The sequence below is a fragment of the Clavibacter sp. VKM Ac-2873 genome (assembly GCF_015351075.1).
Classification (GTDB): domain Bacteria; phylum Actinomycetota; class Actinomycetes; order Actinomycetales; family Microbacteriaceae; genus Clavibacter.
In genome coordinates, this window is sequence record NZ_JADKRS010000001.1 from 1,474,635 (window position 1) to 1,528,875 (window position 54,241).

The following is a 54,241-nucleotide window of genomic DNA, read 5'->3' on the forward strand; positions in this document are numbered from 1 at the left end:
GGCGGCGACGGGCTCCCCGATCGTGCCCGCGTCGAGCACGGCGCGCGCGGTCTGGATCCCGGTGCCGAGCACGGTGTCCGGCGCGGATCCGACGCGGAGGCCCTTCTCCTCGGCGAGCCGCAGGATCGGCTCGGCCTCGGCAGGACTCAGCGCGAGCGGCTTCTCGCCGTAGACGTGCTTGCCTGCCTCGAGCACGCGGAGGTCGACCTCGGCGTGCGCGGCGGGGATCGTGAGGTTCAGCACGGTGTCGATCCGCGGGTCGGCGATGAGGTCGTCGACGCTCAGCGCGTCAACGCCCTGCGCCGCGGCGACCGTGCGCGCGCGGTCGAGGTCGAGGTCGGCGACCGCGACGAGCCGGACGCCCGGCAGGGTCTCGAAGGCGGCGAAGTACTGCTCGCTGATCTTCCCGACGCCGATGATCCCGAGGGTCATCGCGTCGTCGTCGTGGTTCAGCGTGCCGCCCACAGGAGGCCCCTCTCGATGATGGTGCGGACGTTCGGGTCCTCGACGACCTCGATGCGGTGGCCGGGGGCCGAGACGAAGATGCGGCCCTCGCCCCACTGGCGGGTCCAGATCGCGGGCGCGGTCACCGGCCGGTGCCACGGGTCCCACGGGCGCACGGTCTGCGTGGTGGTCGCGAGCACGTCGTTGTACTCGTCGCTCAGCACCCAGTACTGCTCGGTCACGAGGTCGAAGTCGGCGATCCCCTGCGTGATCTCGTGGGTGCGCCCGAGCTCGGTCATCTCGACCGTGTACGGGATGTAGTTGTCGGACTGCTCGCCCGTGCGCTCAGCCGGGTCCTTGCCCGCGTGGTGGGCGAACTGGCCGCCGATCATGTGGAGGTAGTCGGCCGTGTTCCGGTACGAGTCGGCGATGCCGCCGTGCCAGCCGGCCATGCCGGTGCCCGCGACGACGGCGGCGTACAGGCCGGCCATCTCCTCGGGCTCGATCGTGGTCATGGTGTTGGCCTGCACGATCAGGTCGGTCGCGGCCATGACGTCGGCGTCGGCGTAGACGGCCGAGCCCTCCTCGACGCGCACCTCGAAGCCGTTCTCCTCGAGGAACGGGATGAACAGGCCCGTGGTCTCCACGGGCATGTGGCCATCCCAGCCGCCGCGGACGACGAGCGCCTTCCTCGCGGCGGTCACGCGAGCTCCGTCCGGGTCGGGCGACCGCGGTGCGGACGGGCGGGCGTGCGGGGGATCTGCGACACGGGCGACTCCTTCGTCGGACGCGGCCGGGCGACTGCCGGGCGCCCCTCGAACGCTACGCACCGGCGGTCGGGCGGGGCAAGGAGGCCGCGGTCGATCCGAAACGTTTCACTCGGACGACGACAGCGCGTCCGCCCGAGCGGGCGCCGCCGTGCTCGCGCGCACCACGAGCGCGGTGGCGAGGTCGAGCCGCGTCGGCTCGTCGCTCCGCCCCTCGCGGATCCGGAGCACCATGCGCGCCGCGGCCTCCGCCATCTCCCGCACCGGCTGCCGCACCGTGCTGAGGGCGGGCGAGACGATGCGCGCGAACGGGAGGTCGTCGTAGCCGAGCACGGAGAGGTCGTGGGGGATGCGGATCCCGCGCTCGCGCGCCGCCTCGTAGAGCCCGAGCGCCTGCTCGTCGTTGCCCGCGAAGATCGCGGTCGGTCGCTCGGCACGGTCGAGCAGCTCGCCGCCCGCTCGGTGCCCGGCTGTCCGCCCGAAGTCGCCCTCGACCTCGACGAGCGACACCGCGGATCCGGCCGCCTCGAGCGCGCTGCGGAAGCCCGACATGCGCGCCCGGGAGTAGAGCCGGTGCGGCGGTCCGCTGATCGCGCCGATCCGCCGGTGCCCGAGCCCCAGCAGGTGCTCCCCCGCGGCGTGGCCGCCCTCCCAGTTGGTGGATCCGACGGCCGGCACGTCCGCGGCCGGCGACCCCGCGGGATCCACCACCACGAACGGGATGCCGCGGCTGCGCAGCTGCCGCTTCTGCGCGGGCGCGAGGTCGGAGAACACGAGCACGAGGCCCATCGGCCGCCGCTGCATGACGCCCGCCATCCAGTCGCCGTCGAGGGCTGTGTCGCGCCCGTGCTCGGTGACGATGACGCTCAGGCCGTTCTCGCGCGCGACCGCGGATACGCCCCGCAGCAGGTCGACCGAGAAGCCCGTGTCGACCACCTCCAGCACGATCTCGATCAGCGCGCCGTGCGGCCGCTCGGCCCCGCGGCGGCTGTAGCCGTGGCGCTCCATCAGCTCCTCGACGCGCGCGCGGGTCGCGGGCGAGATGCCCTTCCGCCCGTTGAGGACCTTGCTGACCGTGCCGATGGACACGTTCGCCTCGCGCGCGATGAGGCCGAGCGTGGTGCCGGCGCCGTGCTCGGGGTCCGACGACCGCGTCGGATCGGGAAACGTGTCGCTCATGGGGGTGATGCTAGGCCGGGAGCTCGCCGGCGACCGGATCCCGAAGGGCCGCGTTCTCGCTCGCCCTAGGCGGTGAGCCCCGGCACCGGCACGGCCGGATCGTCGGCCGACGGGCGCTTCGGCGGGACGTTCGCCGGATGCACCTCGACGTCAGCGACCTCGACCCCGACGACCCGCGGGGCGAAGCGCTCGCCGTCCACCACGATCCAGTTGCCGACGAGCAGGAACGCGTCGTCTCCCGCGGAGAGCGGACCCGTGACGTGGAAGGCGCCGTAGGCGGGCTCGTCGAACGTCACGCGGACCGGGGTGCCGTGGGCGAGGCCCGCCACCGACGCGGGCAGCTCCGGCTCGCCGGCGCCGTCGTCCTCGACCCTCGGGGAGAGAGCCTGGATCTCCCCCGCTGCGCCGAGCGCGGTGTCCGCCACGGAGAGCTGGCCGTTCGCGCCGGTGCGCACCGTGCCGTCGACGGCGTGGAGCCCATACCGGGGGGAGCGGATGACGACGCGGACGGGGTCTCCGGGGGACAGCTCGGAGAGCGCATCGCGGATGGCCTGGACGTCGCGCCGTGACCGGCCCGTCGTCAGCTGGTCGAGCATCTGGCGGTCCATCCGAGGAGCGTATCGGTTCCCGAGGCGCTCGAGAGCCGCGGCGTCGGGCCGCGTGAGGCGGACACGAGCGAGGCGGCGATGGCGGAGACGGTGGGATTTGAACCCACGGTACCCATGCGGGTACTCCACCTTAGCAGGGTGGTGCACTAGGCCGAACTATGCGACGTCTCCAGACGTACCCGTCCACTGTACCGGACGCGGCGGCCCGGTCACATCCCCGCCCACCGGGACGCGGGCCCGAACGGGGGGTGCGGTGCTGTTGTCCCCCATTCGACGGACACGTAGTGTCTGTGTCGACGCGTGTGCCGGACCCGACCGGCTCACCCCGCGCGTGTCGATGTGTCAGCCCAGAGATGTCCCGCTCGCCCACGTGGCCGCGGTCCCGGATCCCCCGAACCGGCACCGCTCACCCTCACGCACGCGACGACGTCGCGAGCCCCCCGTGGGCGAGAACACGAGATTCTCGTCCGGCGGAGGATTCGGGTCGAAAGCTGAACGAGATAGACGGGTCCTCGCTGCATAGGGTGTGCGGCGGGGTCCCGTCGCCCTCATCGCTCGCGGACCGCGCGCGTCACTTGAACGCCTTGGTGCACGTGACCGTGCCGGCGTCGGTGCCCGTGATCGCCTCGGGCAGGACCGTGGGCCCGGAGGTCGCCGGAGCCGACCCCGCAGCGGACGCGCTCGGGGACGGGGTCGGGCTGGATGCGGCAGGCTGCTCGTCGACCGCCCCGAGGCCCGTGTTGCCCGCCTTGACCTGGAACGGCGTGTCGGCCTTGAGGAGCTCCATGAGCTGGTCGCCGTCCGTCTTGAGCGGCTGGACCTTGCCCGCGTAGACGCCGGTGCCTGCGGTCGTGCCCGGGTACTGCACGAAGTGCACCTGGTCGAGCGGGATGTCCTTGAGCGCCAGCGCCATGGAGGCCATGGTCTGGTAGTCGAGCGACGTGGAGCGCTGCATGTTGTCCACCGCAGCCTTTGCGATGCCGTAGACGCGCGTGGGATCCGAGAGCGTGCTCGACTGCTTCATGGTGCGCACGAGCGACGAGAGGAAGGACTGCTGGTTGCTGATGCGGGCCAGATCGCTGCCGTCGCCGAGCACGTGGCGCGTGCGGAGGAACTGGAGCGCCTCCTTGCCCTGCAGGACGTTCTCCCCCGCCGGGAGGTCGAGGTCGGTGCGCTTGTCCTTGAGCGGGCTCGTGAGGCAGACGGGGACGCCGCCGACGGCGTTGGACATCCCGATGACGCCGTTGAACTCGATGAGCGCCGCGTAGGGGATGTCGAGGCCGGTGAACTGCGCGACGGTCTTCGCGACGCACGGCAGGCCGCCGTCGGAGAGCGCCGTGTTGAGCGGCGCGGCCGACTGGGCGGGCGCGGTGCCGGATCCGTCGCTGCGCGCGCAGGAGGGGATGGGCACGACCATGTCGCGCGGCAGGCTGACGACCGTCGCCTGGGTGTGGTCGGCGGAGACGTGCAGCACCATGTTCACGTCGTTGAGGGCGCCGTCGGTCTTGCCGTAGCCGTCGCCCTGGCCCTGCCGGGTGTCGGATCCCGCGACGAGCACGTTGAAGCCGCCGTCGAGCGCGCCCACGCCGACCGTGGTCTGCTCGGTGCCGTCGCTGATGTCGACGGTGTTCGCCTGGACGGACCTGTTCAGGTCCCAGGCCGCGATGGTGACGACGGAGAGCCCGCTGACGAGCAGGACCGCGACGCCCATGGCGATGCCCTTGACGATCGTGCGCGCCGCGCTCGGTCGGCCGAGCCGGCCGTGACGGGCGATGACGGGTGTCGTGGCGGTTCGCCGGGGGCGCAGGGGCGCGTCGCTCATGCGGATCCTCTCCGGGCGGAGGGCGTGGGATTCGAACCCACGAGACATCTCTGCCCACCAGTTTTCAAGACTGGCTCCATCGGCCGCTCGGACAGCCCTCCCGATGCGCGCCCTCCCGCGGGGCGGGCGAGGCGATCGTCAAGGATCCTACCGGTGGCCGGTCGGCCCGCGGTGGTGCGGCCGGGTGACCGCGCGGGATGGGCCACTCTCGCACGCCGAGGATCCGAGGCGGCTGAACTCTCCCCAGCTGGGGAATCGGCCGCCGCCGGGCGTCAGAGCCGGGCGAGGACCGTGGCGGCGCCGTTCTCCGTGATGGGACCGGTGACCTCGGTGGCGACGGCGATGACCTCGGCGGGCGCCTGGCCCATCGCGATCCCGCGGCCGTGCGCGCCGGCCCACTCCAGCATCTCGATGTCGTTGCGCCCGTCGCCCATGGCGATCACGTGCGTGCGGGCGATCCCGTGCAGCTCGCGCACGCGCTCCATGGCCGTGGCCTTGTTGACGCCGTCGGGCGCGATGTCGAGCCACGCGGTCCAGCCGATGGAGTAGCTCACCCGGTGCAGGCCCATGCGCTCGACGACGTCCTGGAAGTCCTCCAGGTCGTGGCCGGGCGAGATGACGACCACGCGCGTCGCGGGCACGTGCAGCAGCTCCTCGAACTCGACCTGTCGGCCGTTGGCCTCGAGGGCACCGTCCGGGAAGTCGCCGCCGGAGTAGAGGTAGACGCCCTCCTCGTCCTCGACGGCGTAGCGGCCGCTCGCGAGGTGCGGGCGGATCCGCTGCAGAACGTCGGCGGGGTCGAAGGTCTCGACGAAGCGGCGGCTGTAGCCCGTGGGGGCGTCGGCGTCGCGCTCGAGCACGATCGCGCCGTTCGAGCACACCATGTAGCGGGGGTGGATGCCCAGGCGGTCGACGATCGGCAGGGTGTCGGCGACGGATCGGCCGGTGGACGGCATGACAGCGTGGCCGACCTCCTCCATCCGCCGCACCTCGCGGATGACGGACTCGTCGAGCGAGCCGTCCTCGCCGAGGAGGGTCCCGTCGATGTCGAGGGCGATCAGGAGGCGGTCAGCGTCGGCCACCCGCGGGGTCATCGGGCCGCCTTCGCCGGGGCGGGCTCGAGCACCTCGAGGCCGCCGAGGTACGGGCGGAGCGCCTCGGGCACGCGCACGGATCCGTCGGCCTGCTGGTGGGTCTCGAGGATCGCGACGATCCAGCGCGTGGTCGCCAGCGTGCCGTTGAGCGTCGCGACGGGCGAGGTGCGGCCGTCCTCGCCGCGGAAGCGCGTGCCGAGGCGACGCGCCTGGAAGGTGGTGCAGTTCGAGGTGGAGGTGAGCTCACGGTAGGCGCCCTGGGTGGGGATCCACGCCTCGACGTCGTACTTGCGGGCGGCGCTGGATCCCAGGTCGCCCGCCGCCGTGTCGATGACGCGGTAGGAGAGGCCGAGGTCCTGCATCATGCGCTCCTGCATGGCGAGGAGGCGCTCGTGCTCCGCCTCGGCGTCGGCGGGATCGACGTAGGAGAACATCTCGAGCTTCTGGAACTGGTGCACGCGGATGATGCCGCGGGTGTCCTTGCCGTATGAGCCCGCCTCCTTTCGGTAGCAGGTCGACCAGCCGGCGTAGCGGATGGGGCCTGCGGCCAGGTCGAGGATCTCGTCGGCGTGGTACCCGGCGAGCGCCACCTCGCTCGTGCCCGTGAGGTAGAGGTCGTCGTCGTCGAGGTGGTAGACCTCGTCCGCGTGGGCGCCCAGGTAGCCGGTGCCGGCCATGATCTCGGGCTTCACGAGCGTGGGCGTGATGAGCGGCACGAGGCCGGCCTCGAGCGCTCGGGCGAGGCCGAAGTTCATCAGCGCGATCTCGAGACGCGCGCCGATCCCCTTCAGGAAGTGGAAGCGGGCGCCGGACACCTTGGCGCCGCGGCCCATGTCGATGGCGTCGAGGATCTCGCCGATCTCCAGGTGGTCGCGGGGCTCGAAGTCGAACGCCGGCTCCTCGCCGACCTCGCGGACGAGCGCCCAGTCGTCCTCGCCGCCGGCGGGGACGCCGTCGATGACGATGTTCGGGATCCGCCGCATGGCCTCGTCCAGCGCGGCCTCGGCCGCCTGCGCGCGCTCCTGCGCGGCGGTGACGCGGGCCTTCAGCTCCTGCACCTCGGCGATGAGGCGCGGCTTGTCGGCCTTGTCGGCCTTCGCGACGAGCTTGCCGTGCGCGTTCTGCTCGGCGCGCAGGCCCTCGAACTCGGTGACCGCCCGGCGGCGCTCGGAGTCGGCGGCGACCGCCTGGTCGACCACCTCCACGGAGGCTCCGCGCCGCTCCTGCGAGGCGATGACGAGGTCGGGATGGTCGCGGAGGGTCTGCGGATCGATCACCCCGTCACTCTAACGAAGCGGGTCGCGCGCGTCCGGGCGCGCGGCCCGCGTCGACGACGCGTCAGGCGCCGGCGCCCGGCTCGGCCGACACGATGCCGCGCAGCCAGTCGCGCGCCTCCAGGAAGACGTCGTCCTCGTAGCGGGCGCGGTAGGTGCTGGGCGTGCCGTCGGCGCGCGGGTAGGAGCCGAGGAAGGTGACGCGCGGGCTGAAGCGGCGGATCCCGAGCAGGGCGTCGGCCACGCGCTCGTCGTGCACGTGCCCCTCCGCGTCGATGACGAAGCGGTAGCGCCCGAGCTCGTCGCCGATGGGCCGCGACTGGATGAGCGCGAGGTTCACCCCGCGGGTCGCGAACTGCTCGAGGAGGTCGAGCAGGGATCCGGCGCGGTCGTCCGGGAGCTCGACGATGAGGCTCGTCTTGTCGGCGCCCGTGCGGGCGGGGAGGGTGGTGGCGCGCCCGACGAGCACGAAGCGCGTGACGGCGTTCGGGTTGTCGCCGATGCCGCGGGCGACCGCCTCGAGCGGCTGGCTCTCCGTGATCTGCGGGGGCGCGATGGCGGCGTCCGCGATCCCGTCGTCCAGCAGCGAGAGGGCGGCGGCCACGTTCGAGGACGCGGGCACGTGGCCGTGCGTCGGCAGCTCGCGCTCCAGGAAGCGGCGGCACTGGCCGTAGGCGACCGGGTGCGCGGCGACCGTGCGCACGTCGGCGAGCGCCGTGCCCGGCCGCACCACGAGGTCGAAGGCCACCGGCACGAGGTGCTCGCTGAGGATCCGCAGGCCCGGGATGTTCGCGAGCGCGTCCTGCGTGGCCGTCACGCCGCCCTCGACGGAGTTCTCGATGGCGATCATGGCGGCGACCGACGTGCCGGAGACGACGTCGGCGAGCGCCTCGGACGCGTTGTTGACCGCGCGCCAGGTGCGGCCACGGGCCGCATCCACCTGCTTCAGCGCGGCCTCGGTGAAGGTGCCCGACGGCCCGAGGTAGCTGTACGTCTCATCGGGTCGCGGGGTCTCGGCCATGCCTGCACCCTAGATGGGAATCGTCCGGGCCCGGTGCCAGGATGGATCCATGCATGACCGCGCAGGCACCGCCGCCCTCCCGTCCGACCTCATCGACATCGACGAGCTGATCCGGGCGTACCACGACCTCCACCCCGACGTGGAGGATCCCGAGCAGAAGGTGGCGTTCGGCACCAGCGGCCACCGCGGCAGCTCCCTGAATACGGCGTTCAACGAGGACCACATCCTCGCCATCACGCAGGCGATCGTGGAGTACCGGGCCGAGCAGGGCATCACGGGCCCCCTCTTCATCGGCCGCGACACCCACGGGCTCTCGAAGCCCGCAGAGGACACCGCGCTCGAGGTGCTCGTCGCCAACGGCGTCCGCGTGCTCGCCGACTCCCGCGACTCCTGGTGCCCCACCCCCGCGCTCTCGCACGCGATCCTCCGCTGGAACCGCGACGACGCCCACGGCGACGACGACGTGGCCGACGGCATCGTCGTGACCCCCAGCCACAACCCGCCGGCGGACGGCGGCTTCAAGTACAACCCGCCGCACGGCGGCCCCGCCGACTCCGACTCCACCGGCTGGATCGCCGCGCGGGCCAACGCGATCATCGCGGGCGGCCTCGTCGACGTGAAGCGCGTGGGCCTCGAGGAGGCGCGTGGGCGTGTCGAGGGCTACGACTTCCTCGGCCACTACGTGGACGACCTCGGCTCGATCATCGACATGGAGGCCATCCGGACGGCGGGTGTGCGCATCGGCGCGGACCCCCTCGGCGGCGCGTCGGTCGAGTACTGGGCCGCCATCGGCGAGCGCTACGGCCTCGACCTCGAGGTCGTGAACCCCGAGGTGGATCCCGCCTGGTCGTTCATGACGCTCGACTGGGACGGCAAGATCCGCATGGACCCGTCCTCGTCCTCCGCCATGGCGAGCGTGCTCGCGCGCAAGGACGACTTCGACATCCTCACGGGCAACGACGCGGACGCCGACCGCCACGGCATCGTCACGCCCGACGCCGGGCTCATGAACCCGAACCACTACCTCGCCGTCACCATCGACTACCTCTACGCGCACCGCCCCGCGTGGCGCTCGGACGCCGCGATCGGCAAGACGCTCGTCTCCTCCAGCGTGATCGACCGGGTCGCGGAGTCGCTCGGCCGGCGGCTCTGGGAGGTGCCGGTCGGCTTCAAGTGGTTCGTCCCCGGCCTCATCGACGGATCCGTGGGCTTCGGCGGCGAGGAGTCCGCCGGCGCGAGCTTCCTCCGCATGGACGGCACCGTCTGGACCACCGACAAGGACGGGATCCTGCTGGCGCTGCTCGCGTCGGAGATCCTCGCCGTCACGGGCAAGACGCCGAGCGTCCTCTACCGCGAGCTCACCGAGCGCTTCGGCGACCCGGTGTACGAGCGCGTGGACGCGGCCGCGACCAAGGCGCAGAAGGCCACGCTCGGCAAGCTCGACGGCGACGCCATCGCGGCCACCGAGGTCGCGGGCGACCCGATCACCGCCAAGCTCAGCACCGCGCCCGGCAACGGCGCGGCCGTCGGCGGCGTCAAGGTGGTCACCGCGAACGCGTGGTTCGCCGCGCGCCCGAGCGGCACCGAGGACGTCTACAAGATCTACGCGGAGTCCTTCGTGGGCCTCGACCACCTGCACGCCGTGCAGGCGGAGGCCAAGCGGATCGTCGACCAGGCGCTCGACGCGTAACCGGGGGTCGCGGAGGCGACGCCGCCCTGGGCGGGTTCGCATCCGAGGTGCTTACGCTGGGGGCATGCGCCATTCCGGGGATGTGGACGCGTTCGTCTGGGACGAGCCGTCGATGCACCCCGCCGACGGTCCCGCGGGCGCCGCGCCGGTCGTCGACCGGCAGGTGCGCCTCCCCGACGGCCTCGCCCGGCGCCGGATCGTGTCGCTCACCGCGCTGCTCGCCGTCGTCATCGCCGGCATGGTCGTCACGCACTCCGACGGCCGCGGCCTGTGGCCGGACGTGCTCTACGCCGCGGCCATCCACCTCGCGCTCATCGCGCTGATGCCGCGCGTCGACCCGGTGGTGCACGGGGCGGCCGTGCTCGTGTGGTGCACGGGGGTCGAGCTGCTGCAGATCACCGGCTGGCCCGCCATCTGGGCCCTGCACGTGCCGCTGTGCCGCCTGCTGATCGGCACCGGGTTCGATCCCGTCGACCTCGCGGCCTACGCGGTCGGCGTGCTGCTCGTGCTCCTCGCCGACCGGCTCCTCCGGGGCGGCCGGGGCGCCGGCGACGTGCGCTAGGCCACGCTCCAGAAGTGGACCTCGGCGCCCGGGTGCTCCGTCGTGATGGTCGCGTCGAGGTCGCGGTAGTCGTTGTCGAGGTTGTGGCCGACCATCTTCACGACGTTGCCGCCGTCCTTCGGCTCGATGGCCGAGACGATCTGCGTGTGGTCGGGAGAGGAGTTGCGGTTCCAGTCGAAGATGACGATGTCGCCGACCTTCAGCTGGTCGCGGTCGGCGAGCTCGAGGCGCTTCACGCCGAGCGTCGACGCGTTGGCGGCGAGCCACTTGTCGAACGTGGGCACGTGGATCCACGCGTAGGTCCAGTCGGAGCCGCCGCCGCGGTTGTGCCACGCGTCCGTCATCTGCCACCCGCGCTGGATGAGGGACTGGCTCACGAAGTTGACGCAGTCGCCGCCGGACGAGTTGAAGTTCCCGTACTCCTGGAGGTTGTAGGCGTCCCAGTGCGCGAGCGCGTACTGCAGCTGCTTGTCGACCGGGGTCTGGGCGGCGTACGCGGCGGTCGCGGCGGTGAGCGGGGCGTCGCCGGCCATGACCTGGATGTCGGCGGAGCGGTCCTCGTAGTCGGTCGAGCGGGGCGCCACGACCGTGACGGACCCATCGCCCGCGACCTTCAGGTCGGTGCCCGCGGTGCCCGCGAACATGACGGCGGTGGCGCCGGCGAGGCCGGCGCCCGTGAGCGTGACGGTCTCGCCGCCCGACACCGAGAGGGTCGCGGGCTCCACGGAGGAGACGGCGGGCGAGGATGCGGATGCCGCGGGCTGTCCGTCGGCTCCCGCGCCGAGGGTCGCGCGGGGCGCGGGCTCCTGGCGGGTGCATGCGGCGAGCGCGGCGGTCACGGGGAGCGCGAGCGCGGCGGCGAGGATGCTGCGGCGGCGGATGTCGGCGATCACGTGCTGCCTTCGGGTCGGGGGCGCGCCCGGGATGCCGGACCCCACCAGGGTAACCCCGGGCCCTGCGGATCGACTCCGCGCGACACCGCGCCTAGTGTGGCGGGATGAGCGTCGACGTGACCCACGACCCCGACGGCTCGCGCTACACGCTGTGGCTCGACGGCGAGCGCGCGGGCTTCGCGGACTACCTGATCCAGGGCGATCGCATCGTCTTCACCCACACGGAGGTCGACCCCGCGAAGCGGCGCGGCGGCCTCGGCGGCGAGCTGGTGCGGGCGGCGCTCGACGACGTGCGCGGCGGATCCCGCACGGTCGTGGCCGCGTGCCCGTTCGTCGCGGAGTGGATCGACGAGCACCCCGACTACCGGGAGCTGCTCGAGCGGGGCTGAGCGGGTTCGCTCGCGAGGCGCACGCATGCGCCTCGCGAGTCCGCTCCCCCCGACGGGTCTCCCCGTCGCCCGCGGTCGCGAGCGGAGCCTCCGGGGAGGTTCGATCGGACCGCAGCCGCCGCTCGGCCCCGCGGGGCCGGAAGGACGACGAGGTGACTCTAGGCGCGCGGATCCGGGTGGGAGCTGGGCCCGTCGCCGGGCGGACAGGTCCGACATGGAGCGGACAACCGGGCTTCGCCAGGCGGACAGTCCCCCGTTCAGGGGACGCGGGTGAGCCACTCCGGGGTCGAGAACTTGTCCTGCACCAGCTGGCGCGTCTTCGCCCATTCCTCCGGCGTCACGCGTCCCGGCTTCCCGCCGTAGAGGCCCGTGAACGTGTCCTTCATCCGGTCGATGATGTCGGCACGGCTCATGCCCGTCTGGCTGCGGAGCGGATCGACGCGCTTGGCGGCGCTCGTGATGCCCTTGTCGCTGATCTTCTCGCGGCCGATGCGGAGCACCTGCACCATCTTCTCGCCGTCCATGTCGTAGCTCATGGTGACGTGGTGCAGCACGGCTCCCGCACCCAGGCGCTTCTGCGCCGCCCCGCCGATCTTGCCGGTGGGGCTCGTGATGTCGTTGAGCGGCTGGTACGACGCGTCGATGCCGAGCGAGCGGAGCGCGGTGATGACCCACTCGTCGAGGTAGGCGTAGGAGTCCGCGAACGTCATGCCCTGCACGAGGTCGACGGGGGCGTAGATCGAGTACGTGATGACGGCGCCCGCCTCCATGTACATGGCGCCGCCGCCGGAGACGCGGCGCACGACGTCGAAGCCGTGGGCAGCGGCCTGCTCGGCGTCGACCTCGTTGCGCAGCGACTGGAAGCTGCCGATGACGACGGCCGGCTGCTCCCACTCCCAGATGCGGAGGGTGGGGTTCCGGCGACCGGCGCCGACCTCCTCGGCGAGCACCTGATCCAGGGCCATCTGCTCGACCGGGCGGTAGGCGCGGTCGTGGATGACCTCCCACTCGTAGTCGCCCCAGTTCGTGGCGCGGGCGAGCGAGCGGCGGATCGCGACGGCGACGGCCTCGGGCGAGAACCCGAGGAGCGTGGCCTCCGGGGGGAGCGCGCGGCGGATGGCGGCGGTGATCGCGGCGGCGTCGCTGTCCTCCGGGAGCCCGTTGACGGCGCCGTCGATGGCCTCGAGCGCGTCGTCCGGCTCGAGGAAGAAGTCACCCGCGAGGCGGAAGTCGGAGATGCGGCCGTCGGTCACGTCCAGGTCGACCACGACGAGCTTGCCGCCGGGGACCTTGTACTCACCATGCATCTGGCCAGCCTAGGCCGCGGCGCCGGCCGCGAGCGGTACCCGCATCGTCGCGGCGCCGCGGATGTGGGACGGTGGGTCGTGCGCATCACCTGGGCTGTCGTCCGCCTCCTCACCGCCCTGGCCGCGCTGGTCGCCGTCACGAGCCAGTACGTCGTGAGCTCCTCGTACTGGCGGAGCATCGGGGTGGAGGGCATCTGGGGCAAGACGGTCGACTTCCTCATGTACTTCACGATCGAGTCGAACCTGCTGGCGGCGGTGGTCATGGGCGCGGGGGCCGTGCGGCTGCTGCGTCGGGCGCCCGCCCCCGGCCGCGGCGGGACGACGCTCCGGCTGGCGGCCACCACGTACATGGTCACGACGGGGATCGTCTACAACGTCCTGCTGCGCGGCCTGCCGACGGCCCCCGGCGGCAACCTCCCGTGGGCGAACGAGGTGCTGCACGTGGCCGTGCCGCTGCTCGTGCTGCTCGACTGGCTGCTCGCGCCCGACCGTCGGGCGCTCGGGTACGGCGCGGTCGGCCGGGTCGTGGTCTTCCCCCTGATCTGGGTCGCGGTGACGCTCGCCCGCGGGCCGTTCACGGGCAACGAGATCACGGGAGCGGCGACCTACTACCCGTACCCCTTCCTGGATCCCGCGACGGGCGGCGGCGGGTACGGGACGGTGGCGATCTGGGTCGCCGTCATCGCCGCGCTGATCTGCGGGCTGACGCTGCTGCTGACGTGGGCCGGGCGCCGGGCGTCCCGCGATCGGGCGGTCTGACCGCCTCCTCCACCACCCGATGGCGTTCGAACATGCGTTCGAACATCCGGGCTATGCTCGCGCCATGAGCATCGCATTCCAGGCCTCCCTCTTCGACGACCTCCAGGCGGAGCCGGGCCTCGGCGCGCTCGGCGCGGAGGTCGAGCGGCTCGAGCTGGGGCAGGGTGCGTGGCTCGACATCCGGCCCGGCTGGGTCAGCGACTCGGACGCGCTGTTCGAGCGCCTCGTGGAGGACGTCGAGTGGACGGCCGACACGCGGCTGATGCACGGCCGCGTCGTCGAGGTGCCGCGCCTGCTCTCCTGGTTCGGGCCGCGCGCGACCCTGCCCGCACCCGTGCTCGTCGAGGCACGCGACGCGCTCAACGAGCACTACGGCCGCCCGACCGGGCAGGTGCTCGAGACCGCGGGGCTGTGCTTCTACCGCACCGGCGACGACAGCGTCGCGTGGCACGGCGACCGCGTGGGGCGCGCCATCGACCGCGACACCATGGTCGCCATCGTCTCGGTGGGCGCGGCGCGCACGCTCTCGCTGCGGCCGAAGGGCGGCGGCGAGGTGCGGCGGTTCCCGCTCGGCCACGGCGACCTCGTCGTCATGGGCGGCAGCGCGCAGCGCACGCACGAGCACGCCATCCTCAAGACCCAGAAGGCCGTGGGACCGCGCATCAGCATCCAGTTCCGTCCGGTCTGGCCCGCCTGAGGCGAGGGCCACCGCGGCGACCCACCCCCCGTTCAGGGGGTGTTCCGCGCGTGATCACCGGAGGTGACGCGGCGTTCCCCCTCGGCGCCCATACTCGCTGACGACAGCGACGTCTCGCTGACGACAGCGACGTCTCGTCGTCGACCGCGACGTCTCGTCGTCGACCGCGACGTCGAGCCGCTGTCGGCGTCGTCGACGACCCGGGCGCGATCCGCATCGGGCCGTGCTCTCGGCCCGCGTCCCCGCACCGCCCTCTCCGCAGCATCCCTCCCCGTCACCTGCCCGCGACGCGTCGCCCCCGACGCGTCGCGCGCACCGTGATCCCGTTCGCGCGCCCGCTGGCGCGCGCCCGCGCCTGGAAGAAGGACATCACCCCGTGAACACCTCCCCCCTCGACCCGCATCCCGACGACCGCACCGGCGACGCCGCCCCTCCCCTGGATCCCTCGCACCCCTACCGCGGCGGGATCCGTCCGGGCGTCAGCCGCCGCACCCTCCTGATGAGCGGAGCCGCCGCGATCATGGCCGGCGTCGCCGCCGGATCCGCGACGGGCACCGCGAGCGCCACCGCCGCGACCGCCTCCGCACGCCGGAACCTCACCCGCTCGATCAAGGACGTCGAGCACGTCGTGATCCTCATGCAGGAGAACCGCTCCTTCGACCACTACTACGGCACCTTCCCCGGCGTCCGCGGCTTCAGCGACAAGCAGGCCGTCGAGTACCCCGGCGGCGGCACGGTGTTCGCCCAGCCCGACGCCACCCGCACGGACGGCGGCCACCTGCTCCCGTTCCCCCTCGACTCCGCGAACCACAACGCGCAGGGCGCCGGCAGCCTCAACCACTCGTGGAAGGGCGGGCACGCGGCCTGGAACAAGGGCGCGTGGGACAACTGGGTGGTCGCGAAGACGCAGCAGACGATGGGGTACTTCACGAAGGACGACGTGCCCTTCCACCACGCCCTCGCGTCCGCTTTCACCATCGCCGACCACTACCACTGCTCCCTCATCGGCCCGACGACACCGAACCGGCTCTACCAGTGGACCGGCACGATCGACCCGGAGGGGAAGGCGGGAGGCCCGATCATCAGCAACCCGGAGCCGTACGAGCCGGTCTTCCGCTGGACCACCTACCAGGAGCGCCTCAGCCAGGCGGGCATCACCTGGAGGACCTACGCGAACGACGAGGTGGGCGACCCGGACGAGGCGCCCTACGTCGGCGACTACGGCTGCAACCCGCTCTGGCAGTTCCAGCAGTACCACGACGCGTTCGCCTCCTCGGATCCCGCGGTACGCCAGCTCGCCATCGACGGCGGCCTGCACGACGGGTGGAAGCCGGACTCGGGCCGGGGCCTCGACGTGTCGTACCTCCTGCAGCAGTTCGGCGCCGACGCGGCCGCGAACACGCTGCCCCAGGTCTCGTACGTGGTGTCGCCCTACGGCTGGAGCGAGCACCCCGAGGCGAGCCCCGACTACGGCGCGCACTACACGAACGCCGTGATCCAGGCGCTCATGAGCAACCCCGACACGTGGGCGAGCACCGTGCTGCTGCTGAACTACGACGAGAACGACGGCTACTTCGACCACCTGCTCCCGCCGCTCGCCGAGCCGGGGACGCGGGACGAGTACGTCGGCGGGCTCCCGATCGGCTACGGCACGCGCGTGCCGCTCACGGTCGTCTCGCCGTGGAGCCGCGGCGGCTGGGTCGACTCCGAGGTGTTCGACCACACCTCGATCATCCGGTTCCTCGAGACCTGGACGGGCGTGCACGAGCCGAACATCTCCGACTGGCGCCGCACGATCTCCGGCGACCTCACCTCGTGCTTCGACTTCGCGCACCCCGACTTCTCGATCCCCACGGCCGACCAGGTCCTGCCGCTCAGCGAGACCCGCATGCTCCTCGCGGCGGCGGACGCGGATCTCGCGAAGCCGCCCGTGCAGGAGCCGGCCGCCGGCGCGCAGGTGATGCCGTCCCAGGATCCGGGCACCATGCGCCGGCGCCCGCTGGCCTCCCGCCAGGACGCCGACGTGACGGTGGACCGCGGCACCGGGGCGATCACCCTGACGATGCGGAACGCCGGCCGGCAGGGCGTCTCGCACCAGGTGTTCCCGAACATCGCCCTGCCCTTCGCCAGCACCCCGTTCACGCTCGCGCCGGGCGGCTCGGCGACGTACGCGTGGGACAGCGCGGCGCACGCGGGCGCGTACGACTTCAGCGTCTACGGGCCCGATCGGTTCCTCCGCCGCTTCGCCGGCACCGTGATCCCGGCGGGAACCGACGACGTGCCCGTGCCCGTGGTCACGGCCGAGGCCCTTGCGGACGGGAAGCCGCACCTGCGGCTGACGCTCGGCAACGAGGGCTCGCCCTCGGTGGACTACACGATGACGTCGAACGACTTCATCGAGCGCGTGCGGCACGAGACCGTGAAGCCCGGCCGCAGCACGACCGTGAGGTGGCCGCTCGACCGGTGGGGCTACTACGACGTGATCGTCGAGGCGCCGGGCGGGTTCCGCCACCGCTTCGCCGGCCGCGTCGAGTAGCCGCGTCGCCCGCGCTCCGGGAGCGCGGGCGACGCCACCTGCCTGTTCAGGGATCGTTCCCACCCGCGTCACGCCAGGTGACGCGCTGTTCCGACGGCGGCCGCATACTCGCGCCTGGCACGGCGTCGTCCCCGCGCGATCCGCACCCGGACGTCATCCCCGGTCGTGCCGGCGCCCGGGCGGCACCCCGCCCCCGGCGCCCGGGATCCGCACCGCCCCGCTCCATCGCACCCGCATCCCCCGCCGCGCCCGGACCCTCCCGGAGCGCCGGGCCCCCGCCTGCGCGCGACGCCAGGCACGACAGGAAGAAGGACAGCCACCGTGAGCACCTCCAAGCCCGAAGAGCACGCCCCGGACGTCGACCTCGCGGCCGGCGTCGACGCCGCACCCCCGCTCGACCCCTCGCGCCAGTACCGCGGCGCCGTCCGTCCCGGCGTCAGCCGCCGCACGGTCCTGGTGGGCGGAGCCGCCGCGATCATGGCCGGCGTGGCCGCGGGATCCGTCGCCGGCACGGGCACCGCGAGCGCCACCGCCGCGACCGCCACCGCCGCGACCGCCGCCGCCCGCCGGAACCTCACCCGCTCGATCAAGGACGTCGAGCACGTCGTGATCCTCATGCAGGAGAACCGCTCCTTCGACCACTACTACGGCACCTTCCCCGGCGTCCGCGGCTTCAGCGACAAGCAGGCCGTCGAGTACCCCGGCGGCGGCACGGTGTTCGCCCAGCCCGACGCGAGCCGCCCCGACGGCGGCCGGATGCTCCCCTTCCCGCTGGACTCGTCCCGCTTCAACGCGCAGGGCGCCGGCGGCCTCGACCACTCCTGGAAGGGCGGGCACCAGGCCTGGAACAAGGGCGCCTGGGACAACTGGGTCGTCGCCAAGAGCGAGCAGACCATGGGCTACTTCACCCAGGACGACCTCCCGTTCCACCACGCGCTCGCCTCGGCTTTCACGATCGCGGACCACTACCACTGCTCCCTCATCGGCCCGACGACCCCGAACCGGCTCTTCCAGTGGACCGGCACGATCGACGCCCGCGGCAAGGCCGGCGGCCCCGCCATCGACAACCCCGACGACTACGCGCCCGTCTTCGCCTGGAAGACGTACCCCGAGCGCCTCCGGGAGGCCGGGGTCACGTGGAAGACCTACGCGAACGACGAGGTCGGCGACGACGGCACGCACCCCTACGTCGGCGACTACGGCGACAACCCGCTGTGGCTCTTCCACCAGTACCACGAGGCGCTCGCGTCCTCGGATCCCGCCACGCGTCAGCTCGCGCTCGACGGCGGCCTGCACGACGGCTGGAAGCCGGACTCGGGCAAGGGCCTCGACGTGACGCACCTGCTCGAGGAGTTCGGGAAGGACGCCGCGGCGAACACCCTGCCGGCCGTGTCGTACGTCGTGGCGCCGTACGGGTGGAGCGAGCACCCGAAGGCGAGCCCGGACTACGGCGCGCACTACACGAACGCCGTGATCCAGGCGCTCATGAGCAACCCCGACACCTGGGCGAGCACCGTGCTGCTGCTGAACTACGACGAGAACGACGGCTACTTCGACCACCAGCTGCCGCCGCTCGCCGAGCCCGGCACGGCCGACGAGTACGTCGACGGCCTGCCCGTCGGCTACGGCACGCGCGTGCCGATGACGGTGGTGTCCCCGTGGAGCCGCGGCGGCTGGGTGGACTCGCAGGTGTTCGACCACACCTCGGTGATCCGGTTCCTGGAGACCTGGACGGGCGTGCACGAGCCGAACATCTCCGACTGGCGCCGCACGATCTCCGGCGACCTCACCTCGTGCTTCGACTTCGCGCACCCGGACTTCTCGATCCCGTCGGCCGCGGAGGTGCTGCCGATGAGCGCGACCCAGGCGCTCGTCGCGGCCGCCGACGCCGACATGGCGAAGCCGCCCGTGCGGGAGCCCGCGGTGGGCGCCCAGCGGATGCCCGCGCAGGAGGACGGCACCATGCGCCACCGCCCGCTCCCCTACCGGCAGGACGCGGACGTGGCGGTCGACCGGGCGACCGGCCGGGTCACGCTGACGATGCGGAACGCCGGCCGGCAGGGCGTCTCGCACCAGGTGTTCCCCAACATCGCGCTGCCGTTCGCGTCGACGCCCTTCACCGTGGCGCCGCGCGGGAAGGCCGCCTACACGTGGGAGAGCTCGGCGCACGCGGGGGCGTACGACTTCAGCCTCTACGGGCCCGACCGGTTCCTGCGTCGCTTCGCGGGAACGGTGATCGCGGCGGGGACGAGCGACGTGCCCGTGCCCCGGGTCTCGGCCGAGACGATCCCCGGCGGCAAGGGCGTGCTGCGGCTCACGCTCGCGAACGACGGCACCCCCTCGGTGCACTACACGCTCACGGCCAACGACTTCATCACGCGCGAGCGCCACGAGACGGTGAAGCCCGGACGCAGCACGACGGTGAACTGGCCGGTGGACGAGTGGGGCTACTACGACGTGGTGGTCACCGACGGCGCCGGCTTCCGCTACCGGTACGCGGGTCGCGTGGAGTAGCGCGGCACGTGGCACGACGACGCCGGCCGGATCCGCGAGGGTCCGGCCGGCGTCGTCGTGCGCGGGGCGCGTCAGGCGCGGGGCGCGTCAGGCGCGGGCGCGGTCCTCGTCCTCATCCGCGACGGCGGCCTTCGCTCGGCGTGCGGAGCCGACGTGCGCCTCGGCGGCGTCCGGGCGCCCGGCCTCCACGAGCTCCAGGTCGAGCGGCCGGGCGGCGCGCACGACGGCGTCCGCGTCGTCGATCCCGATGCCGACGAGGATGGGGATCCAGAGGCTGCGCAGGCGCTCCGCACCGTCCCACTCGACCAGCCGCGGAGATCGGTAGGAGAGCACGCCGAAGGTGGCGCTGAGCAGGACGTCGACGACGGCGTCGAGGTCGGCGGCGCGGATGCCCCGCACCGCGAGCTCCGCCTCCAGGTGCTGCCGGGTGAACCCCCACACGTCGAAGCGGCGCTCGACCGCGAGGCCGAGTCGGGGCATGTCCTGCAGGAGCCGGATGGCGCCCGCGGCGACGGGGCAGACCTCGACGGTGCTGGCGCCCGTGAGGAGGAAGACGATGAGCTCGTGCAGCGCCCCGGGCCGGTCGAGCGCCGCCTCGATGCGGAGCCAGCGCTCCTCCTGGTCCTCGACGACCGCGCCCGCGAGGCTCTCCTTGGAGGCGAAGAGGTGGTACCCGATGGCGGACTTGGGCTTGCCCATCGCCTCGGCCACGCGCGAGAACGACGTGCCCTCGTACCCGTGGGCCGCGAACTGGGCTCCCGCCGCCTCGACGATCTCGCGCCGTGCCCGGGACACCGCCGCCTGCCGCTGGTTCATGTCGCTCCTGTCCGCTCCCGCACGGGAGTCGAGGAAGAGTACCCGCCCTGATCGACGGGACGGTGGCTCCCTGCCGAACGGACGGCGCGGCGTCCCGGATCCGCGGGCGCCGCGCCCGCGGATCAGCACACTCCACAGGTGCTGAGAATGCTTCTCGATACGGGATAGCCTCCGCACGCGCCATCGCGCACTCCCCCTGAACCGAATACGGATCCCGCATGCCCTCACGCCCCTCGTCCCTCCCACCCGTCGAGGCCTCCGGGCCCGGCGAGCGCCCGCCGACGGAGGGGCGGATCCGCACCCTCGTCCGCCGCGCTCCCCGGCCCGCGCGCGTCCGGTCCCTCGCGCTCGGCACGGGCGTCGTCGCCCTCGCGGCGGTCGCGGCGGTCGTCGCGAGCGCCCTCGCGGGCACCGGATCCGCCTCCGCCCTGGCCGACCCCTCCGCCGCGCGCGCCGCGTCCGGCCCCACCGCGTCCGGCCTCCGCGCGCTCGACGGGTCGGCGCCCTCGTGGCCCGCCGCCGACGCCGCCGTCCGGCTGGGCGACGCGCCCGCGGACGCGACCGTCGCCTTCACGGTGCTGCTGGATCCGGCCCGGTCCGACGCCGCACCGGCCGTCGCCGCGTGGCTGCGCGACCGCGGCCTCGACGTGGGCGACGCGCGCGGCGAGGTCGCCGCGCTGCCCGTCTCCAGCACGCTGGCGGTCGCGTCCCGGGCCTTCGACACCGGGTTCGCCCGGTTCCGCGTGGGCGGCCGCGAGGTCGTCGCCCCGGAGCGGACCCTCGCCGTGCCCGCCGCCCTCGACGCCGTGCGCGGCGTCGCCGGCACCGTGCAGGGCGACGTGCTGATGCCGTCGGACGCCGAGTCCGACGCCGCGCGGGCCGCCGACGCCGCCGACGTGCCCGCGGCCGCGGACCCCGTTCCCGCGCCGATCCCCGGGCAGGCGACCGGCGGATCCCCCGCCTCCTCCGCCGACGACGGCACGTGCGCCGCCTGGTGGGGCCAGCGCCTCACCGACGCGTGGCCCGCGTCCGTCGACGTCGCCCACCGCTCGAACTCGCTGTGCGGCTACGGCCCGGCACAGCTGCGGCGCGTCGACGACGTGCCGGCCGAGGACCGCGGAGCGGGCGCCACCGTCGCGATCGTCGCGGCCTACGACGACCCGGACACCCGGGCCGACACCGACACCTACTCCCGCGCCGTCGGCGAGCCCGCGTTCGCGGCCGGCCAGTACCGCGACCACCCGTCCGCCGCGCCGCGCACCGGCATCTGCGGTGGCCCGACCGCGTGGACGGACGAGCAGCACCTCGACGTGCAGGCGGTCCACGCCATGGCGCCGGACGCGGCGATCTCCTACTGGAGCGCCGACGACTGCACGAGCACGAGCCTCTACACGCGGATCCTCGACGCGGCGGAGGACGGACCGGACGTCATCAGCCTGTCCTTCGGCGCGATGGAGGGCCTCGACACCGCCGACGACCGCGAGCTGCTCAACCGGGTGCTCGTGGAGGCGGCGTCGCGCGACGTCTCCGTGTTCGCCTCCACCGGCAACGACGGCGACTACAGCGGCGTCGGCGACCACGGCGGGAACGCCACGGTGGCGTCGCCCGCGTCGAGCCCGTACGTCACGGCCGTCGGCGCGACGAGCACCGGGCTCGCCGAGGACGGATCCATCGCCGTCGAGGCGGGCTGGGAGACCGAGACCCGCTTCGCCCGCAACGGCGCCCTCATCCCGCCGGGCTTCGCGTTCGGCGCGGGCGGCGGCCAGTCCGCCGAGTACGCGCGGCCGACCTGGCAGGCCGACCGGCTCGCCGTCCCGGGCACCGGGCGGCTGCTGCCGGACGTGGCCTCGCTGGGGGATCCGGACACGGGCTTCATCACCTACGGCCCGCACAAGGGCAGCACCCGGTACGCGGCGCACGGCGGCACGAGCCTCGCGACGCCGATGGTCGCCTCCATGGTCGCGATCTCCAAGGCCGTCACCGGCCGGCGCTTCGGGCTCGCGAGCCCCGCGCTCTACGCGCTGATGGGCACGAGCGCGCTGCGCGACGTGCAGCCCGCCTCCGCGGCCACGTGGTCCCCGACGGGCCCGTCGGCGGGAGCGCTGTGGCCCGAGACGCTCTTCCTCTGGGACACCGGGAGGCAGACGCTGCGCTCCGGCCCCGGCTGGGACGACGTGACCGGGGCCGGCGTGCCCGCGGGCCGCGCGTTCATCGAGGGCCTCGGCGCGGGAGCCGGACGATGAGCCGGGTGACGCGCGGATCCTCCCCGCGCCTCTCCCTCGGGATCGTCGGCGCGACCGGCGCCGCCGGAGCCGCCGCCCTCGCGGCGCTCTTAGCCCTCGGCGGCCTCGCGCCCCTGGCGGCGCACGCGACCGACGCCGTGCTCGCCCGCGCCTCGGGCGTGGAGATCGTCGACATCGACGGCGACACGCTCCTGGCGCCGACGCCGCTGGCCGAGTGGTCGGCGGGTGCCGCGGTCACGCGCACCGCCGCGTCCACCGGCGACGTGCTGAAGGAGAACACGACCCGGACGACGGGTCTCTCCGCGACGGCCGGCCCGACGGGCGCGTCCAGCGCCGTCGCGAGCGGCCAGCTCCAGCTCCGCGACCGGCCCGCGATCGTCTTCTCCGGCCTCACCGTGTCGTGCACGCCCGGCGGCACGCCCGCCGTGCACCTCGACCGGCTGACCATCGGCGGGGCGGACGTGACCGCCGACGCGGACGCGACGCCGGGCTGGACGCGCGACCTCCCCGAGTCGGTCTACGGCGCGACCCGCGTCATCGTCGGCGCGACCAGCGCGGGCGACGGCGGATCCGCCACCACCGTCGGCATCGACGTGGAGGCGGAGGCGGGCGCGTCGGAGATCTGGCGCGTGCGCACCGGATCCGTGACGTGCGCCGCGGCCGCGGTCTCCCCGATCCCGACGCCGTCGGCCTCGCCGACGCCGGCGCCCACCCCCGTGCCCGACCCGGATCCGACGCCCGCGCCCGATCCGACCCCGGCGCCCGATCCCGCGCCCGCGCCCATCCCGGCATCCGGCCGCGTCGCCACCGGCGTCACCGTCACGGCCCCCGACGGCACGCGCGTGATCGACGGGCAGCCGCGCGTCGAGGGCCGGGGCCGCCGCGCCACGGCCGACGCGCTGCAGGCGACGGACGGATCCGCCGAGCACGCGGACTCCGTGCGCGTCGAGACCGGCGCGGACGGCACCACGACGGTCGGCGTCGGCTCGTTCGAGCAGCTGCCGGGCGCCCCCGCCGACCCGCTGGCCGAGTACCGCTGGACGGCGTTCCGCGTCTACGGGCTCACCGCCACGGTCACGCCCACGGGCGTCGTCTCGACCGAGTTCGCGGATCCCGGCAGCGCCGTCTTCGTGGACGGCCGCTGGATCGACACCACCACCGACCTCTACACGGGCGTCGACGAGCAGGGCGCACCCCGGCTCACCGTCGCGTTCGGCGAGCACGAGACGGCTGCCGACGGCACGGTGACGGTCACCGCGGTGCACTACCGCGACCTCACGGGCGCGCACCCGGACGTGCGCCTCGGCACGGTCGTCGTGCCGCCCGCGGCCGGGCAGGTCGTGGGCGCGTACGGCGTCGGCGTCACGGGACCGGACGGCACGGTGCTCGTCGCGCCGCAGCCGACCGCGACCGTCGCCGCGCCGCACGCGGCGGCCGACGCCGTGACGGGCACGGGCACGGATCCCGACACCGCGTCGGCCGTCGCCGTCGACCTCGGCACGGGCGACGCCGCGGGCACCGCGACGGTCGACGTGGGCGCGTTCCGGCAGGTGCCCGGCGCCTCCACGGATCCGCTCGCCGACTACCGCTGGCCGGCCCTCCGGGTCGCCGGCCTGCACGCGGCCGTCTCCGCCGCGGGCGCCATGACCGTGTCGTTCGCCGACGCGGGCAACGCGGTCTTCGTGGACGGCGTGTGGATCGACACGACCACGGACCTCTACACGGGCGTCGACGAGCAGGGCACCCCGCGCGTCGAGGTGCGGTTCGGCGAGCGGACGGTCGCATCCGACGGCACGGTGACGCTCACGGCGCTGCACTACCGCGACCTCACCGGCCGCCACCCGGAGGTGCGGCTGGGCGTCGTGACCGTGGCCGCGGGCAGCGCGGCGACGCCCGTGCCGGATCCGGGACCCGCGCCCACCCCGATCGTCCCGGACACGGCACCCGCCGGCTGGTCGGCGTACGGGATCCGGGCGACCGGGCCCAGCGCCGTCGCGGCGGCGCCCGTGGCGCGGCCGGACGATGCGGCCCCGGCAGCGGCCGACGCGCCGTCCGCGCTCGGGCTCGCGCCGGACGCGGTCAGCGCCGCCGACGCGACGACCGCCGCCGACGCGACCGCCGCCGACCCCGCCGCCGACGCAGGGGACGGCGCCGCCGGCCAGATCCGCGCCTCCGGCATCCGCCTCGCCTCGAGCGCGGGATCCGGCAGCGCGGCCCTCGACGACATGTCGCTCTACCCGGGCAGCCGCCTGGCCGTCCGGATCCGGGGTCTCCGGGTCGAGGTCGCGGACGGCACGGCGCGCGTGACCAGCGACGGCGGCAGCGTCGCGGGCTCCCCGCTCGCGGCGGGCGACATCGCCCCGGGCACGCGGTTCGCGCTGCCCGACGGCGGATCCGCGGTGCTCGCCGAGGACGTGACCGCGGGCGCGTCCCGCACGGTCACGGGCCTGCACCTGGTCGACGCCTCCGGGCTCGACGCGGACGTGTCCGCGGCCGTGGTCACGACGGCCGCGGTGGCGGCGGACCCGGGCGGCTCCGGCACGACGCCCGGCGGGTCCGCGTCCGGCGGGTCCGCATCCGGCGGATCCTCGTCGGCTCCGGCCGGCACCGGCGGGGCGGCCTCCCCCGGCGCCCTGTCCGCCGACGGATCGAGCCCGACCGGCACCTCGGGCGGGAGCGCGAGCGCGAGCCTCCGCGGCTCGCTGCCGCGCACGGGGTCCTCGCCCGCGTCGGCGCTCGCCCTGGCCGCCCTCCTGCTGACCGTCGGATCCGCGAGCGCGTTCGAGGCCCGACGCCGCCGACGCGCGCGGACGGGCCGCCCGGCGCGCGCCTGACCGGCCGCACCGCACCGCCGCCGCCCTCCGTCCCGCATCCCGCGGGCCGGAGGGCGGCGCGCGTCAGCCGCGGAGCAGCAGCACGTCGGATCCGCCCTCGCGCCCCACGGCCACGAAGCCGAGCGACTCGTAGAGCGCGCGGGCGCGGTCGTTCCCGTCCTCCACGCTGAGGCTCACGGCCGGGGCGCCGGATGCGCGCACCGCGTCCACGAGCGCCACGAGCATCCGCCGCCCGAGGCCCCGGCCGCGCGCCGACGGCACGAGCGCCATGCCGAGCTCGGGGATGTCGGAGGCGACGAAGCCGTAGCCGCGGTCGTCGTCCGCGAACAGGCGGGCCCACGCCGCGCCGACCGGATCCCCCGCGACCTCCGCGACCACGCCCACGTCGCCCGCGCGCGGCCAGCCGGCCACGTAGTGCGCGAGCTCCGGCGTCGCGAGCATGCGCTCGCGCGTCATCGACCCGTCGTCGCGCCAGTCCATCGACGCCAGCAGCATGTCCTCGAGGAACGCGAGGTCGTCGGCGCGCGCCGGGCGGAGCGTCGCCTCGGGCAGCGCGCCCGTCATCGCGCGTCCTCGCCGTCGGCCGCGACCACGCGCGTCTCCAGCCAGCTCCGCAGATCCGCGACCACCTCGTCGCGGTTGGTCTCGTTGTAGATCTCGTGCCGCGCGCCCGGGTACACGATGAGCAGCACGTCGCTGAGCCGCGAGCGCCTGCTGTAGTCGCGGGCGAGCAGCTGCATCCCGCGGCGTCCGCCGAGCGAGTCCTCCTCGCCGCCCTGGATCAGCACGGGCAGGTCGGTCGCGAGCTTCCGCGGCGGCCGGCCCATGATCTGCACGGAGTCGCGCATCCGGTACGGCTTCAGCACGTTGACGTCGAAGTTCCGGTCGTCGGCGCCGAACGCCCGCTGCGCCTCCGGATCCCGCGACAGCCACTCGAATCCGGACGCCGCCGGGTGCCGCCAGCGCTTGTTGAGGTCGCCCGTGTTGATCACGCCGGGCATCGCGAGCGACGCGCCGCTCAGCACGAGCCCCGCGTACAGGTGCGACGCCCGCGCGACGATGCGCTGCGCGAGGAGCGCGCCCCAGCTGTGGCCGAGGAGCACGAGCGGGAGGTCGGGGTGCTCGCGCCGCAGCTGCTCGCTCACCAGCTGGATCCCGTCGAGCGCCGCGAGGTGCCGCCTCGGCCCCAGCACGCCGATGCCCAGGTGGCCGAGGCCGGTGGCGCCGTGCCCGCGGTGGTCGTCGGCCGCGACCGTGAACCCCGCGGCGTTCAGCTCCCGCGCGAGCCGGATGTAGCGCAGCGCGTGCTCGCCGACCCCGTGCGCGATGTGCACGACGGCCTTCGGGCGCTCGGCCTCCCACACGTAGTAGTGGAGGGTCACGCCCTCCGCGTCCACGAGGGTGCGGTGGTCGGCTCCGCCGGTGGAGCGCTCGTCGTCGGGCATGGATCCAGACTAGGCGGCAGCGCCCCGCCCGCCGAGGGTCAGGACTCGCGCGTGATCTCCACCCGCACGAACAGCTTCGACCGGAACGGCCCCGCGTAGATGCCGCGCAGCGGCGCGACGTCGCGGTAGTCCCGGCCGCGGCCGACGAGCACGTGCCGGTCGCCGATGTCGATGAGGTTCGTGGGATCCCAGCCGCGCCACTCGCCGCAGAACCACTCCACCCACGCGTGCGACTCGCCCGTGACCGTCTCGCCGACGGCCGCGTTCGGCTTCGGGTGCAGGTAGCCGCTGACGTAGCGCGCGGGGATCCCGACGTGCCGGAGCGCGCCGATGACGATGTGCGTGATGTCCTGGCAGACGCCGCGCCCCTGCTCCCACGCCTCGCGCGCGGTCGACTGCACGCTCGTGACGCCGGCCATGTACTCGACCTTCTCGCCGATGGCGCGCGCGATGTCCGCCGCGGCCTCGCACGGGGTGCCGGCCCCGCCCGCGATCTCCTCCGCGAGCGCGCGGACCTCCTCGTGCGGCTCGGTGCGCATGGTCTGCGCGACCTGCTCCACGCGGTCCGTCGCGCGCTGCACGTCGACCGCGAGGTCGTCCCAGCCGAGCTGGTGCGGCTCGTGCGTGCGCGGGCGCACCTCGACGAGGCTCGTCGCCGTGAGCTCGAGCGAGCGGTGCGGGCTGAGGATCTCGAACGAGGAGACGCGCGTGCCGAAGTAGTCGACGTAGGTGTGGTGCCCCGGCTTCGGCTGGATGTCGAGGTTCGAGTACAGGACGAACTGGTTCTCGCTCGACACGGGCAGCATGCGCGCCTCGTTGTACGACGCGGTCACCTCGCCCTCGTAGTGGAAGCCGGTCCGGTGGGTGATGCGCAGGCGGTTCACGAGTTCTCTCCGACCCAGCTGGGTGCCGCGTTGGTGGGGAAGTAGCGCTGGCGGACGGCCTCGCTGGTGGCGGATGTCGCCTCCTGCACGGCGTCCATGAAGCGCGGGAGGTCGTCGAGGATCTCCGCGATCGGCCGGTACTCCAGCTCGCTCCGGATCTGCCCGAGCAGCCGCTGCGCCTGGTCGGACACCCCGAGCCGGTCGGTGCGCGGCTCGATGTCGTGCAGGCACTGCTCGGCGCGGCGGATCGAGTGCGTGATCGACCGCGGGAACAGCCGGTCGAGCAGCAGGAACTCCGCCGCGTTGCGCGCGCTCGGCACGCCGCGGTAGGTGCGGAGGTAGGCCTCGTAGGCGCCGCAGGAACGGAGGATCGTGGTCCACGACGGGCCGCTCGCCTCGGTGAGGGCGCGCGTGGCGAGGAGGCGGGCCGTCATGTCGGCGCGCTCGATGGAGCGCCCGAGCGTGAAGAACTGCCACGCCTCGTCGCGGCTCGTGCCCGACTCGACCAGCCCGACCGCGAGGGCCGAGCGCTCGCGCACCCAGCCGAAGAACTCGTGCACGCGGTCGTTGGCGATCTTGCGGGGCATGCGGGCGCGCGTCGTGTTGAGGCACTCCCACAGCTCGCTGGAGACGATCTCGCGGGCACGGCGGGCGTTCTCCCGCGCGGCGCCGAGCGAGTAGGCGATGGAGGCGGGCTGCGTGCGGTCCACGGCGAGGAGCGCGAGCACGTCGTCGCGGCCGAGCACGTCCTCGCTCGGCACGTCGCTGCCCATGACGCTCAGGAGCGAGCGGCAGGCGGTGTCCTCGTCGATCCACGGATCCTCCAGCAGGAGCTGCAGGTGCACGTCGAGGATGCGGGCGGTGCCGTCCGACCGCTCGATGTAGCGGCCGATCCAGAACAGCGACTCGGCGATGCGCGACAGCATGGGCATCAGCGGTCCCCCTCGGTGGTGTCGGCGGCCGCGGCGGAGTCGGCGGCCGCGGCGCCCGGAGCGGCCGCCTGCTGCTGCTGCTCGTGCTGGTCGCGGTTGCGCGGGGCGTCGTGCGGCGACTGGTCGGGCGCCTTCTCGCCGGGCGCGATGATCGGGATCGACGTGGTCACCGCGGCCTGGTCGGCCACGAGCGCCTGCACGCTGCGCTCGCGCGTCGCCGCCGGGAAGCCGGAGTCGCCGACCACCCAGGTGTCCTTGGATCCGCCGCCCTGGCTGCTGTTGACCACGAGCTGGCCCTCGGGGAGCGCGACGCGCGTGAGCCCGCCCGGCAGCACCCAGATGTCGCGGCCGTCGTTGACGGCGAACGGGCGGAGGTCGGCGTGCCGCGGGCGCATGCCGTCCTCCACGAGCGTGGGGATGGTGCTCAGCTGCACGACCGGCTGGGCGATCCAGCCGCGCGGGTCCTTCAGCAGCCGCGCGCGCAGCTCCGCGAGCTCGCCCGCGCTGGCGGCGGGGCCGACCACGAGGCCCTTGCCGCCGGATCCGTCGACGGGCTTCACCACGAGCTCGGGCAGCCGGTCGAGCACCTCCTCGAGCGAGTCGGGCTCCTCGAGGCGCCAGGTGTCGACGTTCGGGATGATGGCGTCCTCGGCCAGGTAGTAGCGGATGAGGTCGGGCAGGTACGTGTAGACGAGCTTGTCGTCGGCGACGCCGTTGCCCACCGCGTTCGCGATGGTCACGTTGCCGAGGCGCGCCGCGAGCATGAGGCCGGGCGAACCGAGCATGGAGTCGGCGCGGAACTGCAGCGGATCCAGGAACTCGTCGTCGACGCGGCGGTAGATGACGTCGACGCGCATGGGACCGCCCGTGGTGCGCATCCAGACGCGGCCGCCGGAGCAGAACAGGTCGCGGCCCTCGACGAGCTCGACGCCCATGAGGCGCGCGAGCAGCGTGTGCTCGAAGTAGGCGCTGTTGTAGACGCCGGGCGTGAGGACGACGACGTTCGGGTCCTCGACGCCGTCGGGCGCGCTCGCGCGGAGCGCCTGCAGGAGCTTGTTCGGGTAGTCGCCGACGGGACGCACCCGCATCGAGACGAACAGCTCGGGGAGGGTCTGCGCCATGACGCGGCGGTTCGAGATGACGTAGCTGACGCCCGACGGCACGCGCACGTTGTCCTCGAGGACGCGCATCTCGCCGGCCTCGTCGCGCACCAGGTCGATGCCCGAGACCTGGATGCGGACGCCGTTGGCCGGGTCGATCCCCGCGGCCTGGCGGTGGAAGTGGCTGGACGAGCTGATGAGGCGGGCGGGGATCACGCCGTCGCGGATCGCGCGCTGGGGCCCGTACACGTCGGCGAGGAACGCCTCCAGCGCCCGGACCCGCTGCGCGACGCCCTTCTCGAGGCGGCTCCACTCGGCCTGCTCGATGACGCGCGGCACGGCGTCGAGCGGGAACGGCCGCTCCTCGCCCGCGAAGTCGAAGGTGACGCCCTGCGCGAGGTAGCTGGTGGCGAGCGCGTCGGTGCGGTCCTTCAGCTCCTCCTTGGTCATGCGGGAGAGGGCCGCGTGGATCTCGCGGTAGGCCGCCCGCGCGACGGCAGGCTCCCCGGCGACCGGCGGATCCCGGAACATCTCGTCGAACGGCATCGCGCCGCCGGTGGCGCGGCGTGCGGCCGCGAGCGTGCCGTATCCCTCGAAAAGATCACCCATGCCGGGAGCGTAGCCGGGCCGTGTGTCCGGTTTGTTACCGCGGCGGCCGTGCCTGCGGGACGCGGATCAGGCGTCGGTGCGCTTGAGGACGTGCGCCGGGATCGCGATGGACGCCGCGACGCAGAGGATGCCGGCGAAGAAGGCCAGCAGCTCGAAGCCGTCGATGTAGAACGCGAACGCGAACAGCGCCATGCCGCCCAGGAAGAGGGCGAACGCGATGATGAAAGCGACGATGTTCACGAGGGCACCTGGATCCGTTGACGAGACTGGGGGCGACCGCCGCGCCGGGGCGCGTGACGCGGTCATCCCCGAGTCTACGAGATCGCGGCGCGTGCGTCGCCCGGTGGGGAGACCCGGTCAGCGCGCGGCCTGCTCCGGCCGGATCCCGCCGGCCAGCGCCTGGTGCGCGCGCTGCGGACCGGGCGACCGGGTGAGCGCGGCCGCGATGGCGTCGAGCCCGGCGCGCTGCGTGCCCGTCGGGTTGAGCAGCGCCTTGGCCGCCTGGCGCAGCTCGGTGACGGTGGCGACGTTCGGGGCCAGCGCGATCCCGAGCCCGGCGTCCTCGAGGGCCGCGGCTCCCGCGAACTGGTCGGTCGAGAGCGGCAGCACGAGCATCGGGACGCCCGCCGTCGCCGCCTCGGTGACGGAGTTGTTGCCGCCGTGCGTGACGGCCAGGTCGGCGTGGCCGAGCAGCGTCACCTGCGGGAGGAAGGGGCGGACGAGCCAGTCCGACGGGATGTCGCCGAGGGCGTTCCGGTCGGTGGATCCGGTCGCGAGCGCCACGCGCACGTCGAGGTCGCGCAGGGCCGCGGCGATCCGGGCGAGCACGTCGTCGCGCACGGAGAGGAAGCTGCCGAGCGACACGTAGACGATGGGGTCGCCGCCGGCGTCGATCCAGTCCTGCACCTCCGCCTCGGGCGCCTCGCGGCGGACGGCCGAGCCGATGAACGCGTGCGGCGGCAGGAGCTCGGAGCGGTCGGGGTCGTGCAGCTCCTCGGGGTAGTTGAGCAGGAGCACGTCGCCGGCCTCCGCGAACGCGTCGCGGCTGGGCGGCATGTGCGGCGCGAGGATCGCCAGGGCGTCGTTCCACTGCGCCGTGAAGCGGTCCCGCACGCGCTCGCACAGGGCGCGCAGCTCGTCGAGGTCCTCCTCCTCGGGCTCGAAGGCGGCGGGCCACGCGGGCGGGAAGCCGTAGACCTCGCCGCCGACCGGCAGCGCGCTCGGGTGGCCGAGCACGACGTCGGCGTGCCGGGTGCCCGAGGCGAGGAGGGCGAGGCGCGCGCTGAAGGCGAGGTGGTCGACGATCACCTGGTCGGGGCGCACCTCGTCGAGGATCCGCTGCACGGCGCGCGCGGTCTCCACCGGCTCCCACAGCAGGTCGTCGCTGCGCGCCTCCGCCTGGAAGCGCAGGGTCTCGACCATGCCGCGGCGCGTGGCGGCGAAGAAGCCGCGGAGGGCGTCGTCCTCGCCGGTCGGCTGGTCCTCGGCCTTGATGGTGCCGGGGTTGGATCCGCGGCCGAGGCGGAGGTCCACCCGCTCGAAGCCGGAGGCCTCGACGATGCCGGCGGTCGCGGATCCGGTCGCCACGACCACGCGCTCGCCGGCCTGCTGCCAGGCCGACGCGAGCGTGATGAGGGGGAAGAGGTGGGACGCGTAGTCCGGGCTGATGACGAGCAGGGTCATGAGGCGCTGAGCTCCCAGAGGGTTCGGTCGTCGGCTGCGGCGACGTCGCGGTAGACGCGGGACAGGGTGCCCGCCATGGCCTGGATGGTGAAGGTGCGGGCGACCATGTCGCGCGCGCGGTCGGCGGCGGCCGCCGCTCCGGGGCCGGCCGCGATGTCGAGCGCGCGGGCGATCCCGGTGGCGAGCTCCGCGGGATCCGCCGTGTCGACGAGGAGGCCGGTCACGCCGTCCTCCACGTAGGTCGCGGGTCCGCCCGACGCGGGCGCGACGACGGGCAGGCCCATCGACATCGCCTCGAGGAGCGCGACGCCGAACTCCTCCTTGATGCTCGCGCACGCGTAGGCGCCGCCGGGGGCGCTCAGGCCGGGGCGGCCGTAGCGGACGGCGGCCAGCCAGCGCGTGACCGTGTCGTTGCCGCGGTGGCCGGCGAGCAGGAGGCCGTGGCGGGCCGCGTCCGCGGGGCCGTCGGCGTCGGGCACGGCCTCGAGGATCCGCGTGAGCTGCTCGCGCTCCTCGGGGCTCGGGGCGTCGAGGTCGCCGCCCACGATGAGGAGGTTGGCACGGGAGCGGAGCGCGGGATCCGCCGCCCAGACGTGCGCGAGCGAGGCCATGCCCTTGACCCGCGCGAGGCGCCCGACCGAGATGACGAGCGGCAGTCCGCGGCGCTCCTCGGGGAGGCCGGCGAGCAGGCGGTCGAGCTCGACGAAGGCGCGGGCGGGGGCGCCGTCCGCGTCGGCGCCGAGCAGGGCGTCGTCGCGCGAGCGCTCGATGGCGGAGACGTCGATGCCCTCGGCGACGACGCTGTGGCGCTCGGGGTGCGCGTCCACGTCGATGCCGACGAGGCGGCGCATGTCGCGCTTCAGCTCGGGGCGCGGGAAGAGCACGGTGTGGGCGGCGTCGGCGGCCAGGCGCTGCACGAGCCGCACGCGGAACCAGTAGTGCTCGCGCGCGTCGACCGCGCCGAAGCCGTCGCGGGTGAGCGCGCCGGACCGGTCGAGCGCGTCGACCACGCCGTGCGGATCCGGCGCGACCGTGAAGACGACCGGGATGCCGAGCTCGCGCGCGACCGTGGACGCGGCGAGCGTGCCGACGTCGGCCATGCGGAGGTGGACGGCGTCGACGCGGCCGGCGGCGCGCAGCACGCGGCGGATCCCCCGCTCGGCCTCGACGCGGTGCGGCCACGCCTCGGGCAGCGAGCGCGGGCCGCCGAGCATGGGGATGTGCGCGAAGACGTGGCCGTCGTCGCCGGCCGTGACGCGGGCGAGGGAGCCGAGGGCCTGGTCGGGGGTGCCGCGGGAGAGCGTGATGACGCGGTCGACGGGGCGGTCGGCGACGGCCGCCTCCGCCCCGAGCGGCGCGGCGGGCGGAGCGGCGACGACGGCGCGGCCGGGCGCGGGCGCGGGCGCCCCGTCGGCGGCCGCGGGCGCGACGAGCGCGTCGCCCAGCCGCACGAGGAGCGTCGCGATGCCGCCGTTGTCGCCCGCGCCGACGTGCGTGAGGCCGGCGTCGATGTCGGCGTGCAGGAAGAGCTGGACGACGGTGAGGCCGGGGCGCGCGGGCCGCGCGGCGAGGGATCCGTGGTCGCCGTCGCGGCGGGCGATGTCGAGCACGGCCAGGCGCGCGACCGCGGCCACCTCGTCGTCGCCGCGCGCGATGTCGGCGACGAGGGCCGCGATCGCCTCGCCCGCGGGCCGGTCGCCCAGCGCGGCGACCGCGGCGGACCGGGTGAGCGGACCCTCCGCGGCGGCGGGGGCGATGCGGAGGAGCACGCGCTCGGGGATCCGCCCGGGCACGAGGCCGATCGTCTCCACGAGGCGCGACCGGGCGTCGTCGCCCTGCACGCCGAGCAGCGCGTTCTCGAGCGCCAGCGCGACGTGCTCGGGCGTCGACCCGGCCCACTGCTGCAGGGTGCGCTGCGCGAGCATGCCGGGGAAGCCGCCCTCGACCACCATCGCGACGAGGCCGGACACCGCGTCGAAGCGCGGCAGGCGGGTGCCGAACGCCCAGGCGGCGTGCTCGCGGATCCACCGGACGTCGTGGTCGAGGAGCGCGACGAGCGCGAGGTCGGCGGCCTCGTCGAAGACCTGGGCGAGCGCGTGGATGGCGGCGACGGCCGTGAGCTGGTCGGCGGGATCGGCGGCGGCGCGGGCGAGCAGGCGCACCGCGCGGCCGCCGCCGTCGCGGCTCGCGGCGACCGTGAGCTCGTCGGCCTCCTGCATCACGTCGAGGATGCGCGCGGCCTGCGCGACCTGGTCGAGGCTCGTCTGGATCCCCATGCTCGTGCCCCTTCTCGGGTCGGTGCTCCTCGGTCGGAGCCGGGATGCGCCTCGCGCGGGAGCGTCCGCTCCCGGGACAGCCACCCGGCCCTCGCGAGTATTCCCCAGTCTGCTGCGAGAACCCAACGGCGCCTCCCGGATGATCCGCCCGCCGGGGTCCCGCACGACCCCGCGCGTACGCTGGCGACCATGCCCCGCCCCGCCCCGACCGCCCCGCAGATCCGCTTCGGCATCGTCGGGAGCGGCTGGCGCAGCGCCTTCTTCCTGCGCATCGCGCGCGCCCTCCCGGAGCGCTTCGCCGTCACCGGGCTCGTGACCCGGAGCGCCGAGACGGGCCGCGCGCTCGAGGAGGAGTGGGGGATCCGCACCTTCCGCACGGCGGCCGAGCTGCTCGCCGCGGAGACGCCGTCGTTCGCGGTCGTGTCGGTGCCGCGAACGGCCGCGCCCGACGTGATCGCCGAGCTCGTCGACCGCGGCGTGGCCGTCCTCACCGAGACGCCGCCCGGCGAGACCGTCGCGGACCTCGAGCGGCTGGACGCGCTCGTGCGGCAGGGCGCGCGGATCGAGGTCGCCGAGCAGTACCCGCTCTCGCCGCTGCTGGCCGCGCAGCTCGCGATCGCGGCCGGAGGCCGGCTCGGCCGGATCAGCCAGGCCCAGGTGGCGCAGTGCCACGACTACCACGGCATCCGCGTGATGCGGCGGGCCCTCGGCATCGGCTTCGAGGACGCGACCGTCACCGCGCAGCGCTTCTCGTCGCCGCTCGTCGCCGGGCCCGACCGCGACGGGGATCCCGTGCGCGAGGAGGTCGTGACGGCCGTGCAGACCACCGCGCGCTTCGACTTCGGCGACCGCCTCGGCGTCTACGACTTCACCGACCGGCAGTACTTCTCCTGGATCCGCCGCAATCGGCTCCTCGTCCGCGGCGAGCGCGGCGAGATCGCCGACGAGCACGTGAGCTGGCTGCTCGACGCGACGACGCCCACGTGGGCCGACATCACGCGCGTCGAGACCGGGCAGGGCGGCAACCTCGAGGGCCACCACCTCCGCGGCCTGCTGCTCGGATCCGAGTGGGTCTACGAGAACCCGTTCGCGCCCGGCCGGCTCGCGGACGACGAGATCGCGATCGCGCAGTGCCTCGTCGAGATGCACGCGCACGCGGCCGGCGGACCGTCCACGAACCCGCTCGCCGAGGCGTCGCAGGACCACCACCTCGCGCTCCTCATGCACGAGGCCGCGGCCACGGGGAAGCCCGTCCGCAGCACGCGGCGGGCGTGGGCGGACTGAGCCGACCGGGGAGCCGGCCGGCCGGCGCGGGTCAGCCCGCCAGGTGCCGCCGGATCGCCTCGACGCCGACCTCGACCTCGCGGAACGACGTGGTCAACGGGCTGAGCCCCAGGCGGAGGCCCGACGGCGCGCGGAAGTCGGGGATGACGCCCTCCTCCCACAGCGCGCCCACGATCTCGCGGAAGCGCGGGTGGTCGACGCTCACGTGGCTGCCGCGCCGCTCCTCCTCCCGCGGGCTCGCGACGCGGGCACCGAGCGGCACGAGGTCGCGGTCGACGAGGTCGAGCGCGAAGCCCGTGAGCGCGAGCGACTTGGCGCGGATGGCCGCCATGCCCGCCTCCTCGATGAGCTGGATCATGTCCTGCATCGCGAGCATGCCGACGATGGGCGGCGTGCCGCTGAGGAAGCGGCGGATCCCGTCGGCCGGCACGTACTCCGGCCCCATGGCGAACACGTCCTGCGCCCCCATCCAGCCCTGGATCGGCTGGCGCAGCTCGGCCTGCAGGCCGCTGCGCACGTAGCCGTGCGCGGGCGCGCCGGGCCCGCCGTCGAGGTACTTGTAGCTGCACCCGACCGCGAGGTCGACGCCCCACGCGTCGAGCTCGGTGGGGATCACGCCGACCGAGTGGCAGGTGTCCCAGAGCACGAGCGCGCCGGCGTCGTGCACGATGCGCGTGATCCCCGGCACGTCCGCGAGGAAGCCCGACCGGTACGCGACCTGGCTGAGGACCACGAGCGCGGTCCGCTCCCCCACCGCCTCGGCGACGAGACCCGGCGTGACGCCGGCGTCGGGCGCGACCTCGATCCACCTGATGGTCATGCCGCACTCCTCCGCGACGCCCTCGAGCACGAAGCGGTCGGTCGGGAAGTTGTCGGTGTCGATCACGAGCTCGTCGCGGCCGGGCCGGGCGCGGACGGCGGCGCGGACGAGCTTGTAGAGGATCACCGTGGTCGAGTCGCCGACGAACGTCTGGCCCGCCGCGGCCCCGTACGCGACGCGGCCGAGGTCGTCGCCGATGCGCGTGGGCATCACCAGCCAGTCCTCGTCCCAGCCGCGGATGAGGCGGCCGCCCCACCGCTCCCGCACGAACGACGCCATGCGGTCGACGCTCGCGAGGGTCGGGCGGCCGAGCGAGTTGCCGTCGAGGTAGGCGACCACGTCGTCGGCCTGCACGAACAGCGCGCGGAACCGGGCGAGCGGGTCGCGCGCGTCGAGGTCGGCGGCGGTCGGGATGGGGCGGGCGGGCGTCGCGTCGGGTGTCACCTCCGCAGCCTACGTTCCGCGCGGCGGGCTGCCCCGGTCGCCGGCGCGGGCGCCATGCCGGTCAGCCGGCCCGGAAGTAGTACGCGTCCGCGATCATCCCCGGCGCGGTCGCCCAGAGGCCGTCCGCGGCGCCCTCGATCGGGATCTCGATGACGACGTTGCCCGTCGCGGTGCCCTGCGGCTCGAGCAGCTTGTCGGCGTCCGTGAACGCGGGCGCCGGCGCCTGCACGAAGCTGTCGGCCGCCGAGTACTGCGAGCCATCCGAGGCGAGGAAGCCCACCGCGAGCTCGGAGAGCGGATCGCCCGTGCTCGACCCGAGGTACGTCGCGGTGACCGGGACGACCGCGTACTGCATGCCGTCGGCGGGGGGCCCGTTGGTCGGATCCGCCGCGAGGACCGCCGCCGTGGCGTCGAGGATCGGCGTGCCCAGCGTGATCTGCCACTCCGGGCCGTCGATGCCCTCGCCGGTGACGGGGGTGCCGATCGGCAGCGGGTCGTCGGGGCTCGTGCCGGGCAGCGCCGTGGCGCCGTCCCCGGAGGTGTCCGTGGGCTCGGGGGTCGCGAAGCCGGAGTCGGCGCCCGCGGACTCCACGGCGTCGGTCACCGAGCTGACGAACGCGAACGTGTAGACGAACGCCAGCACGATGCTGAGGACGAAGCCGACGGCGCCGAGGATGAGGCCCGTGAGCGCCAGGGGCTTGCCGTCCATCCGCCGGGCGAGCGAGATGATGCCGAGCACCACCGCGACCAGCGCGGGCACGGCCGTGACGTAGTTCAGGAACGGGATCAACGCGCCCAGGACCCCGGCGATGCCGACGACGAGCGCCGCGATGGCGAGGCCCTTTCCGCCGCGTGGACGCGGCGGCTCGCCGGAGACGTAGGGCGGGGCGGCGGCGTAGGGCGGGGCGGCGCCGTACGGCGGGGCGGCGGCGGCCGGCGCGGCGTACGGCGGCGCGAAGGCGGGGCCGGATGCGCCCGCGGTCGTGGGATCCGACGGGACCGAGCCGGCGGCGGCACCCGTCGCCCCCGCGGCTGCCGCGTCCGCGCCGGCCTCGTCGGCGGCAGGTTCCTCGGCGGCCGGTTCCTCGGCAGCCGGATCCTCGGCGGCCGGTTCCTCGGCAGCCGGATCCTCGGCGGCCGGTCCGGCGGTGTCCGCCGGGCCATAGGGGCTGACGGGCTCCGACGACGCGGCGTCCGACCCCGTCGCCCCGTCGTGCGCGTCCTCGTGCGCCGGGTCCTGGCCGCGCGGCTCGTCGGGGTGGGATCCGTCGGTCCGGTCGGGGTCGCGCTCATCGCTCATGTGACGTTCCTAGCGGAGCGCACGACCCGAGCGGCAGGGTCACGGGCGAACCGCCCCGAAATGGGGGCGCATCCGACCGCCGGTGCGCCGCTCCGGTGCGCGTCGCGCGCCCGCGGGGGTCCGTTAACCTCAGGGCGTGCCCCTGCCCGCGTGGACCCCCGACGGCCCCGACCTCGTGATCCACGCCGAGAACCTCGAGGCCGTGCGCGCGCTGCCCGACGGCGCCTTCCAGCTCATCTACCTCGATCCGCCCTTCAACACCGGCCGCACGCAGGAGCGGCAGAACCTCACGGTCACCCGGACGCCGGATCCAGGACCCGTGGCCGAGGCCGGTCCCTCGGCGGACGCCGGTCCCGACACCCTCTCCCCTGCGGCGCCCCCCGCACGCACGGCCGCCGCACCCGCCGCGGATCCGTCCGCCGGCGCCGCGACCGGTCCTGCTGCGGAGATCGCGTCCCCGGCCTCCCTCGCCCCCGCGAGCACCGCCACGCCCGAGCCGGTCCGTCCGCCGGGCGCGCGCCTCGGCTTCCACGGCCGCAGCTACGACTCCGTCAAGGGCATGCTCTACGGCTTCGACGACTCGTTCGCCGACTACTGGGACTTCCTCGAGCCGCGGCTGATCGAGGCCTGGCGGCTCCTGGATCCCACCGGCACCCTCTACCTGCACCTCGACTACCGCGAGGTGCACTACGCGAAGGTCGTGCTCGACGCGCTCTTCGGCCGCCGGTCGTTCCTCAACGAGATCGTGTGGGCCTACGACTACGGCGCGAAGTCCCGCCGCCGCTGGCCGGCGAAGCACGACACGATCCTCGTCTACGTGAAGGACCCCGTCCGCTACCGCTTCGACTCCGAGGGCGTGGACCGCGAGCCGTACATGGCGCCCGGCCTCGTGACCCCCGAGAAGCGGGAGCGGGGCAAGCTGCCGACGGACGTCTGGTGGCACACGATCGTCTCCCCCACCGGCCGCGAGAAGACGGGCTACGCGACCCAGAAGCCGCTGGGCGTGCTCCGCCGCATCGTGCAGGCGTCGAGCCGGCCCGGCGACTGGGTGCTCGACTTCTTCGCGGGATCCGGCACCACGGGGGCCGCGGCCCGCGAGCTCGGTCGCCGCTTCGTGCTCGTGGACGAGAACCCGCAGGCCATCGACGTCATGCGCGCGCGGCTCGCGGGCGACGGCATCGCCTTCGTGTCGTCGGGCACCGCCGCGAGCGCACCCGTCGACGCCCCCGGATCGCCGCCGGCCACGCCGACAGCGAAGCCGAGCCCGAGGCCGCCGAAGCCGGGGCCCCCGCCCGCGCCTCCGACCGCGCCTCCGACCGCGCTTCCGACCGCGCCTGCGACCGCGCTTCCGACCGCGCCTCCGACCGCCGGCGGCTGACCGCCGGTCGTCCAGCCCTACCCCTGCTGCGCGAGCGCGAAGGGCAGCACGCGCGTGGCGCCGGCCTTCCGCAGCAGGCGGCCGGCGACGGTGAGGGTCCAGCGGGTGTCGACGAGGTCGTCCACGAGGAGCACCGGGCGCGGATCCGCCGCGAGGTCGTCCGCGAGGTGCGCCGGCACCTGGAACCGCGGGTGCACGCGCCCCAGCCGGTAGACGCTGTTGCCGCGCGCCGCGCCGGGCGCCCCCGGATCCACGAGGTCGAGCGACCCGAGGAACGGCAGCCGCCCCACCTCGGCGATGCGCTGGGCGAGGCTGCCGACGAGCTGCGGCCGCCCGGCGGACGGCACGTGCACGACCGCGCGCGGCCGCTCCGCCCACCCCCACTCGGCGAGCACCCGCACGCAGGCCGCGACGAGCGCGTCGTCGACCGGCGCGTCCGCGGCACCGGCCGCGAAGACCGTGCGGAGGCGCCCTCCCCAGCCGAGGTCGGTGAGGCGCGCCAGCGCCCTGCCCTCATCCACCTGCTCGCCCGCCGCGATGGCGCCGCTCAGCGGCACGCCGACGCTCGACGCGCCCGCCGGCCAGCGCAGCCGCGGCTCGATCGGGAGCCCGACCCTGTCGAGCGCCTGCGACGCGGTGGCGGACGCCTGCTGATCGAGCGACGCCGGGTACCACGCGCCCGCGCACCGGTCGCAGCGCCCGCAGGGCGCCGCGGTGTCGTCGTCGAGCTGGCGCTGGAGGAACTCCATCCGGCAGCCGAGCGTGGTCTCGTAGTCGAGCATCGCCTGCTGCTCACGCACGCGCGCTGCCGCGACCTGCTCGTAGCGCGCGCGGTCGTAGACCCACGGGACGCCCGTGGCCGACCAACCCGAGGTGTCGCGCCGGACGGCACCGTCGACGTCGAGCACCTTGAGCAGGAGGTCGAGCCGGCTGCGCGAGAGCGACACCCGCGACTCCAGCGCGGGCACGGACAGGGGCCGGTCGCTCTCGCCGAGCGCCTGGATGACCGAGGCCGCCTGCTGCTCGTCCGGCATGGACGCCGTGGCGAAGTACTGCCAGATGTCCGGGTCCTCGCGGCCGGGCAGGAGCAGCACGTCCGCGTCGGCGGACCCGCGGCCCGCGCGCCCGACCTGCTGGTAGTAGGAGACGGGCGACGACGGCGCCCCGAGGTGCACCACGAACCCGAGGTCGGGCTTGTCGAAGCCCATGCCGAGCGCGCTCGTGGCGACGAGCGCCTTGACCTCGTTGCGCTGCAGCTCGCCCTCCGCCTGCTCGCGGTCGGCCGGGTCGTCGCGGCCCGTGTACGCCTTCACGGCGTGGCCCGCGTCGCGCAGCAGCCGCGCGGTGTCCTGGGCGGCGGAGACGGTGAGCGCGTAGATGATGCCGCTGCCCGGCAGCTCGTCGAGGTGGCTGAGCAGCCAGCCGAGCCGATCGCGGCTGTTCTCGAGTCGGAGCACGCCCAGCCGGAGCGACCGCCGGGCGAGCGGCCCGCGGATGGTGACCACGGGCACGCGGTCGGTCTCGACGACGCCCGCGCCCGCGGATCCGACGCTCAGCTGCTCCTCCACGTCGGCCACCACGCGCGAGTTCGCGGTGGCGGTGGTGGCGAGCACGGGCACGCGCTCGTCGACGGAGGAGATGAGGTCGCGCAGGCGCCGGTAGTCGGGCCGGAAGTCGTGGCCCCAGTCGGAGATGCAGTGCGCCTCGTCGACCACGAGGAGGCCGAGCCGGGCGCGGAGCGCGGGCAGCTGCTCGTCGCGGAAGCGCGGGTTGTTGAGGCGCTCGGGCGACACGAGCAGGAGGTCGACCTCGTCGGCGTCGAGCGCGCGCAGCAGGTCGTCCCACTCGTGGGCGTTGCTCGAGTTCATGGCGACCGCGCGGACCCCGGCGCGGCGCGCGGCGGCGACCTGGTCGCGCATGAGGGCGAGGAGCGGCGAGACGAGGAGCGTGGGGCCGAGCCCCTGCTGGCGGAGGAGCAGGGTGGCGACGAAGTAGACGGCCGACTTGCCCCATCCGGTGCGCTGCACGACGAGGGCGCGCGAGCGATCCTGCACGAGCGCCTCGATGGCCTCGAACTGCCCGTCGTGGAAGTCGGCGCCGGCGACGCCGACCAGCCGCGAGAGGTGCTCGCGGGCAGCGGACCTGAGGTCGGAGCTCGTGGCGGCGGAGAGCGCAGCGGAGGAGGGGGGCGTCGCGGTGTCGGGCATGCGGCCATGCTCCCATCCGCCCCCGACCGCGGCGTCCGGCGGCGGCTCGCGGAGGGAGGGATCCGCGGCGCGCGACCTGGGGAGGACTACCTCTCGGGGGAGGAGCCCGGCTCGATGGCCCGGGGCGAGCGCGCCGGTCCCGCGGCACGCGCGGCCTGCACAGCCTGCTCGGCCTGGAGCTGCCGCATCCGCGCGATCCGGGCGTAGTGCCGCTCCTCCTCCTCGAGGTCGGCGAGCTGCTGCTCGGTGCTGCGGACCCGCTGGTCGACCGCGACGGCCGCGCGCTCGTAGGCGGCGCTGCGGTCGGGCGGGCCGACGGGCTCGCGCCGCGCATCCCAGTCGTGGCCGACGCAGAACCACACGATGCTGCCGATGAGCGGCAGGAAGACGATGAGCAGGATCCAGACGAGCTTCGGCAGGTGCTTGACCTGGTCGTCCGGACGCGTGATGAGGTCGACGAGCGCGCACACGGCGACGAGGAGGGGGAGCAGCCCGAAGAGGATCACGGTCAGGGAGCCTAGGGGCGGTGCGGGGCCCGGCGGAAGGCCCTTGCCCGAACCGGGCCGGACGGCCATGCCCCCTCGCGTTTCGCTCAGTGGACACGCATCCGCCGTCTGTCAGGCGCCCAGGAGCCGTCCGTCCTACAGTCCACATCGTGGGCCGCACCCGGTGGCCTCAGTGAGGAGGAGATCATGGGTCTCGACGACAAGATCAAGAACGCTGCTCAGGACATCGCGGGCAAGGCCAAGGAGGCGCTCGGCGAGCACAAGGGCGACGACAGCCTCAAGGCCGAGGGCCAGAAGGACCAGGCCGCCGCGTCCGCCAAGAAGGCCGGCGAGGACGTCAAGGACGTCTTCAAGTAGAGCCAGACCAGCAGCGCCAGGAGAGGCGGCAACCCACGGGTCGCCGCCTCTCCTCATGCCCGGCGGTCACGGGATGGCGGGAGCGCCCGACTCCGCCGCGATCCGCCGCACCAGGTCCGCGTCGAGCAGCGCGACCTCGTCGCCGTCGTCCTCCGCGTGCGCCCGCACCACGACCGAGGTGACGCCGCCGTCCGGCCGCACGTCGACCACGAGGAACCCGGATCCGCGCACGATGCGCTCCGTGCCGGGTTCCGCCGCCACGTCCGTCTCGTTCGCGACGCCCGGCGCGACCAGCACGGGCACGCCCGCGAGCGACCCGACGATGTGGTGGTGGTAGTGCCCCGAGAGGATCACCCGCACGTCGCTGCCGCGCACGATCTCCGCCAGCCGCTCCGGCCCCTGCAGCGCGAGGGACTCGTGCAGCGTCGTGGGCGCGGGCACCGGCGGGTGGTGCAGCACGAGCACCGTGCCGCGCTCGGCCGGGGTCGCGAGCAGCTCGCGGAGTCCGTCGAGCTGCTGCTCGCGGAGCGCGCCGTAGCCCTTGCCGGGCACGGAGCTGTCGAGGGTGACGACGCGCCAGCCGTCCACGTGGGTCACGCCGTCGATGGGCGGCACGGCCGCAGGATCCCGGCCGTCGTCCACCCCCGGGCCGCCGTGCCCGTCGCCGAGCACGAGCCGGAAGGCCGAGCGCACGTCGTGGTTGCCGGGCGTGAGCACCAGCGCGGCGCCGCGCGACGACGTCCACGGCACGAGCCGCTCCCGCAGGAGCGCGTACGACTCGGGGGTGCCGTCCTCCGACAGGTCGCCCGAGCCGACGAGGAGCCGCACCTCGGGGACGCGGTCGGCCTCGACGAGGACGCGGTCGAGGGCGGCGCCCGTGTCGACGACCCCCTGGTGCAGTCCGCCGTCGCGGAGGAGGTGGGTGTCGCTGAGGTGGAGGAGGCGCAGGGATCCGGGAGGCAGTGCGTGCATGGCCCGACCCTACGGGGGCCGGCCGACACCGCGGCTGCCGCCCGGCGGACATCGGGTGACGCCGCTCCCCGGGCCCGGCCGCCGCGCATCCCCCGGCGGTAGCCTCGTGCCACGACGAGAGGGAACCCCATGGCGACGCGCGACGAGATGGACTGCTGGCTCACCGACATGGACGGCGTGCTCGTGCACGAGAACCAGGCCCTGCCCGGTGCGGCGGCCCTCATCCAGCAGTGGCAGGACCAGGGCAAGCCCTTCCTCGTGCTCACCAACAACAGCATCTTCACGCCGCGCGACCTCTCCGCCCGGCTCCGCGCGTCCGGCCTGCACGTGCCCGAGGAGTCGATCTGGACCTCCGCGCTCGCGACCGCCGCGTTCCTCGAGCAGCAGATGCCCGGCGGATCCGCGTTCGTCATCGGCGAGGCCGGCCTCACGACCGCTTTGCACGAGGCGGGCTTCATCATGACCGACACGAAGCCCGACTTCGTGGTCATCGGCGAGACCCGCAACTACTCGTTCGAGGCGATCACGCGGGCGATCCGCCTCATCAACGGCGGCGCGCGCTACATCGCGACGAACCCCGACGCGACCGGCCCGAGCGCGGAGGGCGTGCTGCCCGCGACGGGCGCGGTGCTCGCGCTCATCTCGAAGGCCACGGGCAAGGAGCCGTACATCGTCGGCAAGCCCAACCCGATGATGTTCCGCTCGGCGCTCAACAAGATCGGCGCGCACTCCGAGAGCACCGGCATGATCGGCGACCGCATGGACACCGACATCATCGCGGGCATCGAGGCGGGCCTGCACACGGTGCTCGTGCTCACGGGCATCAGCGACCGCGCCGAGATCGAGCGCTACCCGTTCCGGCCGGACGAGGTGCTCTCGGGCGTCACCGAGCTGCTGGATCCGGAGCCGGTCGAGTCCGAGCTCTGATCACGCCGGCGGCCCAGCCCGTGAGCGGGGCCAGGTAGATGGAGGCGACGGTGGACACCACCGTGAGCGCCGACAGCGCCAGCGCGTTGCCCGTCTCGCCGAAGACCTGCAGCGTGAGCGCGAACGACGCGGCGCTCGCGCCGAGGGAGGAGACGGCCTGCGCGCCCCACAGGAGGAGGAACGCGCGGTCGTCGGGCTGGACGCGTGAGGTCACCGGTCCTCCGCCCCCTGGATCCGCGCGCGGGTGGCGCGCACGGGGTGTCGAGGATAGGACGGGAGCGGGGCGCGGCTGGTCGGCGGTCCCCAGGCGCCCGGCGCCGCGGACTAGGGGACGACGGGAGGCTGCGGCTTGCCGATGCTGTTCGTGAAGGTGCCGCCGCCGGCGCGCGAGACGAAGCAGTAGACATCGCGGTCGCCCGCGGTCCACTCGTCCTGCGTGATGGGGTACGCCGACTGGTACTGCACGTCGGAGTAGGCGCGGGCCGCCGCGTAGTCGATCACGGTGTCGGCGATGCAGAGCTCGTCGGCGGAGTCGCGCACGGCCTCCTCGCCGGGGAACGCATCACCCGTCTGCGGCAGCGCGACCCGGGCGACCATCTGCGCGTGGTGCTCGGAGGCGCAGTCGACGACCGTGAACTCCTCCTCCCACGGCGTCGTGTACGGGTCGATGCACTCGCCGCCGAGCAGCGCGTCCCAGGCCTGCGTGCCCGCGGCGGCCGGACCCTGCACCGGATCCGTGGGGGTGGGCGACGGGGTCGGCGTGGCCTCGGGCGTCGCCGTGGCGAGGGGGGTGGCGTCGGGCGCGGCGCCCGCCCCGAGCCGCTGGCCCAGGTAGAAGAGGCCGACGAGGAGCAGCACCAGGAGGATGGCGCCGCCGACCCAGAGGCCGGTGCGACGCGGGCCGCGGGGTGCGCGCGGCGGTGCGGCGGCGGGCGGAGCGGGGATCCGGGCGGTGTCGAGGACGGGGGCGCGGGGCGCGGGCGGGCGGGGCGGGGGCGGGGCCGTGTACGGCGGCGGGACCGGCAGGGGACGCGGGGAGGCGGCCGGGACGGCTGCCGTGGGGGCGTCGCGGTCGGGGTGCGCGGCGGTGGCACCGGCGGCGGCCGCCGCGGCCGCCACCGGGAGGACGCGCGTGGGGTCGTCGGCGCGCGCGGGGGCGTCGGGCCGGGCATCGGCGTCGGGATCCGCGGCGTCGCTGTCGTGGACGGGCCCGTCCGCCGGATCCGGCGCGACGTCGCCGAAGAGGAGGGCGATGGCGTCCGTGGGCTCGGCGGTGGGGGCGTCCGACGGCGCGGGGGCGACCGGATCGGCGACGGGCTCGGCTCCCGCGTCGGCCGGCGCGACCTCGTCGCGCGGCTCGGCGTCGTGCTGGGGTGCGTCGTCGGGATCCGACGGCGACGCGGACACGGCTGCCTCCGGCTCCGGCGCGGTCTCGGGGCGATCCGCGGGCGGCGCAGCATCAGGCGGCGCAGCGGGCGCAGCGGGCGCAGCGGGCGCAGCGGCAGCGGGCACGGCGGCAGCCGCGGGGGCTCCCGATGCCCACGCCATCGCGGCCGCGCGTGCCGCGGCAGCCGCGGGGGCGAGCGGCGCAGGTGGCGCATCCTCGTCGTCATGCTCGGCATCGGGCGACGCATCCGCCCCGAGCGGCGCGGGCTCCGCCTCGGGATCGGGCGGGCCGGCGGGGTCGTCCACGACCCCCGCGTCCTCGTCCATCCGCTCGTCGCGGAGCGGCGTGAGCTGCACGGATCCGTCCACGTCGTCGGGCTCCACCACCTCGTCGGCGGGGGCCTCGACGAGCTCGGCGTCGACCACCGGCGCGTCCGAGGCCACGACCGGCACGGCCACGTCGTCCCCGGCGTCGTCTTCGTCGTCGACCGGTTCGAGCACGAGCTCGGCGGGCGCGTCGTCGACCGGCGCGGGATCCGCCTCGACCTCGCCGGCGAGCACCTCGCCGGCCAGCACGTCGCCCATCAGCACCTCGCCCGGCGCGTCGTCCGCGCGCGCGGGCACGTACCCGGGGTCGGGCTCGCCGGGGAGCTCCACGTCGCCCGCGTCGACCGGGGCCGCCGCGATGCCGGGCTCGGGGGCCGGGGCGTTGACGTCGGCCTCGGGGTCGTGCGCGTCCGTGCCGGGATCCACCTGGTCGAGCGGGGCGACGCGCGCGTCGTCCGTGGTCGGGTCGAGCGGCACGATCCCCGCGAGGATGTCGCCGTCGGCGGATGGCGCCGGGTCGACGGGCGCGGGATCCACGCCGTCGTCCGCGGCGTCGGCGTCGGTCGCGTCTTCCTCCGCGGGCGCGGGCGCGGCCTCACGGGAGGCAGGCCGACCCCAGCCGATCGGCGCGAGGGGCTGCGCGGGGCGCTCGCGGTCGGCGTCGGTCGCGGGACGGACCGCGAACGGGTCGTCGTCGTCGCGACCGGATCCGGTGCCGCCGCCGGGCGCCCCGCTCACTAGGCGAGCCCCAGGTCCTCGAGGCCGATCGCGTAGAGATAGCGGTGGCCGGCGGCCTCGATCACCTCGCGGGCGTCGGTCGAGCGGTCGACGACCACGGCGACCGCGGCGATCTCCGCGCCCACCTTCTCGAGCGCCTCGATGGCCTTCAGCGGGGATCCGCCGGTGGTGGAGGTGTCCTCGACGACGATGACGCGCTTGCCCTGCAGGTCCGGTCCCTCGACCTGGCGGCCGCGGCCGTGGTCCTTGGGCTCCTTGCGGACGACGAACGCGTCGTAGCCGCGACCAACCGCGGCGCCCTGGTGCAGGATCGCGGCGGCGATGGGATCCGCGCCCATCGTCAGCCCGCCGACCGCGGCGACGTCGGGCACGTCGGCGATGAGGTCGAGCATGACCTGGCCGATGAGCGGTGCGACGCGGTGGTCGAGGCTGACACGGCGGAGGTCGACGTAGTAGCTGGCCTTCTTGCCGCTCGTCAGCGTGAAGTCGCCGTGGAAGACGGCGTCCCGCTTGATGTGGTCGATGAGCTGCTGGCGCGCGTCGGAGGTCGTCACGCAGCCGATCCTACGGGCGGGGAACCGCGCCGCCCGGTGCGACGGGCGGGCGGGGCCCGGACCCGGTCAGGCGTCGGACGAGGTCGGCAGGCCGAAGACCGTGCCGACCGCGGCCACGTCGTCGCCGCCGTGGCCGGCCGCGGACGCCTCCGCGTACGTCTCGCGGAGCGCCTCGAGCATCGCCGTGTCGAAGTCGTGCGCGTCGGCCCCGTCGAGCGCCGCGAGCATGAGCGTCACGTCCTTGAGCAGTCCGTCGAGCGCGAACGACGGCGCGAGGGCGCCGGTCAGCATCGCGCCGCCCTTGAGGTGCGCGTACGGGGTGTCGGCGGCGCCGCCCGCGATCGCGTCGAGGAAGAGGCGCGGCTCGACGCCGAGCAGCCGCGCGAGGCCGAGCGACTGGCCGGTGGCCGCGGTGATGGAGGCGATCCACGCGTTGCAGGCGAGCTTGAGGGCGGATCCCGGTCCCGCGTCGCGTCCGGCGACCACGGTGCGCGAGCCGGTCGCCTCGAGGACGGGGCGGGCGACGGCGAGGTCGGCCTCGGATCCGGAGACGAGGTGCACGAGGAGGCCCTGCTCGGCGGGGCCGCGCGTGCCGAGGACGGGCGCGTCCACGAAGCGGATGCCGTGCTCGGCGGCGAGCGCGGCGATCCGGCGGGTGCCCTCGACGCCGACGGTGGAGGACTGGAGCAGCACGGCGTCGGGGCGGAGCGCGGGCGCGACCTCGGCGAGGACCTCGAGCACCGCGTCCTGGTCGAACAGCATCACGACGACGACGTCGGCGTCGCGCACGGCCTCCGCGGCGCCGACGGCGACGGTCGCGCCCACGTCGGCGAGGGGCGCCGCCTTCTCGGCGCTGCGGTTCCAGACGGTGAGCGGCAGGCCCGCGCGGAGGATCGAGCGGCTCATGCCGGCCCCCATCACGCCGGTGCCGAGGAGCGCCACGCGGGGCGGCCCGTCGGACGCGGGAGCGGAGGCGGGCACGGCAGCGGTGGCGTCGGTCATCCCCCGACGGTACGCCCGCGATCTGCGAGGACGGCGGCGGCGGCGCGACATGGACGGCGTGCGGCCTGCGGACGTCACCACGGGCCGCCCGTCGCGAGGGCGGGCGGGCGGCCCGTCGGGTGGCGCGGTGGCGCGGTGGCGCGGTGGCGCGGAGGCGGGTCAGGCGGCGGGCGCCTCGGCGTCGGCGTCTGATCCCTCGCCGGGCAGCACGATGTCGGCGATCGTGACGTCGACGCGCGTCACCGGGCGGCCCACGAGCTGGGTCACGGCCTCGGAGATCGCGGCGCGCACGTCGGCCGAGATGTCGTGGAGCGGCACGCCGTACTCGGCGACGAGGGTCACCTCGAACGCGACGCCCGCCTCCTGGACGTCGACGGCGATGCCCTGCGTGAGGTCGGTCTGGCCGATGCGGTCGCGGAGCTGGCCGATGACGCGGGCCGCGCCGCCGCCCAGCGCGTGGACGCCCGGGACATCGCGGACCGCGAGGCCGGCGACCTTGGCGATGACGCCGTCCGTCACCGTGGTGTCCCCCTCGGCGAGGACGCTCCCCGTGACGGCGCCGCTCGTGGGCGTCACGCGGGTGATGTCGGCGGGGGTGCTGGTGTCCTGGTCGCTCATGGGATCCCTCCTCGTGGTCGCCCGGTCGTCCGGGCGGTGCTGTGGTAATCATGGGGGAGACGCGCGGACGGCGCGATCCGTCACGGATCGCTCCCGGATCCGCCTCGTCCCCGGCGCACACGGAGGTACGGCATGGCCCTCTCCTCCTCGCTGCAGGACGCGGGCGACGGCATCCTCGCCGCGCGCGCCGCCGACGGCGACGCCCGGGCCTTCGAGGTGCTCGTCCGGCGGCACGCCCCCTACATGCGCGCGTTCGCGATCCGCCTCACCGGGTCCCGCGCCGACGCTGACGACGCCGTGCAGGAGGCGCTCATCACCGCGTGGGACCGGCTGCCGACGCTCGAGAAGCCCGACCGCGTGAAGAGCTGGCTGCTGCAGATCGTCAGCCGCAAGTCCATCGACCGGATCCGCGCCCGCCGCCCTGCCGACGACATCGACGACCACGAGATCGCCGACCGGCTCACCTCCCCCGAGCGCGACGCCGAGACGTCGTCGCAGATGCGCGCCCTGGCGGAGGTGCTCGATGCCCTGCCCCGCGAGCAGCGCGAGGTGTGGATGCTGCGCGAGGTGGGAGGCTTCTCGTACGAGGAGATCGCCGAGAAGCTGGGCGCGACGCCCTCGACCGTGCGCGGCCGCCTGTCCCGGGCGCGCACCACCGTGATGACGAGCATGGAGGCGTGGCGATGAGCGGCACCGGACCGGGCGATCCCGCCCCCGCGGTCGACGCCGACGGCGAGCCCCTCGACATGGCCGCCCTCGCCGACTACCTCGACCACGGGCGCACCCCGCGCATCGCGGCCTACGAGGACGACCCCGAGACCCGCAACGCGCTGCGCGCCCTCGAGCGCGTGCGCGACCTCGGCCGCGAGCTCGTGGAGGTCGAGGCGGAGGAGCAGGACGCGCCCGGCGACGACTTCTTCCGCGGCGTGCTCGCGCACATCAGCCGCGAGTCGCGCGCCGGCCGCGACATCCCGCTGTCCCACCCGGATCCGGCGGTGAGCCTCGCGCTGACCGAGGGCGCCGTGCGGACCCTCGTCCGCCAGGCCGGCGACGAGGTGCCGGGCGTCCTCGTCGGCCGGTGCACGCTCGACGGCGACGTCACGCGCGCCGGCGAGCCCGTGCGGGTGGCGCTCACGCTCAGCGTCGTGTGGGGGGAGCCGCTGCCCGACATCGCGCAGCGCGTGCGCGAGCGGGTGCACGCGGCCCTGCTCCGGCACACCGAGCTGCGCGTCGAGGGCATCGACGTGACCGTGGTGGACGTGCAGCCGCGTCCCGTGCAGGAGGAGGCCGGAGATGACCCGCGACGATGACGCCCCGGCCGCCGTGCCCGCACCCGTCCCCGTGCCGCTCCCCGCGCCCGCCGACCTGTCGCGCGACCTGACCGCGGTCCTCCGCGACGTCGCGGGCGTGGCCGACGTCTACGCTCCCCGCTCGCCGATCCTGCTCGCCGCCCAGCAGGTAGTGGAGGGCGTCGTCGCGGGATCCTCCACGGCGACCGAGCAGCTGGTCACCGTCGAGACCGGCGAGGGCACCGTGCTCGTGCAGGCGTCCATCGCGGTGGATGCGTCGAGCCGCGCGAGCGACACGGCGCGCGCCGCGGTCGACGCCATCCGCGCGCGCCTCGCCGAGGCGATGGGCGCCGCGGCCGCCGCGCGCGCGGCCGTGACGGTGCGCATCGGCAGCATCGGCTGAGCCGGCTGAGCCGGCATGTGCGGTGCCGCGACCACCGGCTGGAGAGGCGCGCTCCATGCGCTCCATCCGACTGCGATCTCCACCTCCCCGGGCGGACCGCCGCGCCCGTGAAAGCCAATCGGAATCACGGCACCGACCAGGGCGCCTAGCGGAGCGATCTCGCGATTCGCGCCACCCCGGACTCGATGTTCGCTCGCGACGTCGCGAAGTTGAGGCGCACGAAATCGGCGCCGCTTCCGTCGAATTCACGGCCTTCCACAACGTCCACGCCCACGCGCTCGCGGAAGTGCCTGGCCGGGAGAGAAGGCACGCCGTCGACATTCCCGAACCCCAGCCACGCGAAGTACGTCGCGTCCGACGGGTGGTATTCCACGCCGGGGAGATGCTGCACCAATAGTTCCTCGAGACGCGTGCGGTTCCCGCGGAGCAATCGCTTGACGTCGTCGAGCCACTCGCCCCCCTCGCAGTAGGCCGCCGTGGCGGCGATCATCCCGAGCGTGGAGGCCCCGTCGGTCCAAAGACGGTTGAGCGACTTCCAGGTATCACGGTCCGGGCCGTTCGACACGATGACCTGGGCGCACTTCAACCCGGCGATGTTCCACGCCTTGGATGCGGACACCGCAGTGAGACAGTGACTCGCGGCAGCTGCCGAAACGCTCGCGTACGGGGTGTGACTGCCGTACAGAACGAGCGGGGCATGGATCTCGTCGGAGAACACCCGCGCGCCGTACTGTTCCACCAGCTCGGAGATGGCGAGCAGCTCCTCGCGGGTGAACACGGTTCCCGTCGGGTTCCCGGGATTGCACAGCACGAGCAGGCGATCGCCGCCCTTCAAGGCCTGCTCGAGACTGCTCATGTCCATTGCGTATCGGTTCCCGTCGAGGTCCAACCGTGTCGTGATGACGCGCCTACCCAGCATCCTCGGGACGGACAGGAACGCGGGGTAGGCAGGAACCGGCACGATGACATCTGCGCCCGCGGCGCAGAATCGCTCGATAGCGACGTGATATGCCCGCACGACGTCGGGCACTAGCTGCACGTCCTGAGCGGAGACATGCCACCCGTAGTTTTCCGCCAGCCATAACGCAGTCGCCGTCTTGAGCCCGGCCTCGATGGTCTCGGATGGATAGCCGAGCTGGCCGCCCGTCACCGCCGAGAGGATGGCCTGGGACACCGTAGGCGACGTCATGAAATCCATCTCGGCGACCGATAGACCGATCTCGGTCGCGGGATGCGTCCATTTGAGATGCCCCAGGCGTCTCATCACCGAGATCTCCTGCACGGCCACTTGAGGAACCCCCGGGCGGGGCTGCCTCATCGCAGCGCTGTCGGCACCGGGCCCGTCGGCGCGGACTCCCACTTGGCCTCCCGTGGCAGGGAGGGCTCAGTCAGATCGACCGGGATCTGGAGCGACAGGGGTTCCTCGTCGTGCTCGCGCGTCGAATCGAAGGGCTTCGACACGTGACCGGCGACCACGGGCTTGCGGGTGAAGAAGATCAGCATGTCGCGCTTCGCGACCGCATCCGGGTCTTCCGCGTAGACGGATGAGACGCTGTGCTTCCGTTCGTGATCCACGAGGACCAGCGTGTCCAGGAATTCCTGGTGCCGCACGCTCCCGCGGACGCGCTGGGGATCAGCCTGCTCCCAGGGGATCCCCGTGGTCTCGGTCATGTCGTGCATGTAAGTCACTCCACTGGCCGTCGTGATGTTCTCGCTGCCCAAGAACGTGGTCATCGTGTGATCCACTCCATCGCTGTGCACCCCTTCGAGGGAGGGCTCCCCCCTGAGTCGCGGAACGGTGACCGTGCGGATGTTGAACAAGGTGCATATCCACAGGTCGTGGTCGTAGTCGAAGTGAGGCCGGGGCTCCACGCGCGTGTCCCTCACGATGAGGCACTTGAACCTGAGGAGCGCCTGCATGACCGTGTTGTCCTGCAGCTCGAGGCCTATCGGATCGAAGACGCGGGGCTTGCCGGAGTCATGCCTGATGAAATCCTCTGCCGCCGAGAGGACGAAAGGCTGCGGCTCCAGGCGCTTGATCCTGGAATTGGCGAGATCGAAGGCGAACCGCCCATTCCTTGTCCGCCTGAACGGCAGCGTGGGGTCCCCGACGAGGCCTTCGCTGGTCTGCCGGAGCGCGGCGAAGTCGGATTCCTGGGCACCCAGTGCCCTCAAGATCGGGATGAGCCGGCCACCAGGGACGAAGATGGCCCGATCACGCAGATACTCGCCCCTGAGGGCGACGAGCTCGTCAATGGCGTTCTGACGATCCATGGCTTTGACTCTCTATCTGGGCCGCCTGAGCGGCACCTCGTTGCACGCGATGGGAAGCATCCTCGTGGACGGACTGTGGATTGCCCAATCGGCATCCCGCGGGCGCGACATACGCTACTGCAAGTAGCACCACCCTCGAGGTCGGAACGCCATTCGGCACACAACGACATCACCGACAAACTATTCGACGCATGCAGAAACAGGTGCAGCGCGGGAAGGCTCACATGGCTTCGGAGGAACTCCAGCCCCCTCGCCTCGTATGGCGCGACGGCAACTGTCACTGCGGCGCCGTTCAGTTCTCCGTGGCGCTGACCCGGAGCCTGAAGGTCACCCTCTGCAACTGCGGAATCTGCTTCAAGTCCGGGCACCAGGAGCTCATGTTGCCCGAGGACCGCTTCATGCTCCGGTCCGGAGACTCGCACCTGAAGCCGTACAGATTCGGCAACAAGATCGCCGATCACACATTCTGCGCTGTCTGCGGCATCATGCCGTTCTACCGCCCGCGATCCCATCCGGTCGGCTTCTTCAGCGTTAACGCCCGATGCGTGCAGCTCCCCGAGGACGCGGAGGTGGAATACGTCGAATTCGATGGAAAAAACTGGGAGGACAGCATGAGGCAAGGGCTCCACCGGGTGACCGAGTAGGTGCCCGGCCGCACTGTCGTGGAGATCAGCGGAGACACCCCGGTCCGAGGAGAGTCTTGAGCTCTCCGAACAAGTCGGCTCCCAAGGCCACCTTCATCGGCAACCCAAAGATGCGGGCCGTTTCGCCCTTGATGAGCTGCAGTCGCACCTCGTCGTCACCAGAGTGACGTCTCAGGATTTCTTTAAGGGACTGGACGGTGACCGTCGTGGCGCTATGCTCCGCGATGCTGACAACCAAGGGCCCTGAGCCCCTGGCCTGCCCCACCTCGGGCGTCATCACGCTGAAGGCGTGGATGTTCATGCCGTCGTCGCGCATGGACACGCGGCCGCGGATGACCACGATCCCGTCGCTGATGAGGGCCGGCGCGAACTCCTGGTACGCCTTGCCCATGAACATGCAGGTGATCTCGCCGCCGAAGTCCTCGAGCTGCAC

General features: G+C 74.0%; 49 protein-coding genes and 2 tRNA genes (1 of these 51 running past the window's edge). 17 read left to right on the forward strand and 34 right to left on the reverse strand.

Translation table 11 applies throughout. From position 1 onward, the window contains the following. From ITJ44_RS06890 to pheA, 10 genes are all read right to left on the reverse strand, one after another. Positions 1-432 carry the start of a Gfo/Idh/MocA family protein gene (locus ITJ44_RS06890; protein ID WP_194634114.1) on the reverse strand. The gene continues 645 nt to the left of window position 1, outside the view, so the window shows 432 of its 1,077 coding nt (coding positions 1-432); its start codon is at positions 430-432; its stop codon lies beyond the left edge, outside the window. A 17-nt stretch (positions 433-449) separates the two neighbouring features. Then, entirely contained in the window at positions 450-1,148 is a 699-nt protein-coding gene (locus ITJ44_RS06895) for a ThuA domain-containing protein (RefSeq protein ID WP_011931740.1), read from the reverse strand. A 171-nt stretch (positions 1,149-1,319) separates the two neighbouring features. Beyond that, the gene (locus ITJ44_RS06900) at positions 1,320-2,390 is read right to left on the reverse strand and encodes a LacI family DNA-binding transcriptional regulator (RefSeq protein WP_194633957.1); all 1,071 of its coding nucleotides are present in this window, start codon (positions 2,388-2,390) and stop codon (positions 1,320-1,322) included. A 65-nt stretch (positions 2,391-2,455) separates the two neighbouring features. Further along, positions 2,456-2,998, reverse strand: a complete 543-nt coding sequence (locus tag ITJ44_RS06905) for a hypothetical protein (protein WP_228494508.1) — start codon at positions 2,996-2,998, stop codon at positions 2,456-2,458. A gap of 79 nt (positions 2,999-3,077) precedes the next feature. Next, a tRNA-Ser gene (locus tag ITJ44_RS06910) sits at positions 3,078-3,169 on the reverse strand. Between the two features lie 400 nt (positions 3,170-3,569). Further along, a complete protein-coding gene (locus ITJ44_RS06915; protein ID WP_194633958.1) occupies positions 3,570-4,820 on the reverse strand; it encodes an LCP family protein in 1,251 nt (416 codons plus the stop codon). Between the two features lie 16 nt (positions 4,821-4,836). Then, a tRNA-Ser gene (locus ITJ44_RS06920) sits at positions 4,837-4,921 on the reverse strand. Between the two features lie 171 nt (positions 4,922-5,092). Further along, positions 5,093-5,914: an HAD family hydrolase gene (locus ITJ44_RS06925; RefSeq protein ID WP_194633959.1), complete on the reverse strand. Its 822-nt coding sequence runs from the start codon at positions 5,912-5,914 to the stop codon at positions 5,093-5,095. After that, positions 5,911-7,191, reverse strand: a complete 1,281-nt coding sequence (gene serS, locus ITJ44_RS06930; RefSeq protein WP_194633960.1) for a serine--tRNA ligase — start codon at positions 7,189-7,191, stop codon at positions 5,911-5,913. Before serS ends, ITJ44_RS06925 begins: the two co-directional genes overlap by 4 nt. Before the next feature lie 61 nt (positions 7,192-7,252). Beyond that, positions 7,253-8,209 carry a prephenate dehydratase gene (gene pheA, locus ITJ44_RS06935; protein ID WP_194633961.1) on the reverse strand — a complete coding sequence of 319 codons (957 nt, stop codon included), beginning with the start codon at positions 8,207-8,209 and terminating at the stop codon, positions 7,253-7,255. A gap of 49 nt (positions 8,210-8,258) precedes the next feature. Between pheA and pgm the strand changes: the two genes are divergently transcribed. After that, on the forward strand, positions 8,259-9,899 hold the full coding sequence (pgm, locus tag ITJ44_RS06940; protein WP_194633962.1) for a phosphoglucomutase (alpha-D-glucose-1,6-bisphosphate-dependent): 1,641 nt from the start codon (positions 8,259-8,261) through the stop codon (positions 9,897-9,899). 64 nt (positions 9,900-9,963) lie between these two features. Then, positions 9,964-10,461 (forward strand): DUF2809 domain-containing protein, encoded by a 498-nt coding sequence (locus ITJ44_RS06945; protein ID WP_194633963.1) that lies wholly within the window; start codon positions 9,964-9,966, stop codon positions 10,459-10,461. On the opposite strand, the gene ITJ44_RS06950 is transcribed toward ITJ44_RS06945, so the two are convergent. After that, a complete protein-coding gene (locus tag ITJ44_RS06950; RefSeq protein ID WP_194633964.1) occupies positions 10,458-11,354 on the reverse strand; it encodes an amidase domain-containing protein in 897 nt (298 codons plus the stop codon). The genes ITJ44_RS06945 and ITJ44_RS06950 overlap by 4 nt on opposite strands. A gap of 104 nt (positions 11,355-11,458) precedes the next feature. Here ITJ44_RS06950 and ITJ44_RS06955 point away from each other — a divergent pair, with 104 nt between their 5' ends. Next, entirely contained in the window at positions 11,459-11,743 is a 285-nt protein-coding gene (locus ITJ44_RS06955; protein ID WP_011931728.1) for a GNAT family N-acetyltransferase, read from the forward strand. Positions 11,744-12,000: 257 nt separating this feature from the next. On the opposite strand, the gene ITJ44_RS06960 is transcribed toward ITJ44_RS06955, so the two are convergent. Beyond that, positions 12,001-13,050, reverse strand: coding sequence for a biotin/lipoate A/B protein ligase family protein (locus ITJ44_RS06960; protein WP_194633965.1), 1,050 nt, complete (start codon positions 13,048-13,050; stop codon positions 12,001-12,003). Positions 13,051-13,128: 78 nt separating this feature from the next. On the opposite strand from ITJ44_RS06960, the gene ITJ44_RS06965 reads away from it, so the two are divergent. From ITJ44_RS06965 to ITJ44_RS06980, 4 genes are all read left to right on the forward strand, one after another. Then, positions 13,129-13,809 carry a Pr6Pr family membrane protein gene (locus ITJ44_RS06965; RefSeq protein WP_194633966.1) on the forward strand — a complete coding sequence of 227 codons (681 nt, stop codon included), beginning with the start codon at positions 13,129-13,131 and terminating at the stop codon, positions 13,807-13,809. A 64-nt stretch (positions 13,810-13,873) separates the two neighbouring features. Continuing rightward, on the forward strand, positions 13,874-14,506 hold the full coding sequence (locus ITJ44_RS06970; protein WP_194633967.1) for an alpha-ketoglutarate-dependent dioxygenase AlkB: 633 nt from the start codon (positions 13,874-13,876) through the stop codon (positions 14,504-14,506). Between the two features lie 376 nt (positions 14,507-14,882). Then, a complete protein-coding gene (locus ITJ44_RS06975; protein WP_194633968.1) occupies positions 14,883-17,042 on the forward strand; it encodes a phosphocholine-specific phospholipase C in 2,160 nt (719 codons plus the stop codon). A 321-nt stretch (positions 17,043-17,363) separates the two neighbouring features. Then, on the forward strand, positions 17,364-19,556 hold the full coding sequence (locus ITJ44_RS06980; protein WP_194633969.1) for a phosphocholine-specific phospholipase C: 2,193 nt from the start codon (positions 17,364-17,366) through the stop codon (positions 19,554-19,556). Positions 19,557-19,643: 87 nt separating this feature from the next. On the opposite strand, the gene ITJ44_RS06985 is transcribed toward ITJ44_RS06980, so the two are convergent. Then, positions 19,644-20,372: a helix-turn-helix domain-containing protein gene (locus ITJ44_RS06985; protein WP_194633970.1), complete on the reverse strand. Its 729-nt coding sequence runs from the start codon at positions 20,370-20,372 to the stop codon at positions 19,644-19,646. A gap of 218 nt (positions 20,373-20,590) precedes the next feature. Between ITJ44_RS06985 and ITJ44_RS06990 the strand changes: the two genes are divergently transcribed. Both ITJ44_RS06990 and ITJ44_RS06995 read left to right on the forward strand, forming a co-directional pair. Further along, complete coding sequence (locus tag ITJ44_RS06990; RefSeq protein ID WP_194633971.1) at positions 20,591-22,615, forward strand: S8 family serine peptidase; 2,025 nt, start codon at positions 20,591-20,593, stop codon at positions 22,613-22,615. Then, positions 22,612-25,449: a hypothetical protein gene (locus tag ITJ44_RS06995; protein WP_194633972.1), complete on the forward strand. Its 2,838-nt coding sequence runs from the start codon at positions 22,612-22,614 to the stop codon at positions 25,447-25,449. Before ITJ44_RS06990 ends, ITJ44_RS06995 begins: the two co-directional genes overlap by 4 nt. Positions 25,450-25,512: 63 nt before the next feature. Here ITJ44_RS06995 and ITJ44_RS07000 read toward each other — a convergent pair whose 3' ends face one another. From ITJ44_RS07000 to ITJ44_RS07035, 8 genes are all read right to left on the reverse strand, one after another. Beyond that, entirely contained in the window at positions 25,513-26,013 is a 501-nt protein-coding gene (locus ITJ44_RS07000; RefSeq protein WP_194633973.1) for a GNAT family N-acetyltransferase, read from the reverse strand. After that, entirely contained in the window at positions 26,010-26,894 is an 885-nt protein-coding gene (locus ITJ44_RS07005) for an alpha/beta fold hydrolase (protein WP_194633974.1), read from the reverse strand. The genes ITJ44_RS07000 and ITJ44_RS07005 overlap by 4 nt, the downstream gene beginning before the upstream one ends. 38 nt (positions 26,895-26,932) lie before the next feature. Then, a complete protein-coding gene (locus tag ITJ44_RS07010; protein WP_194633975.1) occupies positions 26,933-27,778 on the reverse strand; it encodes a transglutaminase family protein in 846 nt (281 codons plus the stop codon). Continuing rightward, positions 27,775-28,704 carry an alpha-E domain-containing protein gene (locus tag ITJ44_RS07015; protein WP_041465411.1) on the reverse strand — a complete coding sequence of 310 codons (930 nt, stop codon included), beginning with the start codon at positions 28,702-28,704 and terminating at the stop codon, positions 27,775-27,777. Before ITJ44_RS07015 ends, ITJ44_RS07010 begins: the two co-directional genes overlap by 4 nt. 5 nt (positions 28,705-28,709) lie before the next feature. Further along, positions 28,710-30,419, reverse strand: a complete 1,710-nt coding sequence (locus ITJ44_RS07020) for a circularly permuted type 2 ATP-grasp protein (RefSeq protein ID WP_194633976.1) — start codon at positions 30,417-30,419, stop codon at positions 28,710-28,712. 66 nt (positions 30,420-30,485) lie between these two features. Then, complete coding sequence (locus ITJ44_RS07025; protein WP_194633977.1) at positions 30,486-30,659, reverse strand: hypothetical protein; 174 nt, start codon at positions 30,657-30,659, stop codon at positions 30,486-30,488. A gap of 117 nt (positions 30,660-30,776) precedes the next feature. Continuing rightward, positions 30,777-32,102 (reverse strand): nucleotide disphospho-sugar-binding domain-containing protein, encoded by a 1,326-nt coding sequence (locus ITJ44_RS07030; RefSeq protein ID WP_194633978.1) that lies wholly within the window; start codon positions 32,100-32,102, stop codon positions 30,777-30,779. Then, positions 32,099-34,378 (reverse strand): glycosyltransferase, encoded by a 2,280-nt coding sequence (locus tag ITJ44_RS07035; RefSeq protein ID WP_194633979.1) that lies wholly within the window; start codon positions 34,376-34,378, stop codon positions 32,099-32,101. Before ITJ44_RS07035 ends, ITJ44_RS07030 begins: the two co-directional genes overlap by 4 nt. 189 nt (positions 34,379-34,567) lie before the next feature. Here ITJ44_RS07035 and ITJ44_RS07040 point away from each other — a divergent pair, with 189 nt between their 5' ends. Beyond that, positions 34,568-35,662 (forward strand): Gfo/Idh/MocA family protein, encoded by a 1,095-nt coding sequence (locus tag ITJ44_RS07040; RefSeq protein ID WP_194633980.1) that lies wholly within the window; start codon positions 34,568-34,570, stop codon positions 35,660-35,662. A 31-nt stretch (positions 35,663-35,693) separates the two neighbouring features. Here ITJ44_RS07040 and ITJ44_RS07045 read toward each other — a convergent pair whose 3' ends face one another. Together ITJ44_RS07045 and ITJ44_RS07050 are read right to left on the reverse strand one after the other, a co-directional pair. Then, the gene (locus tag ITJ44_RS07045) at positions 35,694-36,926 is read right to left on the reverse strand and encodes an aminotransferase class V-fold PLP-dependent enzyme (RefSeq protein WP_194633981.1); all 1,233 of its coding nucleotides are present in this window, start codon (positions 36,924-36,926) and stop codon (positions 35,694-35,696) included. 61 nt (positions 36,927-36,987) lie between these two features. Beyond that, positions 36,988-38,226, reverse strand: a complete 1,239-nt coding sequence (locus tag ITJ44_RS07050; RefSeq protein ID WP_194633982.1) for a DUF4190 domain-containing protein — start codon at positions 38,224-38,226, stop codon at positions 36,988-36,990. Between the two features lie 136 nt (positions 38,227-38,362). Here ITJ44_RS07050 and ITJ44_RS07055 point away from each other — a divergent pair, with 136 nt between their 5' ends. After that, positions 38,363-39,604, forward strand: coding sequence for a site-specific DNA-methyltransferase (locus ITJ44_RS07055; RefSeq protein ID WP_370551635.1), 1,242 nt, complete (start codon positions 38,363-38,365; stop codon positions 39,602-39,604). 17 nt (positions 39,605-39,621) lie between these two features. Here the strand turns inward: ITJ44_RS07055 and ITJ44_RS07060 are convergent, their stop codons facing one another. Further along, on the reverse strand, positions 39,622-41,811 hold the full coding sequence (locus ITJ44_RS07060; protein ID WP_194633983.1) for a DEAD/DEAH box helicase: 2,190 nt from the start codon (positions 41,809-41,811) through the stop codon (positions 39,622-39,624). A gap of 86 nt (positions 41,812-41,897) precedes the next feature. Then, on the reverse strand, positions 41,898-42,317 hold the full coding sequence (locus ITJ44_RS07065) for a PLD nuclease N-terminal domain-containing protein (protein WP_194633984.1): 420 nt from the start codon (positions 42,315-42,317) through the stop codon (positions 41,898-41,900). 186 nt (positions 42,318-42,503) lie between these two features. On the opposite strand from ITJ44_RS07065, the gene ITJ44_RS07070 reads away from it, so the two are divergent. Further along, positions 42,504-42,674, forward strand: coding sequence for a CsbD family protein (locus ITJ44_RS07070; protein WP_194633985.1), 171 nt, complete (start codon positions 42,504-42,506; stop codon positions 42,672-42,674). A gap of 66 nt (positions 42,675-42,740) precedes the next feature. On the opposite strand, the gene ITJ44_RS07075 is transcribed toward ITJ44_RS07070, so the two are convergent. Further along, the gene (locus tag ITJ44_RS07075) at positions 42,741-43,646 is read right to left on the reverse strand and encodes a metallophosphoesterase (RefSeq protein ID WP_194633986.1); all 906 of its coding nucleotides are present in this window, start codon (positions 43,644-43,646) and stop codon (positions 42,741-42,743) included. A 129-nt stretch (positions 43,647-43,775) separates the two neighbouring features. Between ITJ44_RS07075 and ITJ44_RS07080 the strand changes: the two genes are divergently transcribed. Beyond that, positions 43,776-44,573, forward strand: a complete 798-nt coding sequence (locus ITJ44_RS07080; RefSeq protein ID WP_011931704.1) for an HAD-IIA family hydrolase — start codon at positions 43,776-43,778, stop codon at positions 44,571-44,573. On the opposite strand, the gene ITJ44_RS07085 is transcribed toward ITJ44_RS07080, so the two are convergent. The 5 genes from ITJ44_RS07085 to ITJ44_RS07105 form a co-directional block, all read right to left on the reverse strand. Further along, positions 44,530-44,787 (reverse strand): hypothetical protein, encoded by a 258-nt coding sequence (locus ITJ44_RS07085; RefSeq protein WP_228494510.1) that lies wholly within the window; start codon positions 44,785-44,787, stop codon positions 44,530-44,532. The genes ITJ44_RS07080 and ITJ44_RS07085 overlap by 44 nt on opposite strands. A gap of 110 nt (positions 44,788-44,897) precedes the next feature. Beyond that, complete coding sequence (locus ITJ44_RS16140; RefSeq protein WP_194633987.1) at positions 44,898-47,024, reverse strand: septum formation family protein; 2,127 nt, start codon at positions 47,022-47,024, stop codon at positions 44,898-44,900. After that, on the reverse strand, positions 47,024-47,578 hold the full coding sequence (gene pyrE, locus ITJ44_RS07095; RefSeq protein ID WP_015489215.1) for an orotate phosphoribosyltransferase: 555 nt from the start codon (positions 47,576-47,578) through the stop codon (positions 47,024-47,026). Before pyrE ends, ITJ44_RS16140 begins: the two co-directional genes overlap by 1 nt. A gap of 66 nt (positions 47,579-47,644) precedes the next feature. Then, positions 47,645-48,580: an NAD(P)-dependent oxidoreductase gene (locus tag ITJ44_RS07100; protein WP_228494511.1), complete on the reverse strand. Its 936-nt coding sequence runs from the start codon at positions 48,578-48,580 to the stop codon at positions 47,645-47,647. Between the two features lie 159 nt (positions 48,581-48,739). Continuing rightward, positions 48,740-49,198 (reverse strand): Asp23/Gls24 family envelope stress response protein, encoded by a 459-nt coding sequence (locus ITJ44_RS07105; protein ID WP_194633988.1) that lies wholly within the window; start codon positions 49,196-49,198, stop codon positions 48,740-48,742. A 132-nt stretch (positions 49,199-49,330) separates the two neighbouring features. On the opposite strand from ITJ44_RS07105, the gene ITJ44_RS07110 reads away from it, so the two are divergent. Genes ITJ44_RS07110 through ITJ44_RS07120 form a run of 3 tightly spaced genes read left to right on the forward strand, consistent with a single transcriptional unit; the run spans position 49,331 to position 50,890 of the window. Continuing rightward, a complete protein-coding gene (locus ITJ44_RS07110) occupies positions 49,331-49,885 on the forward strand; it encodes an RNA polymerase sigma factor (protein WP_194633989.1) in 555 nt (184 codons plus the stop codon). Then, positions 49,882-50,508 carry an Asp23/Gls24 family envelope stress response protein gene (locus ITJ44_RS07115; RefSeq protein ID WP_194633990.1) on the forward strand — a complete coding sequence of 209 codons (627 nt, stop codon included), beginning with the start codon at positions 49,882-49,884 and terminating at the stop codon, positions 50,506-50,508. Before ITJ44_RS07110 ends, ITJ44_RS07115 begins: the two co-directional genes overlap by 4 nt. Next, entirely contained in the window at positions 50,492-50,890 is a 399-nt protein-coding gene (locus tag ITJ44_RS07120) for a hypothetical protein (RefSeq protein WP_194633991.1), read from the forward strand. Before ITJ44_RS07115 ends, ITJ44_RS07120 begins: the two co-directional genes overlap by 17 nt. A 145-nt stretch (positions 50,891-51,035) precedes the next feature. Here ITJ44_RS07120 and ITJ44_RS07125 read toward each other — a convergent pair whose 3' ends face one another. Continuing rightward, positions 51,036-52,178 carry an aminotransferase class I/II-fold pyridoxal phosphate-dependent enzyme gene (locus ITJ44_RS07125; RefSeq protein ID WP_194633992.1) on the reverse strand — a complete coding sequence of 381 codons (1,143 nt, stop codon included), beginning with the start codon at positions 52,176-52,178 and terminating at the stop codon, positions 51,036-51,038. Positions 52,179-52,204: 26 nt separating this feature from the next. Continuing rightward, positions 52,205-53,164, reverse strand: coding sequence for a 2OG-Fe dioxygenase family protein (locus ITJ44_RS07130; RefSeq protein WP_194633993.1), 960 nt, complete (start codon positions 53,162-53,164; stop codon positions 52,205-52,207). A gap of 191 nt (positions 53,165-53,355) precedes the next feature. Here ITJ44_RS07130 and ITJ44_RS07135 point away from each other — a divergent pair, with 191 nt between their 5' ends. Beyond that, entirely contained in the window at positions 53,356-53,808 is a 453-nt protein-coding gene (locus ITJ44_RS07135; RefSeq protein ID WP_228494512.1) for a GFA family protein, read from the forward strand. A 25-nt stretch (positions 53,809-53,833) separates the two neighbouring features. Here ITJ44_RS07135 and ITJ44_RS07140 read toward each other — a convergent pair. Then, positions 53,834-54,241: OB-fold nucleic acid binding domain-containing protein (locus ITJ44_RS07140; protein WP_370551636.1), on the reverse strand; the 408-nt coding region annotated here is incomplete at its 5' end.

Coding starts and splice junctions, on each gene's coding strand:
- ITJ44_RS06925 (WP_194633959.1), bottom strand. CDS start 5,914: ATGACCCCGCGGGTGGCCGACGCTGACCGCCTCCTGATCGCCCTCGAC.
- ITJ44_RS07120 (WP_194633991.1), top strand. CDS start 50,492: ATGACCCGCGACGATGACGCCCCGGCCGCCGTGCCCGCACCCGTCCCC.
- ITJ44_RS07015 (WP_041465411.1), bottom strand. CDS start 28,704: ATGCTGTCGCGCATCGCCGAGTCGCTGTTCTGGATCGGCCGCTACATC.
- ITJ44_RS07100 (WP_228494511.1), bottom strand. CDS start 48,580: ATGACCGACGCCACCGCTGCCGTGCCCGCCTCCGCTCCCGCGTCCGAC.
- ITJ44_RS07110 (WP_194633989.1), top strand. CDS start 49,331: ATGGCCCTCTCCTCCTCGCTGCAGGACGCGGGCGACGGCATCCTCGCC.
- ITJ44_RS06960 (WP_194633965.1), bottom strand. CDS start 13,050: ATGCATGGTGAGTACAAGGTCCCCGGCGGCAAGCTCGTCGTGGTCGAC.
- ITJ44_RS06900 (WP_194633957.1), bottom strand. CDS start 2,390: ATGAGCGACACGTTTCCCGATCCGACGCGGTCGTCGGACCCCGAGCAC.
- ITJ44_RS06990 (WP_194633971.1), top strand. CDS start 20,591: ATGCCCTCACGCCCCTCGTCCCTCCCACCCGTCGAGGCCTCCGGGCCC.
- ITJ44_RS06955 (WP_011931728.1), top strand. CDS start 11,459: ATGAGCGTCGACGTGACCCACGACCCCGACGGCTCGCGCTACACGCTG.
- ITJ44_RS06970 (WP_194633967.1), top strand. CDS start 13,874: ATGAGCATCGCATTCCAGGCCTCCCTCTTCGACGACCTCCAGGCGGAG.
- ITJ44_RS07075 (WP_194633986.1), bottom strand. CDS start 43,646: ATGCACGCACTGCCTCCCGGATCCCTGCGCCTCCTCCACCTCAGCGAC.
- ITJ44_RS07020 (WP_194633976.1), bottom strand. CDS start 30,419: ATGGGTGATCTTTTCGAGGGATACGGCACGCTCGCGGCCGCACGCCGC.
- ITJ44_RS07030 (WP_194633978.1), bottom strand. CDS start 32,102: ATGACCCTGCTCGTCATCAGCCCGGACTACGCGTCCCACCTCTTCCCC.
- ITJ44_RS06995 (WP_194633972.1), top strand. CDS start 22,612: ATGAGCCGGGTGACGCGCGGATCCTCCCCGCGCCTCTCCCTCGGGATC.
- ITJ44_RS07040 (WP_194633980.1), top strand. CDS start 34,568: ATGCCCCGCCCCGCCCCGACCGCCCCGCAGATCCGCTTCGGCATCGTC.
- ITJ44_RS06945 (WP_194633963.1), top strand. CDS start 9,964: ATGCGCCATTCCGGGGATGTGGACGCGTTCGTCTGGGACGAGCCGTCG.
- ITJ44_RS07050 (WP_194633982.1), bottom strand. CDS start 38,226: ATGAGCGATGAGCGCGACCCCGACCGGACCGACGGATCCCACCCCGAC.
- pgm (WP_194633962.1), top strand. CDS start 8,259: ATGCATGACCGCGCAGGCACCGCCGCCCTCCCGTCCGACCTCATCGAC.
- ITJ44_RS06905 (WP_228494508.1), bottom strand. CDS start 2,998: ATGGACCGCCAGATGCTCGACCAGCTGACGACGGGCCGGTCACGGCGC.
- pheA (WP_194633961.1), bottom strand. CDS start 8,209: ATGGCCGAGACCCCGCGACCCGATGAGACGTACAGCTACCTCGGGCCG.
- ITJ44_RS07105 (WP_194633988.1), bottom strand. CDS start 49,198: ATGAGCGACCAGGACACCAGCACCCCCGCCGACATCACCCGCGTGACG.
- ITJ44_RS06915 (WP_194633958.1), bottom strand. CDS start 4,820: ATGAGCGACGCGCCCCTGCGCCCCCGGCGAACCGCCACGACACCCGTC.
- ITJ44_RS07070 (WP_194633985.1), top strand. CDS start 42,504: ATGGGTCTCGACGACAAGATCAAGAACGCTGCTCAGGACATCGCGGGC.
- ITJ44_RS07135 (WP_228494512.1), top strand. CDS start 53,356: ATGCAGAAACAGGTGCAGCGCGGGAAGGCTCACATGGCTTCGGAGGAA.
- ITJ44_RS06985 (WP_194633970.1), bottom strand. CDS start 20,372: ATGAACCAGCGGCAGGCGGCGGTGTCCCGGGCACGGCGCGAGATCGTC.
- ITJ44_RS07060 (WP_194633983.1), bottom strand. CDS start 41,811: ATGCCCGACACCGCGACGCCCCCCTCCTCCGCTGCGCTCTCCGCCGCC.
- ITJ44_RS07115 (WP_194633990.1), top strand. CDS start 49,882: ATGAGCGGCACCGGACCGGGCGATCCCGCCCCCGCGGTCGACGCCGAC.
- ITJ44_RS07080 (WP_011931704.1), top strand. CDS start 43,776: ATGGCGACGCGCGACGAGATGGACTGCTGGCTCACCGACATGGACGGC.
- ITJ44_RS07000 (WP_194633973.1), bottom strand. CDS start 26,013: ATGACGGGCGCGCTGCCCGAGGCGACGCTCCGCCCGGCGCGCGCCGAC.
- ITJ44_RS07130 (WP_194633993.1), bottom strand. CDS start 53,164: ATGGATCGTCAGAACGCCATTGACGAGCTCGTCGCCCTCAGGGGCGAG.
- ITJ44_RS07035 (WP_194633979.1), bottom strand. CDS start 34,378: ATGGGGATCCAGACGAGCCTCGACCAGGTCGCGCAGGCCGCGCGCATC.
- ITJ44_RS07005 (WP_194633974.1), bottom strand. CDS start 26,894: ATGCCCGACGACGAGCGCTCCACCGGCGGAGCCGACCACCGCACCCTC.